Origin of the sequence: Vibrio cyclitrophicus (assembly GCA_023206055.1) — a bacterium.
GTDB lineage: Bacteria > Pseudomonadota > Gammaproteobacteria > Enterobacterales > Vibrionaceae > Vibrio > Vibrio cyclitrophicus_A.
Genome location: CP065367.1, coordinates 980,412 through 1,038,082, shown reverse-complemented (window position 1 = coordinate 1,038,082; position 57,671 = coordinate 980,412). Strand labels below are relative to the sequence as shown.

Annotated in this window: 56 protein-coding genes (2 of these 56 cut by a window edge); 30 read left to right on the top strand and 26 right to left on the bottom strand. The window is 44.2% G+C overall.

Going from position 1 to position 57,671, the window contains the following annotated elements:
- Positions 1-71, top strand: the 3' portion of a protein-coding gene (locus ITG09_20245) for a sulfite exporter TauE/SafE family protein (GenBank protein ID UPR53723.1). 697 nt of this gene lie to the left of the window's left edge; 71 of the gene's 768 nt are visible here — the last part of the coding sequence; its start codon lies beyond the left edge, outside the window; the stop codon is at positions 69-71.
- Positions 72-122: 51 nt separating this feature from the next.
- On the opposite strand, the gene ITG09_20240 is transcribed toward ITG09_20245, so the two are convergent.
- Together ITG09_20240 and ITG09_20235 are read right to left on the bottom strand one after the other, a co-directional pair.
- A complete protein-coding gene (locus tag ITG09_20240) occupies positions 123-1,844 on the bottom strand; it encodes a cobalamin biosynthesis protein CobT (GenBank protein ID UPR53722.1) in 1,722 nt (573 codons plus the stop codon).
- A 3-nt stretch (positions 1,845-1,847) separates the two neighbouring features.
- Positions 1,848-2,831: an AAA family ATPase gene (locus ITG09_20235; GenBank protein UPR53721.1), complete on the bottom strand. Its 984-nt coding sequence runs from the start codon at positions 2,829-2,831 to the stop codon at positions 1,848-1,850.
- A gap of 262 nt (positions 2,832-3,093) precedes the next feature.
- Between ITG09_20235 and xsc the strand changes: the two genes are divergently transcribed.
- The 10 genes from xsc (at position 3,094) to ITG09_20185 (ending at position 15,404) form a co-directional block, all read left to right on the top strand.
- On the top strand, positions 3,094-4,905 hold the full coding sequence (xsc, locus tag ITG09_20230) for a sulfoacetaldehyde acetyltransferase (protein ID UPR53720.1): 1,812 nt from the start codon (positions 3,094-3,096) through the stop codon (positions 4,903-4,905).
- A 427-nt stretch (positions 4,906-5,332) separates the two neighbouring features.
- Positions 5,333-6,148: an FRG domain-containing protein gene (locus ITG09_20225; GenBank protein ID UPR53719.1), complete on the top strand. Its 816-nt coding sequence runs from the start codon at positions 5,333-5,335 to the stop codon at positions 6,146-6,148.
- A 262-nt stretch (positions 6,149-6,410) separates the two neighbouring features.
- Positions 6,411-6,848 carry a nuclear transport factor 2 family protein gene (locus ITG09_20220; protein UPR53718.1) on the top strand — a complete coding sequence of 146 codons (438 nt, stop codon included), beginning with the start codon at positions 6,411-6,413 and terminating at the stop codon, positions 6,846-6,848.
- A gap of 48 nt (positions 6,849-6,896) precedes the next feature.
- Complete coding sequence (locus ITG09_20215) at positions 6,897-8,363, top strand: FAD-binding oxidoreductase (GenBank protein UPR53717.1); 1,467 nt, start codon at positions 6,897-6,899, stop codon at positions 8,361-8,363.
- Between the two features lie 120 nt (positions 8,364-8,483).
- On the top strand, positions 8,484-9,485 hold the full coding sequence (locus ITG09_20210) for a TRAP transporter substrate-binding protein (GenBank protein ID UPR53716.1): 1,002 nt from the start codon (positions 8,484-8,486) through the stop codon (positions 9,483-9,485).
- Positions 9,486-9,649: 164 nt separating this feature from the next.
- On the top strand, positions 9,650-10,192 hold the full coding sequence (locus tag ITG09_20205; protein UPR53715.1) for a TRAP transporter small permease: 543 nt from the start codon (positions 9,650-9,652) through the stop codon (positions 10,190-10,192).
- 37 nt (positions 10,193-10,229) lie between these two features.
- On the top strand, positions 10,230-11,570 hold the full coding sequence (locus tag ITG09_20200; protein ID UPR53714.1) for a TRAP transporter large permease: 1,341 nt from the start codon (positions 10,230-10,232) through the stop codon (positions 11,568-11,570).
- Between the two features lie 11 nt (positions 11,571-11,581).
- Positions 11,582-12,502, top strand: coding sequence for a cache domain-containing protein (locus ITG09_20195; GenBank protein UPR53713.1), 921 nt, complete (start codon positions 11,582-11,584; stop codon positions 12,500-12,502).
- A 235-nt stretch (positions 12,503-12,737) separates the two neighbouring features.
- Positions 12,738-13,310, top strand: coding sequence for a hypothetical protein (locus tag ITG09_20190; GenBank protein UPR53712.1), 573 nt, complete (start codon positions 12,738-12,740; stop codon positions 13,308-13,310).
- Between the two features lie 486 nt (positions 13,311-13,796).
- The gene (locus tag ITG09_20185) at positions 13,797-15,404 is read left to right on the top strand and encodes a BCCT family transporter (GenBank protein ID UPR53711.1); all 1,608 of its coding nucleotides are present in this window, start codon (positions 13,797-13,799) and stop codon (positions 15,402-15,404) included.
- 243 nt (positions 15,405-15,647) lie between these two features.
- On the opposite strand, the gene ITG09_20180 is transcribed toward ITG09_20185, so the two are convergent.
- The gene (locus ITG09_20180) at positions 15,648-16,574 is read right to left on the bottom strand and encodes a M14 family metallocarboxypeptidase (GenBank protein UPR53710.1); all 927 of its coding nucleotides are present in this window, start codon (positions 16,572-16,574) and stop codon (positions 15,648-15,650) included.
- A gap of 175 nt (positions 16,575-16,749) precedes the next feature.
- Between ITG09_20180 and ITG09_20175 the strand changes: the two genes are divergently transcribed.
- Positions 16,750-17,655 carry a DUF808 domain-containing protein gene (locus ITG09_20175; protein UPR53709.1) on the top strand — a complete coding sequence of 302 codons (906 nt, stop codon included), beginning with the start codon at positions 16,750-16,752 and terminating at the stop codon, positions 17,653-17,655.
- A gap of 117 nt (positions 17,656-17,772) precedes the next feature.
- Here the strand turns inward: ITG09_20175 and pyrC are convergent, their stop codons facing one another.
- Both pyrC and ITG09_20165 read right to left on the bottom strand, forming a co-directional pair.
- Positions 17,773-18,801, bottom strand: coding sequence for a dihydroorotase (gene pyrC, locus ITG09_20170; GenBank protein UPR53708.1), 1,029 nt, complete (start codon positions 18,799-18,801; stop codon positions 17,773-17,775).
- A gap of 192 nt (positions 18,802-18,993) precedes the next feature.
- Positions 18,994-19,152 carry a YqaE/Pmp3 family membrane protein gene (locus ITG09_20165; GenBank protein UPR53707.1) on the bottom strand — a complete coding sequence of 53 codons (159 nt, stop codon included), beginning with the start codon at positions 19,150-19,152 and terminating at the stop codon, positions 18,994-18,996.
- A 218-nt stretch (positions 19,153-19,370) separates the two neighbouring features.
- Here ITG09_20165 and ITG09_20160 point away from each other — a divergent pair, with 218 nt between their 5' ends.
- Complete coding sequence (locus ITG09_20160; GenBank protein UPR53706.1) at positions 19,371-21,242, top strand: hybrid-cluster NAD(P)-dependent oxidoreductase; 1,872 nt, start codon at positions 19,371-19,373, stop codon at positions 21,240-21,242.
- Positions 21,243-21,340: 98 nt separating this feature from the next.
- Here ITG09_20160 and nadE read toward each other — a convergent pair whose 3' ends face one another.
- A complete protein-coding gene (gene nadE, locus ITG09_20155) occupies positions 21,341-22,171 on the bottom strand; it encodes an ammonia-dependent NAD(+) synthetase (GenBank protein UPR53705.1) in 831 nt (276 codons plus the stop codon).
- A gap of 109 nt (positions 22,172-22,280) precedes the next feature.
- Here nadE and ITG09_20150 point away from each other — a divergent pair, with 109 nt between their 5' ends.
- Both ITG09_20150 and ITG09_20145 read left to right on the top strand, forming a co-directional pair.
- Complete coding sequence (locus tag ITG09_20150) at positions 22,281-22,802, top strand: nicotinate-nicotinamide nucleotide adenylyltransferase (protein UPR53704.1); 522 nt, start codon at positions 22,281-22,283, stop codon at positions 22,800-22,802.
- 22 nt (positions 22,803-22,824) lie between these two features.
- On the top strand, positions 22,825-23,316 hold the full coding sequence (locus ITG09_20145; GenBank protein ID UPR53703.1) for a hypothetical protein: 492 nt from the start codon (positions 22,825-22,827) through the stop codon (positions 23,314-23,316).
- A 135-nt stretch (positions 23,317-23,451) separates the two neighbouring features.
- Here ITG09_20145 and ITG09_20140 read toward each other — a convergent pair whose 3' ends face one another.
- Entirely contained in the window at positions 23,452-24,078 is a 627-nt protein-coding gene (locus tag ITG09_20140; GenBank protein UPR53702.1) for an AraC family transcriptional regulator, read from the bottom strand.
- A gap of 175 nt (positions 24,079-24,253) precedes the next feature.
- Between ITG09_20140 and ITG09_20135 the strand changes: the two genes are divergently transcribed.
- On the top strand, positions 24,254-25,360 hold the full coding sequence (locus ITG09_20135; GenBank protein ID UPR53701.1) for a 1-acyl-sn-glycerol-3-phosphate acyltransferase: 1,107 nt from the start codon (positions 24,254-24,256) through the stop codon (positions 25,358-25,360).
- Between the two features lie 173 nt (positions 25,361-25,533).
- Here ITG09_20135 and ITG09_20130 read toward each other — a convergent pair whose 3' ends face one another.
- Positions 25,534-26,133 carry a hypothetical protein gene (locus ITG09_20130; GenBank protein ID UPR53700.1) on the bottom strand — a complete coding sequence of 200 codons (600 nt, stop codon included), beginning with the start codon at positions 26,131-26,133 and terminating at the stop codon, positions 25,534-25,536.
- A gap of 103 nt (positions 26,134-26,236) precedes the next feature.
- On the opposite strand from ITG09_20130, the gene ITG09_20125 reads away from it, so the two are divergent.
- Complete coding sequence (locus ITG09_20125) at positions 26,237-26,533, top strand: YnjH family protein (protein UPR53699.1); 297 nt, start codon at positions 26,237-26,239, stop codon at positions 26,531-26,533.
- 37 nt (positions 26,534-26,570) lie between these two features.
- Here ITG09_20125 and ITG09_20120 read toward each other — a convergent pair whose 3' ends face one another.
- The gene (locus ITG09_20120) at positions 26,571-26,870 is read right to left on the bottom strand and encodes a YfcZ/YiiS family protein (GenBank protein UPR53698.1); all 300 of its coding nucleotides are present in this window, start codon (positions 26,868-26,870) and stop codon (positions 26,571-26,573) included.
- 532 nt (positions 26,871-27,402) lie between these two features.
- Here ITG09_20120 and ITG09_20115 point away from each other — a divergent pair.
- Positions 27,403-27,864, top strand: coding sequence for a TetR/AcrR family transcriptional regulator (locus tag ITG09_20115; GenBank protein UPR53697.1), 462 nt, complete (start codon positions 27,403-27,405; stop codon positions 27,862-27,864).
- 396 nt (positions 27,865-28,260) lie between these two features.
- Here ITG09_20115 and ITG09_20110 read toward each other — a convergent pair whose 3' ends face one another.
- The 6 genes from ITG09_20110 to ITG09_20085 all read right to left on the bottom strand — a co-directional run bounded on the left by ITG09_20110 (position 28,261) and on the right by ITG09_20085 (position 33,147).
- A complete protein-coding gene (locus ITG09_20110; protein UPR53696.1) occupies positions 28,261-29,043 on the bottom strand; it encodes a heme ABC transporter ATP-binding protein in 783 nt (260 codons plus the stop codon).
- Positions 29,043-30,080, bottom strand: coding sequence for an iron ABC transporter permease (locus ITG09_20105; protein UPR53695.1), 1,038 nt, complete (start codon positions 30,078-30,080; stop codon positions 29,043-29,045). The genes ITG09_20110 and ITG09_20105 overlap by 1 nt, the downstream gene beginning before the upstream one ends.
- Before the next feature lie 124 nt (positions 30,081-30,204).
- Positions 30,205-31,095, bottom strand: coding sequence for an ABC transporter substrate-binding protein (locus tag ITG09_20100; protein UPR53694.1), 891 nt, complete (start codon positions 31,093-31,095; stop codon positions 30,205-30,207).
- A gap of 149 nt (positions 31,096-31,244) precedes the next feature.
- Positions 31,245-31,658, bottom strand: a complete 414-nt coding sequence (locus ITG09_20095) for a biopolymer transporter ExbD (protein ID UPR53693.1) — start codon at positions 31,656-31,658, stop codon at positions 31,245-31,247.
- Positions 31,655-32,350 (bottom strand): MotA/TolQ/ExbB proton channel family protein, encoded by a 696-nt coding sequence (locus tag ITG09_20090; GenBank protein UPR53692.1) that lies wholly within the window; start codon positions 32,348-32,350, stop codon positions 31,655-31,657. Before ITG09_20090 ends, ITG09_20095 begins: the two co-directional genes overlap by 4 nt.
- Positions 32,351-32,352: 2 nt before the next feature.
- The gene (locus tag ITG09_20085) at positions 32,353-33,147 is read right to left on the bottom strand and encodes an energy transducer TonB (GenBank protein ID UPR53691.1); all 795 of its coding nucleotides are present in this window, start codon (positions 33,145-33,147) and stop codon (positions 32,353-32,355) included.
- Between the two features lie 161 nt (positions 33,148-33,308).
- On the opposite strand from ITG09_20085, the gene ITG09_20080 reads away from it, so the two are divergent.
- From ITG09_20080 to ITG09_20065, 4 genes are all read left to right on the top strand, one after another.
- Entirely contained in the window at positions 33,309-34,718 is a 1,410-nt protein-coding gene (locus tag ITG09_20080; GenBank protein UPR53690.1) for a heme anaerobic degradation radical SAM methyltransferase ChuW/HutW, read from the top strand.
- A gap of 57 nt (positions 34,719-34,775) precedes the next feature.
- The gene (hutX, locus tag ITG09_20075) at positions 34,776-35,297 is read left to right on the top strand and encodes a heme utilization cystosolic carrier protein HutX (protein ID UPR53689.1); all 522 of its coding nucleotides are present in this window, start codon (positions 34,776-34,778) and stop codon (positions 35,295-35,297) included.
- 155 nt (positions 35,298-35,452) lie between these two features.
- Complete coding sequence (gene hutZ / locus ITG09_20070; GenBank protein ID UPR53688.1) at positions 35,453-35,983, top strand: heme utilization protein HutZ; 531 nt, start codon at positions 35,453-35,455, stop codon at positions 35,981-35,983.
- Positions 35,984-36,095: 112 nt separating this feature from the next.
- The gene (locus ITG09_20065) at positions 36,096-36,656 is read left to right on the top strand and encodes an ATP:cob(I)alamin adenosyltransferase (GenBank protein ID UPR53687.1); all 561 of its coding nucleotides are present in this window, start codon (positions 36,096-36,098) and stop codon (positions 36,654-36,656) included.
- 93 nt (positions 36,657-36,749) lie between these two features.
- On the opposite strand, the gene ITG09_20060 is transcribed toward ITG09_20065, so the two are convergent.
- Positions 36,750-37,664 carry a chemotaxis protein CheV gene (locus ITG09_20060; GenBank protein ID UPR53686.1) on the bottom strand — a complete coding sequence of 305 codons (915 nt, stop codon included), beginning with the start codon at positions 37,662-37,664 and terminating at the stop codon, positions 36,750-36,752.
- 170 nt (positions 37,665-37,834) lie between these two features.
- Between ITG09_20060 and ITG09_20055 the strand changes: the two genes are divergently transcribed.
- Positions 37,835-38,155, top strand: a complete 321-nt coding sequence (locus ITG09_20055; protein ID UPR53685.1) for a peptidylprolyl isomerase — start codon at positions 37,835-37,837, stop codon at positions 38,153-38,155.
- Between the two features lie 283 nt (positions 38,156-38,438).
- Positions 38,439-39,827, top strand: a complete 1,389-nt coding sequence (locus ITG09_20050; protein UPR53684.1) for an alpha-amylase — start codon at positions 38,439-38,441, stop codon at positions 39,825-39,827.
- Between the two features lie 126 nt (positions 39,828-39,953).
- Here ITG09_20050 and ITG09_20045 read toward each other — a convergent pair whose 3' ends face one another.
- From ITG09_20045 to ITG09_20030, 4 genes are all read right to left on the bottom strand, one after another.
- Positions 39,954-41,825, bottom strand: a complete 1,872-nt coding sequence (locus ITG09_20045) for a methyl-accepting chemotaxis protein (protein UPR53683.1) — start codon at positions 41,823-41,825, stop codon at positions 39,954-39,956.
- Positions 41,826-42,257: 432 nt separating this feature from the next.
- Positions 42,258-43,628 (bottom strand): YjiH family protein, encoded by a 1,371-nt coding sequence (locus tag ITG09_20040; protein ID UPR53682.1) that lies wholly within the window; start codon positions 43,626-43,628, stop codon positions 42,258-42,260.
- 228 nt (positions 43,629-43,856) lie between these two features.
- Entirely contained in the window at positions 43,857-44,531 is a 675-nt protein-coding gene (locus tag ITG09_20035; protein ID UPR53681.1) for a DUF1275 domain-containing protein, read from the bottom strand.
- Positions 44,532-44,681: 150 nt separating this feature from the next.
- Positions 44,682-45,164, bottom strand: coding sequence for a GFA family protein (locus ITG09_20030; GenBank protein UPR53680.1), 483 nt, complete (start codon positions 45,162-45,164; stop codon positions 44,682-44,684).
- Between the two features lie 32 nt (positions 45,165-45,196).
- Between ITG09_20030 and ITG09_20025 the strand changes: the two genes are divergently transcribed.
- The 3 genes from ITG09_20025 (at position 45,197) to ITG09_20015 (ending at position 47,841) form a co-directional block, all read left to right on the top strand.
- Positions 45,197-45,850, top strand: a complete 654-nt coding sequence (locus ITG09_20025) for a hypothetical protein (protein ID UPR53679.1) — start codon at positions 45,197-45,199, stop codon at positions 45,848-45,850.
- 124 nt (positions 45,851-45,974) lie between these two features.
- Positions 45,975-46,274 (top strand): isoamylase early set domain-containing protein, encoded by a 300-nt coding sequence (locus ITG09_20020; GenBank protein UPR53678.1) that lies wholly within the window; start codon positions 45,975-45,977, stop codon positions 46,272-46,274.
- A 277-nt stretch (positions 46,275-46,551) separates the two neighbouring features.
- Entirely contained in the window at positions 46,552-47,841 is a 1,290-nt protein-coding gene (locus tag ITG09_20015; protein ID UPR53677.1) for a peptidoglycan DD-metalloendopeptidase family protein, read from the top strand.
- A 133-nt stretch (positions 47,842-47,974) separates the two neighbouring features.
- Here the strand turns inward: ITG09_20015 and ITG09_20010 are convergent, their stop codons facing one another.
- Both ITG09_20010 and ITG09_20005 read right to left on the bottom strand, forming a co-directional pair.
- A complete protein-coding gene (locus tag ITG09_20010) occupies positions 47,975-49,819 on the bottom strand; it encodes an EAL domain-containing protein (GenBank protein ID UPR53676.1) in 1,845 nt (614 codons plus the stop codon).
- Between the two features lie 142 nt (positions 49,820-49,961).
- Positions 49,962-50,858, bottom strand: a complete 897-nt coding sequence (locus tag ITG09_20005; protein UPR53675.1) for a LysR family transcriptional regulator — start codon at positions 50,856-50,858, stop codon at positions 49,962-49,964.
- 108 nt (positions 50,859-50,966) lie between these two features.
- On the opposite strand from ITG09_20005, the gene ITG09_20000 reads away from it, so the two are divergent.
- Both ITG09_20000 and ITG09_19995 read left to right on the top strand, forming a co-directional pair.
- Positions 50,967-52,172, top strand: coding sequence for a multidrug effflux MFS transporter (locus tag ITG09_20000; protein UPR53674.1), 1,206 nt, complete (start codon positions 50,967-50,969; stop codon positions 52,170-52,172).
- A gap of 100 nt (positions 52,173-52,272) precedes the next feature.
- Positions 52,273-52,623 carry a hypothetical protein gene (locus tag ITG09_19995; GenBank protein ID UPR53673.1) on the top strand — a complete coding sequence of 117 codons (351 nt, stop codon included), beginning with the start codon at positions 52,273-52,275 and terminating at the stop codon, positions 52,621-52,623.
- A 586-nt stretch (positions 52,624-53,209) separates the two neighbouring features.
- Here ITG09_19995 and ITG09_19990 read toward each other — a convergent pair.
- From ITG09_19990 to ITG09_19980, 3 genes are all read right to left on the bottom strand, one after another.
- Positions 53,210-53,827 carry a glutaredoxin gene (locus ITG09_19990; GenBank protein ID UPR53672.1) on the bottom strand — a complete coding sequence of 206 codons (618 nt, stop codon included), beginning with the start codon at positions 53,825-53,827 and terminating at the stop codon, positions 53,210-53,212.
- A gap of 62 nt (positions 53,828-53,889) precedes the next feature.
- A complete protein-coding gene (locus tag ITG09_19985; protein UPR53671.1) occupies positions 53,890-54,786 on the bottom strand; it encodes a DMT family transporter in 897 nt (298 codons plus the stop codon).
- A 155-nt stretch (positions 54,787-54,941) separates the two neighbouring features.
- Positions 54,942-55,949, bottom strand: coding sequence for a porin (locus ITG09_19980; GenBank protein UPR53670.1), 1,008 nt, complete (start codon positions 55,947-55,949; stop codon positions 54,942-54,944).
- Positions 55,950-56,325: 376 nt separating this feature from the next.
- Here ITG09_19980 and ITG09_19975 point away from each other — a divergent pair, with 376 nt between their 5' ends.
- The gene (locus tag ITG09_19975; GenBank protein UPR53669.1) at positions 56,326-57,342 is read left to right on the top strand and encodes a succinylglutamate desuccinylase/aspartoacylase family protein; all 1,017 of its coding nucleotides are present in this window, start codon (positions 56,326-56,328) and stop codon (positions 57,340-57,342) included.
- Between the two features lie 314 nt (positions 57,343-57,656).
- Here ITG09_19975 and ITG09_19970 read toward each other — a convergent pair whose 3' ends face one another.
- Positions 57,657-57,671, bottom strand: partial view of a DsbA family protein gene (locus tag ITG09_19970; protein ID UPR53668.1) — the 3' portion only. The gene runs 705 nt beyond the window's last position; only the last 15 of its 720 coding nucleotides appear in the window; its start codon lies beyond the right edge, outside the window; it ends in the stop codon at positions 57,657-57,659.

The following is a 57,671-nucleotide window of genomic DNA, read 5'->3' as shown; positions in this document are numbered from 1 at the left end:
TTATTGTGTTGATGTTGATTGGTGGGTACTTGATGGCGGTCTCTGCATGGTCGTTACTTGGCTCTTCCTAAACCATTCTCGACAAAGGAGGCTAGCTATTGGCTAGCCTAAGCCTCCCATGTTTAAGCACGCTTTAGCATCTCAAAGATGCTCCTAGATAACCCAAACAAGCAGCTTTCCTGTACATCTAAGGTGATGTTACTGCGGTAGTACGGGCTTAAATCGACGCCCATTCCCACACCATGAATTTCGATACTGTTCTTGGTTGATTCACGCTCAATGACTTGTTTGAGGTGGTTATCCAAATAGAACTGATCGTTGGCGGTGCTGGTGGCGGTATCCATCGGACAACCGTCTGAGAACACAACCAAAACCTTTCGTTGTGCGGTGTGCTGTTGCAACCGCTGACTAGCGAACTGCACCGCTTCGCCATCAATCCCTTCTTTAAAGATGTCTGCTTTCCGAAGGCTGGCAATGCCAAGGCGAGAGCGTCTCCAATGTGTATCAAAATCTTTAAACACAATATGTCGAACTTCGTTTAAGCGGCCTGGGTGTTTCGGCTGACCTTGCTTAAGCCACTGCCGATAAACCTTGCCACCATTCCAGTTATTGGTGGTGAAGCCAATAATCTCAAAAGGAATGCTGGCCAGCCCAACGGATTTGAGAATTGTATCCATCAGTAGGCTTAGCTTGTGACTGTGCTTTTGCATTGAGCCTGAGCAGTCCATCAAAAACGTGATGGCACATTGATGAGATGCGCCAATGTCTGGTTGATAAAAGACAGTGCGATCTAATGGCGATGTGATGAGCTTGGTGATGGTAGTGGCGTTAACAATGCCTTCTTCTAAATGATCCTGACGTCGGTTCGTTTGAGGAGTGGCAACAAAGCGAGTGAGCATCGCGGCTAAACGGCGAGTGTTGACTTGTCTCGCCATGATGTCATCGGTGAGCTTTTGTCTCAGTTCGAGTAATAGGGCGCGCCTGACGAGTTTGTCTGCCGCGATGACTTGATCCAATTCTGAATTAAAGACCTGATAATTGGCGCCCGACAGCTCGAATACCTTGCTACTGCCTGTGATGTCGGTATCGACGTCTTCATCTTGAATGTCACCATCCACAATTAAGGCAAGTTGTGCAAGGATCTTAATGTCTTCTTCAACTGTTGGCGTGGGCGAGTTATCGCTCTCTTGTTCTTGGGTTATTAGCTCTTGTGCAAGGGCTGCAAGCTCATTGGCGCAGTGAGCAAACTGTTGTTGGTCGGTTCTATGTTGCTTTAAGCGCTTCAGGCTGTGCCCAAAAGTAGGCACGATGCCGGCGCGAGTCGATTCAATGGTTTCAGCAATCGGCTCCGAAACTGGAACACCGGTTAAGCGGGTGTGGATGACTTGCATCAGTGTAAACAGCAACATGCCGATTCGTGATTCGGTGAAGCCATTCTGATGATATTGGTCGCTCCAATACGCAAAATTGAACTGAATACTGGTGGTTACACCTCTTAAATAAGATGGAACTTGCGATTCAATTCGTACTTGTTCGCAGAAATCATATAACAGACGTTCGACTTCGTTTTTCGGTCGTAATGAATAGTGAAGATCAGCATCTGAAAGTAAGAGTCGTAATGCTGATGAATCGATCTTGCCTTGCATCGAAAGTTTGCTGTTTTTCAACTCATGGCGAGACACAAAGGTGAGATCGTTAGTATGTGCAGACTGATAATAACAGGGGCTATTGCCTCTATAGAGACGTTCTCCCCGATAATTCAGACTCAACTCACCGCTGATCGCTCTGGCGACAGATACGCCAAGATCGATGATCTTTTTCTGCTGGGAAGAAACATTGGCCATGGTTTACGACTCCGAGTGGGAATAGTTTTGAGTAGGCGTTTCTAAATCTTCACCAAAGCAACGGAAATAGTATTCGCTAACCAGTTCTTTTTCTTCGTCTTCGCAGCGATTTAAGAATGAAAGCCTAAATGCCGTCGCAACATCGTCGAATATTTGGATATTTTCAGCCCAAGTGAGCACCGTTCGCGGAGACATCACCGTTGAAAGGTCACCAGCCCGAAACCCGTTACGCGTTAATACTGCGGTGGCGATCATTTTCTCAACCAGTTGTCGGCCACTTTCATTATTCAGCTCTGGAAGCTTGGATAACACGATCTTAGTTTCATGCTGTGGATCTAAATAGTTAAGCGTGGCGATGATGTTCCATCTATCTAACTGACTGTGGTTAAGCACTTGAGTGCCCGAATACAAACCGGAGAAGTTACCTAAGCCAAGCGTATTGCAGGTAGCAAACAAGCGAAAAGAAGGGTGAGGCGTGATCACTCGGTTTTGTTCTAAAGAGGTGTATTTCCCGTCTTGCTCTAATAGTTGTTGAATCACAAACATCACGTCAGGGCGACCAGCGTCGTACTCATCTAACACCAGTGCGATGGGTTGTTGAATGCTCTGCGGAAGAATACCTTCTTTAAACTCAGTCACCTGCATTCCGTCTTTAATGACGATGCTGTCTTTACCTATGAAATCCAAGCGACTTAAGTGTCCGTCTAGGTTGATCCTCAAGCATGGCCAGTTCAATCTCGCGGCGATTTGTTCAATGTGAGATGACTTGCCCGTCCCATGTGTGCCTTGAATCAGCGTGCGACGATTGGAGGTGAACCCCGCCAATATAGCCAGCGTCACTTCGGGGTCAAAACAGTAATTAGGGTCGACTTTCGGCACATATTCGCCCGCATGTTCAAATGCCATCACGGTTAGATTGCTGTCGATCCCAAAGCGTTCTCTCACACTTACTGGTTGCGTTGGTATCAATTCCGCCTCTTTCATCATATTTCCCTCTATATAGCCCATCACTTGTCGCTGCTATCGCGATATGTCATCGATTATTAACAGCTCCGCTTAAGTTAATGGCACTTTTTGTACGAAAAACTACCAATAATGTGATCCAGTTTTATTAATTAGAATGAATTGTTCCAATTTAATACAAAAAGTTGACGCGCAAAAATTCTACTACTAAGGTGAAAATGAATTCGAAAAAGAGACAATTCATTCCGAAAAATGAAATTTTGTTTAACTCAAGGAGAATGGAAGAATGAGCGAGCAAGAAAAACGTACGGTTGTTTCCGGCACAGTAACAATGACACCATCAGAAGCGTTCGTTGAAACTATGGTTGCTAATGATGTTACCGACATGTTCGGCATCATGGGGTCAGCATTTATGGACGCAATGGATATCTTTGCTCCTGCTGGCATTCGATTGGTCCCAGTGGTACACGAGCAAGGTGCTGCTCACATGGCAGATGGTTACTCTCGTGTATCGGGTCGCCATGGCGTAGTTATCGGGCAAAATGGCCCGGGTATTAGTAACTGTGTGACTGCGATTGCAGCGGCGTTCTGGGCACATAGCCCGGTCGTCATTGTGACGCCAGAGACAGGCACTAAAACAATGGGCTTAGGTGGTTTCCAAGAGTGTAACCAGCTTCCAATGTTCCAAGAGTTTACTAAGTATCAAGGACACGTAACGCACCCAGACCGTATGGCGGAATACACGGGTCGATGCTTTGACCGCGCAATGAGTGAAATGGGTCCAACTCAACTGAATATTCCACGTGACTACTTCTACGGCGAAACTCAAACCGAGATCCCTAAACCCGCGCGTTTAGACCGTGGTCCAGGTGGCGAGAAGTCTCTGAATGAAGCAGCAGACCTGATTGCTGAAGCGAAATTCCCAGTCATCATTTCTGGTGGCGGTGTGGTAATGGCAGATGCAGTTCAAGAGTGTGCAGCATTAGCAGAAAGACTAGGTGCACCTGTAGTGAACAGCTACCTGCACAATGACTCTTTCCCTGCGAGTCACCCATTATGGTGTGGCCCTCTAGGCTACCAAGGTTCGAAAGCTGCAATGAAACTGATGGCTCAAGCGGATGTAGTTATTGCTTTGGGTACACGTCTTGGTCCATTTGGTACTTTGCCTCAACATGGCATGGACTACTGGCCGAAGAACGCGAAAATCATTCAAATTGACGCAGACAACAAGATGCTTGGCCTAGTTAAGAAGATTTCTGTTGGCATCTGTGGTGATGCGAAAGCAGCTGCAGTTGCTCTATCTGAAAGGTTGGAAGGCCGCGCACTGTTGTGTGATGACAACAAAGGCGCTCGTCAAGATACAGTCGCAACAGAGAAAGCACTTTGGGAAAAAGAGCTTGATGAGTGGACACACGAACGTGACTCTTTCAGCCTCGATATAATTGAAGAAAACTCTCACGAGACTCCGTTCTCTGGTGGCGAATATCTACACCCTCGCCAAGTATTGCGTGAGCTAGAAAAAGCGATGCCTGAAGACGTAATGGTCTCGACAGATATCGGTAACATTAATTCAGTGGCAAACAGCTACTTACGCTTTGAAAAACCACGTAGCTTCTTTGCTGCAATGAGTTTCGGTAACTGTGGTTACGCGTTCCCGACCATCATTGGTGCGAAAGCAGCGGCACCTCATCGCCCAGCTATCTCTTATGCAGGCGACGGTGCGTGGGGCATGAGCCTAATGGAAACCATGACATGTGTTCGCCATAACATTCCAGTGACAGCCGTGGTATTCCACAACCGTCAATGGGGTGCAGAGAAGAAGAACCAAGTCGACTTCTATAACCGACGCTTTGTTGCTGGTGAACTTGAGAACCAAAGCTTTGCAGAGATTGCACGAGCAATGGGTGCTGAAGGTATCACGGTTGATAAGCTAGAAGATGTAGGTCCAACCTTGCAAAAAGCCATCGACATGCAGATGAACGAAGGCAAAACAACCATCATTGAAATCATGTGTACTCAGGAATTGGGCGACCCGTTCCGCCGAGATGCACTATCAACACCGGTTCGTTTCCTAGATAAATACAAAGATTACGTATAAGTCATAGGAAGTTTGTCCGGCCGCAGATATCTCGAGAGTGTTAGAGGAAGTGCTATCGAGAATGTGGTCGGGCAATACCAACGGGTATTGGCAAGTACTTAGGTTAAGAACGTAAACGCTTAGTTCAATAATTTCCAGTTAAACATTAGAACACTAATTAAATATTTATTAGGAACATAAGTGGTTCTAGCTATATAAACTTTGTTACTCGCTATTATTAATCGACCATTAACTCATAGCGCCTTAGTGAATGGTTCTATTACTGATACTTGTTTATGAATATATATACCTATTATTATTTTAGAAAAATACAATAACGACACTCGTTGACTATTGATCAATCGTTATTATTGGTTGGTTTTTATCATCGATTGATAGGGTTGTTGATATTTGGATTTTTCCGGATTTAAATTAAGTGAATCGTAGTATGCATGTTGTGAAAAATAAACATTATATAAGCACGCTCGAAGAACTGTATAAAATAATCGATTCATTAATGACTGAATGCAGTGACCAACGTGGTTTGATGTATAACGTGTGTGATTATGAAAATAATAATCTAATGCCAAGTTTAGGCCGTTCCAATCGTAAGAACATACGCCGTGTCGAACAAGAGTTGCTTTCAACAGTGAGAGTTTACGGTGGTTACTCGCTGAGTTCTAACGACATAAATGACTGGTTATTGATGTGTTTAGCCAAGAAGCAGGGTTTTCCCACCCGTTTACTGGAATGGACCGATAACCTGTTAAATGCGCTTTGGTCGGTGTGTCACAGCCAAAGTAAAGACTGCATAAACATAATTAAAGCTATTGATTATCAGCGAGTTAGTGTTTTTAGCTCGCCGTGTGATCTCAACAAAACTCAGATATTTAATGTGGCGGACTGCGATCAGCAAGAACCACGCAAGGACAAGTGGTATTCCATTCACCCATTTAAGGAAGGTGGCAATGATGCCATTCAGCCTTTGTACGATGAGAAAGAATATTCAAACGGTCTAGTGTCCGTTCATATTCTTCCATCAGTGAAAGTAAACCTGATAAAGGAGTTAATATCCATGAATGTTTTAAATGAACCGACAGAGTATGTCGAAGAGAAACTAACGGATTTAAAAAACGAAGCACATGCAGATAACAACCAAGTCATAAATAAATGTGACGGCAATATCGAATTGCAAGTTAATACTCATGATCGTCAACTTGAACAGTATGGTCGCAAGTATCATCAAGACTTTGATTTCGACTAAAGGCTAACACGTTCTAATTTAATTATACCTCTTATATCGTGAGTGAAAATTTGAGTAAATAAAATTAGAACACTAATTAATTTATAAAAAGATGAAATCTGTGAGCTTAGAGATTGTTTATAACCTAACTCGAAGTTAGAGTGATGAACCTTGTTATCAAGTTGTTAAATCTTCACAGATCTAGTTTAAACACTCTAATAAAAAAGTGGCGCAAAGCTACTGAAATTTAAACCAATAACGAAAACATAAAGGATTCTGGAATATGAATATGCAAACCAATGCAGCGACATTCGTGCTGGAAAACCAAGTCGATACTGCCTTTTTACAGTCTTTTAGTGATGCGTGGAATAACCATGATATTGAAGCGCTGATGTCTTTCATGACAGAAGACTGTGTATTCCACACGGTGGCAGGAGAAGGCTTGCTTGGAAACACTATCGAAGGGTACGAAGCGGTTCGAAATAGCTTTGAATTGGTTTGGCAGAACTTTCCAGATGCGGCTTGGAGCGACCCTGTCCACTTTGTGTGTGGCGACCGCGCAGTGAGTGAATCAACGTTTTCTGCGACGAACCCAGATGGCAGCGTCATTGAAGCTCGCATGGTCGACGTGTTTACTCTGAAAGATGGAAAAATCAGCGTAAAAAATGCCTTCCGTAAAACACGACCTCTTTTGACTCCTAACAACACTCCCAAGAGCTAGACACGAAACCACAACCCGTTCACGTGTTATGACTAGGAGAGTCGAATTATGAGTTTAGTAATGGAACAACCGGCAGCCGATGTGCCGCCAAAGGTGAAAAGCACCCAAGCAAAAGAAAATACCCAAGCAAAAGATAAATACGATCCAAAATACGATCCACTTAAAGACAAGAGCCCAGGTCACGGTAAGGAATACGCTCCGACTTATTGGGTAGATACCGCAGGCGCACCACCTGAAGATGATGGTCCAATTACATCGGATATGGATGTTGATGTGGCGATTATCGGTTCAGGCTACACGGGCCTAAGCACCGCGATACACCTTGCTGAAATGTACGGTATTAAAGCGACAGTGATTGAAGCCAACCGTTTGAGTTGGGGATGCAGCACCCGAAATGGTGGTCAGGCACAGTGTGCTTCAGGGCGTTTGAAGCGTTCTCAGTGGATTGAACGCTGGGGATTAGAAACTGCGCTAAAAATGCACCGCGAATGCGTCGATGGCATGAACACCTTTAAGTCTCTAATCAAAGACATTGATTGTGACCCACAACCGGGCGGCCATTTATATGTCGCTCACCGTCCAAAAGTGATGGCAACACTCGAGAAAGAAGCCAAGTTGCTGCGTGACACGTTCGATTACGATGCGCAGATCTTAGATGCGGAAACCGTAAAGCGCGATTACGTTGGTGACCAAGAAGCGGCAGGCGCAATGCATGAGCCAGAAGGTATTGGTATCCATGCTGGGAAACTGGCGTTTGGTTATCTAAGAAAGGCGAGAGCACTCGGCGTAAAAGTTCACCCAGCAAGCCCTGTGATGGGATGGGAAACACGTAACGGTGTTCATTACCTGAAAACGCCAGGTGGTGTGGTTAAGGCTCGTTCTGTCGGTGTTTGTACCGGTGGATACACTAGCCAAGGTTTGCATTCAGAGCTTAAGAATCGCTTGTTGCCGGTACTTTCTAATTCGATGGTGACACGTCCGCTAACTCAAGACGAAATTGCCGCGTGTAACTTCAAAACCAATCAGGTGATTACAGATACCCGAATCTTGCGTCATTACTACCGTCTGCTGCCCGATAACCGAGTACAGATTGGGACGCGCAGTGCCATCAGTGGCAAGAACGCACCTGAAAAGAAATACGAAGACATGTTGAGAGCGGATTTAACTCGAAAATTCCCGTCTCTCGATCAGGTCAAAATCGACTACTCATGGTGGGGCTGGGTGGATGTTAGCCACGACATGATGCCGAGAATCTATCAGCCGAATCCCAAGCAATCCATCTTCTACGCGCTGGGTTATGGCGGTAATGGCGTGATGTATTCCGCTCAAGCAGGTAAGCGCCTCGCTCAGTGGATCGCAGGTGAAGGCCACAAGTTGGACTTGCCAATATTTGAATCAAAACTTCCGTTCCCCAACGTGAGGGAAGTGGTGGAATCAGAGATGTTTGCACCGTTTCGCAGAATGGGGCAGCGGTTCCTTTATCAGTGGTATTCGTTAAAGGATGAAAAGCTGTAATCGCGACTCGAACATTGTTTCCAAAATAGGGAAATAGAACTACGACCGGGAAAGTTGTACCAGGTCACCTTGTGAGCAAAGTACAGGCAGGAAGTCTGTACGATAGGAAAGGTTAAGACTATGAAATTTATTAAAAATAAAATTATTGCTGGTGTCACCATTGTAGCAACAGCGGTGTTATCTCATACCGCGGCAGCAGCGAATTTTAAAATGGCTATCGGCGATGCTGCTGGTGGTACGCAGTGGGAATTGGCGACATCGTTTTCTGAACTGATGGAGCAAAAAACAGACGGTAAAGTAAAAATCGATCTGTTCCCGAATGGTCAATTAGGCAATGAGCAAGACACCGTGAACGATGCGGCAATCGGCTTACTCGACTTCTCTGTACTGGCGATCAACAACGTAACCCCTTTCTCTCCAACTGTTGGTCTACTGACCATGCCTTACGTGATTCAAAGCGCAGAAGAAGCGGTTCTACTGACTCAAGGCCAAGTCGGCCAAGACCTCGTCGATAACACGATACGTGATGCTGGCGTTCGCATCGTTGGTTGGGCTTATTCAGGCTTTAGGGTTTTGACTAACTCGAAAAAGCCAGTCGCTTCACCAGAAGATCTTAAAGGACTGGTGATTCGTGTTCCTCGTAACGAAATCATGATTGCTTCTTACCAAGCATGGGGTGTAAACCCAACACCAATGGCATGGTCTGAGACCTTTACCGGCCTGCAACAAGGCGTGGTTGATGGTCAAGATAACCCTTACATCACTGTGCATGCGATGAAGTTCAATGAAGTACAAAAGTACGTGACCAACATTCGCTACATCTTCTCGCTTGAGCCGCTAATCGTCAGTGAAACAGTCTTCCAACAACAGACTCCAGAGATGCAAAAGATCATTCTTGAAGCGGGTCAGGAAGCGACAGAGCACAGCTTTGCTTATCTAGAAAATACTGAAAACAAAATCCGTGAAGAACTACAAGCGAAAGGCATGGTATTCACCGACCCAGCAGATAACGAGCAAGAGTGGATCAGCAAGGTGACTAAGTCAGTTTGGCCTAAGTTCTACTCAAGCATTGGGGGCAAAGACAAGCTAGACGACGTTCTTGAGTTACTAGGTAGAAAGTAACGATTAGATTCGCCCTATCTGCTGTTCTCCGCTACCTAATCACCTAGCGATAGAACAGTGAGATAGGGCATTTACATGGCTGTACTCGTTGAGCTGTTCTGTACCTGATCTTTTTAGGACCGTGAGCGACTGGTTGTCATGTGGAAATCAACATTGGAGGTTATATGTCAGTCGCTAAAACAATAAAAAAGCACCTTAACAACATTGAGGAATATACCTGTTGTCTGCTGCTCGCAAGCTTTGTCCTATTGCTATTCACACAAATCATTACTCGTCAGTTCTTTGATTACTCCATACCTTGGGGTGATGAAGTGGCCACTTACATGTTCGTTTGGTTTGCTTACTTGGGAGCGGTTGTAGCGGCCAAAATGTCGGCTCATAACCGAGTGAGCTTTCACTTCAAATTCTTTCCGCCAATCGTACAAACCGTTAGCGAAACCATCGCTGACTTCTTATGGCTCTGCTTCAACGGTTACTTTGTTTACCTCAGTTACGACTTCGTGTTTAACAAAATGAACCTGTTTTGGAAATCTCAAACGACAGGTATCCCGATGAAGTATTTCTACATGATTTTACCTATCGCGTTTTCCCTAATGATGATTCGGATTATCTGGAACAACTACGAGCGTTTATTCAAAGGCGCAACCAACGAAGATCCAGAAGTCAAAGAGCTGCGAAAAATGACGGCACAAAAGTCAGCGCAGTAGTCATCACAGAGAATAGTCGTAATAGAGAGATGTAATAATGGAATCCTATTTAACTCTAATTTTATTTGGTGGCTTCTTAACCCTGTTAATTCTAGGTGCACCAATCACGGTATCACTGGCCGGCGCTTCAATGGCGGCCTATATGTTGCTCGACAAAAATCCCATCGCTTTGGTACAAATTGCGTTTACTTCGGTGGGTAACTTCCCATTAATGGCGCTGCCAGCCTTTGTTCTTGCTGGCGCAATAATGGAGGCGGCGGGGATCTCCAAACGTCTGGTGGATATCGCCGAAAGCTTAGCTGGCCCAGTAACGGGTGGCCTTGGCGCGGCAACGGTAATGGCGTGTCTTTTCTTTGGCGCTATCTCGGGTTCAGGCCCTGCAACAACCGCAGCTGTAGGCATGTTGATGGTGCCCGCGATGGTTAAGCGTGACTACGATAAGAGCTACGCATCGGCAGTAACGGCCGCATCAGGTGGCTTGGGCATCATCATTCCGCCATCCATCCCTTTGGTTATCTTTGGCATTTCTGCGATGGGATTAATGGCACCGCCAGAAGCCATTGCTCAGCATGGGCAGTTTGCTTCTTTGTCTATTCCAAAACTGTTTGTTGCTGGGGTTGTGCCGGGTTTCATTATGGCGTCGACGCTAGTGGTCACTAACTATTTTATTGCTAAGCGTGAAGGCTATAAAGGGCTTACCGAAACATGGTCGTTTGGTGATGTAAGGCATTACTTACGCCGCGGTTTATGGTCAATATTAGCGCCATTCTTGATTCTTGGTGGTATCTACAGCGGTATGTTCACACCAACAGAGTCAGCGGTTGTGGCAATTTTCTATTCGCTGTTTGTGGGTGTGTTTATTCACCGAGAGTTATCGTTCAAAAGCACCATCAAATCATTATCGACAACCACATGGATTACCGGGCGTGTGTTGCTGATTCTATTCGCTGCAACGGTATTTGGTCGCTTGTTAATCGAGCAAAAAATCCCAGTTGTTGTGGCGGAATCATTACTCAGTTTCACCGACAACATGTACATGGTGTGGGCACTAACGATCACCTTGCTGCTGTTCATCGGCATGTTCATGGAAACCTTGGCGGCGATCATGATCATTGTGCCAGTGCTGCTGCCAATCATGTACATGCTGGGCGCCGATCCTACCCACGTTGGTATCGTGGTGGTGTGTACGCTCTCGATAGGTTTTGCTACGCCTCCACTCGGTGAAAATATCTTTGTCGCCTCGGGGATCGGTGGCTCTACGGTCGAGCAGATCACCGCGAAGATCCATCCCTTTGTACTTGCATCTGTCGTGGGCGTTTTCGTTATCGCTTTCTTCCCACAAATCACGCTTTGGCTACCGTCCTTAGTCGGCTATTAGGAGACACAACGATGAATCTATCCAGAATAATCCTTATTGGCTGCGCCTTGTTTGCTGTGGTCAGCGGCATTGGATTGCGTGCTGAGCATTCAGAAGTCGAGAAAGAGATTAAGCCAGTCAATGTGCTCGATATTTCTGAGCCACATGTGGTCAGTGACGCTGAAAGAAGAGCCAAAACCTTGTTGGCGAAAGCGGTGGTACACGTTCAAAAAGAAGGTGACGACAGCGTAAAAGACTTCATGAGTGATGCCGAATATATAGATGGTGAGCTCTATGTGTTTGTTCTTGGTATTGATGGCCAATTCCTTGCCAGTGGCGGATCTTCTATGGTGCTGGTGGGTGACAGTGTGTTGGATACCCAAGACGTTTACGGCAATCCTTTTTTCCGTGAAATGATCACTAAAGCGGTACGCAAGGGTTTTGGTCAGGTGAAGTACCACTGGACGAATCCGACCGATCGCATGGGTGAGCCGAAAACCACTTTCTTCGAGCGTGTCGGCGATGTGATCGTGGCGGTGGGGTATTACCCAGAACGTTCCAGTGCTGCAGAAGCTAAGCGATTATTGGCGAGAGCCATGACCGCAATAGTAGAGTCTGAGCAAGACAGCATTACTGAATTTAATGATACCGAAGGCAGTTTTGTAGAAGGGGACTTGTATGTGTTTGTGATGGATATGAGCTCTGGAAAACTGCTCGCGCATGGCGTGTCTCCTGAGCTTGTTGGGCGTTCACACAAAGAAATTCTAAGTCCTGACGATAAACCGATTCTCACTGAGATGTTAAATCTAGCCAAAAAAAATGGCCGTGGCGTTTACACCTATCGATGGTTAAATCCGTTGTCGAGCAAAGTGGAAACTAAGCACACTTACTATCGAGTTATCGACAATAAGTTGGTTGGGGTGGGTTATTACACAAATTCAAACAACACGTAAACGCGTTTCTACGGACCCCTCAACCCAGTTAAATAAAGGGCTGGGGGCTCGAAATGTCGGTTTGTGTAAAAAAGCAATTTAGTAAAATTCACACTGTGTAATTTTTGTTGTGAAATTGTTTCAAAAATAACAGTAGTATGAAAAACATGGAAACCACACAGTAAAGAACAATTTTGAAAAGGGTCTATTGGGATGTTTGACCTAAATGAAATTAAAGCCGTACGAGGGATAGACTATGAATATGCTGACACTAGACAAAACAGAACTTCACAGAAACCATTCAACATTTATTGCTGAAGCTGTCTTTGCCGTCGAAATGGTGAAAGCAGACAAGCAACTCGAAAAACAAAAAATGGCGAAACAGTTGCTTGATACTCTATTTCCTCTAGAGACGGGTTCACATGAAGACGTAGTGAGCTACGAGATCGATTACCGACACGTTCAGGTTTACTTCAAGAATGGCGAACATACTGGACTGAAACGCGCCAAACACTTTGTGGCTTACACAGGTGATAAATCTAAGCCTTCAGCAATCCTATTCCGTGATGAAAGCGGTACGCACGTTGAAGTGACAATCGGTGCTCGTAAAGGCACTGGCCGCCTGGAGTTGGTTGATATTCAAGATATCCAATTAGAGACGTGCACCACGTTTGGTCAAACTGAGGCGAGCCGTTCTTCTGGCATCCGTCACTGGGTGAGCTTAGTAAAAGGCGATGAAAGTGGCCGCCCGAATGCATCAAGTGAAGACAAAGAGTTCACGGCGAAAAATGGTGAAGACTATAACCTCGGTTTTTGCTTCGCAATCTAGCGTACTGTCTTTGAAATGTGCAGTGCTGATCTGCGAGACGCAGCACTGACATTTGAACACTGATTTCTCTTTTACCTTTGGTAACTTTCCCCGCCCCTATAGCGGGGCTTTTTTATTAGAGCTATAAGTAAATTGGGTGGTTATTAAAATTATCTGTAGAAACTTTGAATGATATTTTACGGTGCGTTATTTTAATTTAATACGCTGTATTTAAAGGTTTTTATTTGTTTATTTTATTCTGCTTTTATTGCCTCAACTATCATGATTGACGGTGGTTTGGGTGACTATTGAGCGAAAACTCAGTCAAAATGCTTCGTGCTGTGCTATTATGCTCGTCCTGGGATTGAGCTAGTAAGTCCATTTATCACCTTGCTCGGTGGTTTTTATCACGTTTTATTTTTGTGAAATGGCGAGCCAATCAAGTAGTAGTTGGATATGGAGAGCGTCCTTATATTCGTTGATTCGGATATGCGAACATCATAATTTATGAGTTTTAAATCAAAAAAATACAGTATCGATTCTACTGATTATCAAGTCGGTCAAGATAACGTCAGTAAATGGGGCATGGATGTCCATAACACCGTCTTCGTAGCCTCAGTAGGCTTATCTCTTCTCTTCATCATCACTCTTCTTGCTCTTCCTCCTGCAGATGCCAAAGCTGCGATTGATTCTATCAAGGGTGCTGTTTTATCAAAGTTTGACTTCCTCTTTATGTGGGGAGCCAACATCATGTTAGTTTTTGCCGTTATTCTTGCATTCTCACCTCTAGGTAAAGTTCGCTTAGGTGGCGAAGACGCGACTGCGGACTATTCCATGTCATCTTGGATTGCGATGTTATTCGCAGCCGGTATGGGTATTGGACTTATTTTCTGGGGTGTTGCAGAGCCAACCGCGTTCTTCTCGAACTGGTTCGGAACGCCGCTCGATGCAGAACCTTTCACTGCAGCTGGTCGTGAACTGGCACTCGGTGCGACCGTATTCCACTGGGGATTCCATGCTTGGGCTATCTATGGCATGACGGCACTTTGTCTTGCGTATTTTGTTTACAACAAAGGCTTACCGCTATCAATGCGTTCTGTGTTCTACCCAATTTTGGGGGAGCGAGTATGGGGCAAAACTGGTGATGTGATCGATGTACTAACGGTACTGGTTACTCTGTTTGGTCTTGCGACCTCACTAGGCTTAGGTGGTACACAGGCAGCAAGTGGTATCAGCCACGTGTTTGGTTTGGATAACAATATCTTCCTCCAGCAATCTATCATTGTTCTGATCATGGGTTTAGCGATCATCTCTGTTCTACGTGGGATGGATGGTGGTGTTAAATTCCTAAGTAACCTGAACATGGTTATTGCGTTTGTATTCCTTGGTCTGATCGCTGTTCTGAACTTCACAACTGTGCTTGATTCTGTCGCTACTGCTGTGACGGGGTATGCGAAAAACATCATTGCATTGAGCCAAAGCTCTGGTCGTGAAGACACAACATGGCTGCATGGCTGGACTGTGTTCTACTGGGCATGGTGGGTTGCGTATGCACCATTTTTCGGTATGTTCGTAGCGCGTATTTCTAAGGGTCGTACGGTTCGTGAATTCCTGCTTTGCGTATTGATTATCCCAACACTGGTAACGTCGGCTTGGATGTCTATCTTTGGTGGGGTGGCTATCGAGCAAGTGATCAATCATGTTGGGCAACTTGGCCTCGACCAAGGCATTACAGACGTATCTCTAAGCTTGTTCTACATGCTAGATGCTTACCCGTTTGGTAGCATCCTGTCTGTTATCGCAGTAGCGCTGATCATCGTGTTCTTCGTTACAACGCTAGATTCTGGTTCTATCGTTATCGATGGCATGACGGCGGGTGGTAAACTTGAAGTACCAGTGAAACAGAAAGTGGTTTGGGCGGTTATCTCGGGTGCTATCGCAATGGTGATGTTGTGGATTGGTGGTACTCAATCAATCCAAGCTCTGCAATCTATTACGATTATTGCAGCACTGCCGTTTACGATCATTCTTCTGATTGGTTGTGTGAGCTTGTTGAAAGGCCTATTGACAGAAGTCGGTAAAGGGCAAGAAACCGTAACTCAAACCACTAAATAAATCGTGAATAAAGTAAGTCGCTAGATAGGGATTTACTTTACTCAGCATGATTCAAAGCTCTCTTGTACTTGGTGCAAGAGAGTTTTTTTATGCCCAAGAAGAAATTAGAGACAAGATAAAAAAGAGCCACAAGTGAATCACTTGTGGCTCTTTTAGTTCTCAGTTCTAGCCACTAGATTTTAAGTATTAGCTACTAGGTTCAAACTACTAACTTCTAGGTACCAGTTATTAGCTGGTATTCGCCTACGCGTTCAGTTCGTGCTGAATAACGTAATCCAAAGCACCGACGACCGCAGCAACTTGAGCATCATTACACTCTTCGTCTGTTACTTTGTCGCTGTCTGGGTAAACCTCTGTGGTTGTACCGTACTTACAGTCAGTCACGCCGCCACATAAGCCAAGCTTCTTCATTGGGTAGTTGATCACGCCGTGTTGAGTGACGTCTGAACCAATGATCTTGCCTTCGTCATCCGCAGGCGCAATGTGCGTTACTTGCTCTACTGACTTAATTACAGCTGCTTGGAATTCAGGTTGTGGGTTTTCAGTATCGCCAACAGTGTAGAAACCGTCAGGGATCATACCTTCGATGTACTCAATACCATCACGGGCTGCGAGTGCTGGTCGGAATTCTGTTTCATCAGAATCCGTCGTTTCGTGTAGGTCAACGTGAACCAACACTTCTGGTAAAGAAGCGACTAATGCACGTAGGTTTGCTGATTCTTCTGCTGGCGTACCGTCGTAGAAAGAGCGGTTTGGATCGACAGCATTTGGGTTCCAACGGTTGATTACTTCGTAGCCCCAAGGGCTCACACAAGGTGCGACAACAATGTTGAAGTGCGCCGTGTATTTTTCTGCTTGAGTCGCAGCGAATTTGATCGCGCCATGCACACCACTGGTTTCGTAACCGTGAACACCACCTGTCACGAGAATCGTTGGCTTTGATGCGTCCCAGTTTTTGCTCTTGATAGCGAATAGTGGGAAGCGAGCTTCGTCGTAGCTCAGTACACCGTATTGCTCGATGTCAAAGCGGTCTGCAAGTGCTTTAATCTTTGGTACAACTTCTTGCTGGTATTCACGCTTAACCGTTCGTTGAGCTAACCATGCTTCACGTTCTGCTTGTTGCCATTTTTGCCCTGGCTTACCAATCGGGTAGGTAGATTCACTTTTCATCTATACTTTTTCTTTTATGTTCGTGAAAGATTAAGACAGATTATTCCTGTCTAACAGAGACAGCAATAGAAAACACAACTTGTGACTTTATTTTTTACAGACTCATAACTTTGATGAGTGAATTGATGGTGTTACATTTTATCGATGGTTCAATTCTTTATAAAGAGACAACAAAATGGCTGGAGCAAGTTTACTAACACTGCTAGATGACATTGCAACCGTGTTGGATGATGTCGCACTGATGTCTAAGGTGGCCGCTAAAAAAACCGCAGGCGTATTGGGTGACGATTTAGCCCTTAACGCCCAGCAGGTATCAGGTGTTTCTGCTGAAAGAGAAATCCCAGTGGTATGGGCGGTCGCAAAAGGCTCATTTAAAAACAAGCTGATTTTGGTTCCGGCAGCACTATTGATCAGTGCATTTATTCCTTGGTTGATCATGCCACTACTGGTGATTGGTGGCCTGTTTCTTTGTTTTGAAGGGGCAGAGAAAATTTTAGAAAAGCTTTTTCCTCACGCTCATCAACACGAAGAGGAAGGTGAGGAAAGCAGCTCGGGCGAATCTGTTGAAGAGTATGAGAAGAGAAAGGTAGCAGGTGCGATTCGGACTGACTTTATCTTATCTGCGGAAATCATTGTAATTGCGCTGGGTACCGTAACGGGTACAAGTATCGTGACTCAGATTCTTGTGGTGAGTTTGATAGCGGTTGTGATGACGATTGGTGTTTATGGCTTAGTGGCAGGGATCGTGAAGCTAGACGATTTAGGTTTCTATCTCCAACGCACATCGAATGGGAGTGCCATTAAGGCCAGGTTGGGTAATGGGCTAGTCGCATTTGCACCTAAGCTAATGAAAATGCTTGCGGTTGTCGGCACGGCTGCGATGTTCTTGGTTGGCGGCGGTATTGTGGTACACAACGTTCCTGCGATTCATCACTTAATTGAGCCGATTATTATGGATTTTCGTGGATATACGATAGCGACAGCGGTTGTTCCAACTCTACTGAATGGTGTTATTGGTGTCTTAGCTGGATTGATCGTCGTCGTGATTTGGACTGCGATTGGAAAAGTTCGTGGTAAGTAATCGTTAAATTACTTCTTTGAATGAGACCGTTTTTGCTCGAAACAAAAAAGGGTCACCATAATTATTATGGCGACCCTCTTCGCTAAATGGAGGGTGTTTATTTAACAGCCCAAGCGCTTATTTTACTGACCAAGCAATCGTCTCGCCGCCACGGATTGGCACAACAATGTCTGAACCGAAAGGCATTGTTTCAGCAACATTCCACTCTTCTTTAACGAGCGTGATTGTGTCCGTGTTGCGTGGCATACCGTAGAAGTCCGGACCATTGTGGCTCGCGAATGCTTCTAGGTTCTCAATCTTGCCTTCTAAATCGAACACTTCAGCGTACAGTTCAACCGCAGCGTGTGCTGTGTAAGAACCTGCACAACCACATGCTGACTCTTTAGCACCTTTAGCGTGTGGCGCAGAGTCTGTGCCCAAGAAGAACTTCTTGCTGCCGCTTGTCGCAGCTTCGATAAGCGCTAATTGGTGAGTGTTGCGCTTCAAGATCGGAAGGCAGTAGAAGTGTGGCTTAATGCCGCCAACCAACATGTGGTTACGGTTGTAAAGTAGGTGGTGCGCGGTGATGGTTGCCGCTACGTTTTCATTCGCGTTCTTAACGAAGTTTGCTGCATCAGCGGTTGTGATGTGCTCAAGAACAATCTTCAGGTTAGGGAAGTCGTTCACAATCGGCGCTAGCACAGTGTCTAAGAACTGCTTCTCACGGTCGAAGATATCAACATCGTGAGTGGTTACTTCACCGTGAACTAATAGCAACATACCCACTTCTTGCATGGCTTCTAATACGTGGTAGATCTTTTGTGCTGACGTTACACCAGAATCTGAGTTTGTGGTCGCGCCTGCTGGGTAAAGCTTTGCTGCCACTACTGCACCAGACTCTTTCGCTTTGCGAATCTCATCAGGTGTTGTGTTATCAGTTAGGTAAAGTGCCATTAGAGGCTGGAATTGTTCGCTTGGTTGCTCTGCCATGATGCGTTCACGGTAAGCAAGGGCCATTTCGGTATCGGTTACCGGTGGGATGGTGTTTGGCATGATTAACGCTCGACCATTGTAGCGGCTGATATCGCGCACTGTATCTTTTAATACGTCGCCATCGCGTAGATGAACGTGCCAGTCGTCAGGACGAGTAATCGTAAGTTGTGTCATTGAAGGCTCCCACCATTTGAAGTGTTTTGTAGTTGGAGCCTAAACTCGGCGAAATCTGTGAAAGCAATCGCTTACGTTTAGGCGACAGGATGATAGTGGAAAAGCACTTTCATTTCATCCTATTTTTAACTCTTCAGGGGTAGGAGCTTGTTTTTCTGCGTATTTTATTCGGTATTTATTTTCGAAGACGGGCTAGCGAGTTGCTACCCAGAGTCCGTGAATCATTCCTGGTACCCAGAAGAAGAAGGTTAGGATGATGTTAATCAGCAAATCTTTACCTGCGCCACGAGCGAAGAACACACCAACAGGCGGAAGCAGTACACATAAAATGATAATGACGAGTTTGTTCATGATAAATCCTTTTTATTCAATGAAGGTTCAATGCGATAACCGTGTTCAAATTATAGAACGTATGAAGAGTGTTAATGCATTGCTGTCTTAATGTATACAAGACAATGATTTAAACATCTCAAGATATTAGCTTAGTATCAAGTGTTTAATGCATGCCAGTTTATCTATTTACAACCATTTGTTAGCATTGGGACAAACAACAAAACATTGGAATCGTTATGTCGCAGCTATCTTCAGGTCAAAGGGCTTTAGCTCAAAAGTCTTCAGGTAAACAGCCTTCCTTATCTCAAATCAATGTGTTTCCGGTAAAATCAGTGGGCGGCATCTCGCTCTCTTCTGCTTGGGTCGAAAAACAAGGCCTTACCTTCGACAGACGTTTTATGTTGGCATTGGCTGACGGTTCAATGGTCACGGCACGTAAGTACCCAAAGATGGTCAAGGTATCTTCAAGCTTGCAACCAGACGGTTTGATTTTCACTTATGAAGGCAAAGAGCCGCTGCGACTAAAATACGCGAACTTCAAGATGCAAGAAGCGCCAGCAACGGTTTGGAAAGACAGCTTCACCGCTTACACCACAAATGATGAAGCCGATGATTGGTTCAGCGATGTGTTGGGAGTTCGTGTGGAATTACTGTTCTCTGGTGAGCAATCAAATCGTGTGCGTGAAAAACTCGGCCAGAATGTAAGCTTTGCTGATGGCTACCCAATGTTAGTGATCAGCCAAGCATCCCTTGATGAGCTGAATCGCCGCAGCCCTGAAGTCCATTCGATGGATCAGTTCCGCACCAACTTTGTTGTCTCTAATACAGAAGCCTTTGCTGAAGATGGTTGGAAGCGTATTCGAATCGGCGAGGTTGAATTCGAAGCAGTCAAACCTTGTGAGCGTTGTATTCTGACGACGGTGGATGTTGAACGTGGAGAATTTAGAGCAACAAAAGAGCCTCTTAATACCTTCTCGACTTTCAGAGCGAATGAGCGTGGTGGCGTATTCTTTGGTCAGAATCTTGTGGCGAAAAATGAAGGCTTAATCAAAGCTGGTGATGTGGTTGAAGTGCTCGAAATCAAAGAGAAAGAGCACTATGAAGACACTTGGATAGAGTCGTTGCACTTAACTTGTGTTGAACGTGAAGAGATCGCTCGCGACTTTACAACGTTCTGGCTAGAGCCAGCAAAAGAGAACCATTCATTACCAAGCTATCAGCCGGGGCAGCATTTACCGATTGAAATGGTGATTAATGGCGAGAAAGTGTCTCGTCGTTACACGTTATCTTCTAGCCCTTCACGAGCGGGTCGTGTGGCGATATCAGTGAAGCGAGTGGACGATGGCCAAATATCTAACTGGCTCAATGATCATTTCCAAGTGGGCGATACGTTAGTTGCTCAAAATCCAGATGGTGCATTCTACTTAGAAGCAAACCCAACTCACCCGTTATTGCTTTTGTCTGCAGGCAGCGGCATTACTCCAATGTTGTCGATGCTTCGTTACTTGGCAGACCATGGTCAAATTGATGATGTGGTTTTCTATCATCAATGCAGCAGCGAAGAAGATATCCCTTATCAAGCTGAGATTGATCAAATTGCCAATGACCATGCAGGATTGCGTGTTATCTATTCGTTAAGCCAGCCAACGAAAGAGTGGGATGGTTTATCAGGACGTTTGAGCGTGTCGCATGTCGCTAAAATGGAAGAACTACACAAACGCCAAGCGTTCGTGTGTGGTCCTGATGGCTTTATGGATAATGCGAAGAAACTACTGATTCAAATGGGGCTTAATCCTCAGCATTATCATCAAGAAGCATTTGGTGTCGCACAATCAACGGAAGAGACGGTGAAGCAGCTACAGCTAAGTGTTAACGGCTACCTATTCGAAGGTAATAACCAGTCTACTTTACTAGAGCAAGCTGAGTCGGCGGGTGTATCCATTGCATCAAGCTGCCGTGCGGGTTTTTGTGGTGCGTGTAAGGTGACCCTTGAGTCAGGGCAAGTTCACCAACCGGATGTTCCAGCGCTACAAGAACACGAGCGTAACATGGGTCAGATACTGGCGTGTTGCAGTGTGCCTCAAACCGATATCGAAGTTGTTGATTAACGACTCGTTGGTCAAAAGGAAAAGTACTAAAAAGAAAAGGCCGGAACTTCGTGAATGAGCTTCCGGCCTTTTGATTCTTAGACTAATTCAAAAACTAATTAATCGTAGATAGTTGGGATTGGTTGACGCTTGTGCTGTGTTGCTTTGTAGATACTCACTAAGCGATCGGATACGTCTTGAGAAACGGCTTTGCCTTCAAGGAAATCATCGATCTGATCGTAAGAAAGGTTCAATGCTGCTTCATCGGCTTTCTGTGGATCAAGCTCTTCTAGATCAGCGGTCGGTACTTTCTTAACTAGTAGCTCTGGAGCACCTAGCGTTGCTGCAAGTTCACGAACTTGACGCTTGTTCAGGCCAAACAAAGGCGCTAAATCACATGCACCGTCACCGTGTTTGGTGTAGAAGCCAGTGATGTTTTCTGCTGAGTGGTCAGTACCAATCACAAGACCGCCAACGTACCCCGCAATTTCGTATTGTGCGATCATGCGAGCGCGAGCTTTCACATTACCTTTCACAAAGTCGATTTTTGCTGAGTCTGTTGGTAGTAAACCTGTACCTTCTAAAGCTACGTGAGAGGCAGCGTGAAGCCCATCAACACCCGCTTTGATGTTTACAGAAACAGATTGAGAAGGCTGAATGAAAGATAGAGCAAGTTGCGCTTCGTCTTCATCTTTTTGTTCACCGTAAGGTAGACGAACCGCGATGAATTGGTAGTCGTTGCTACCAGCGCTTTCATTTAGGCTATCAACGGCCATCTGTGCTAAGCGGCCACAAGTTGTCGAATCCACACCGCCACTGATACCAAGGATCAGAGACTTGCAGCCTGACTGCTGAAGTTTCGTTTTGATAAAGTCCACACGACGAGTCACTTCGAAGTGAGGGTCAATTGAAGGTAGTACGCGCATTTCGTCACGAATTAACTGTTCCATTCGTATTCCTTTCCTGCAAGCAAATTAAAAATCTAGTGTTATCATACCTAAATCATTCGATTTAAAAACCTCTTTGCACAAGCTTAGAAAGAGAAGGCAGTAATTAATAATGGAAAAAATAGCCATTTTCGGTAGTGCGTTTAATCCGCCGAGCTTAGGGCACAAAAGTGTGATTGATTCGTTGGCTCACTTTGACAAAATTCTACTCGTTCCAAGTATTGCCCATGCTTGGGGAAAAGAGATGCTAGATTTTGATACGAGATGTCAGTTAGTTAACGCATTTATCAGTGATCTTTCACTGGATCAAGTTGAGTTATCATTGATTGAAAAGAGCTTGTTTATTCCAGGTGAAAGCGTGACAACTTATGCTGTGCTCAGTGAACTGCAAAAGTTACATCGTGACGCGGAACTCACGTTCGTCATTGGCCCTGACAACTTCTTTAAGTTCTCATCTTTCTATAAATCAGATGAGATTACCGAGCGATGGTCTGTAATGGCGTGCCCTGAAAAAGTCAAAATCCGTAGTACAGACATACGTAATGCACTGATAAGTGGGATCGATGTTGCAAAACTGAGCACTAAGTCAGTTACAAAAATATTGCAAGATAGCAGTCTGTATACGATAATGTAGGTTGACTAATTCAAGGGATTTGATGGCTATGCTAAAGTGCGCGATACCTGCGACGATGATCATGGCAGCATGCAGTATGCCTGCGTATGCTGAATGTGATTTTTTTAGCTTAGATTCGATCATGCTGACTTCTGATGAAGACTTCAGCTGTTTAGATTTATCCTCGAGCATCGAGTCTTTTGGTCAACGCATGATGGAAATCAGTGGATTGACTGAAGAAGAAGCCGAAAATACGCCGGACTATTGGTCTGATTGGGTTCTTCAAACTAAAGACTCACCGTTGCTGACACAGAGCATTGAATCAAACTATATTGGTTTGGGTATGTGGTTTCCAGAAGACCTCGAAGATGAGCAGTACGATATGTCCACAGAAGAATGGTTGATGAATCACGGCCTTCAACTCAGCATCGGTTTTGGCGAGAAGGTTGACGGGCAGCCGCGTATGCGCTTTGATTATCGTTGGCATGACTCAAGAGACGCTGACCTAATGATGCAGGTCGAATTGCCTTTTTAGACGGGCGAATACACAGATAGATTAATATCTACGTCTAAAATACTAAGAATTAAAAAAGCCGCAAAAAACTTATTTTTTGCGGCTTTTTAGTATCTGGTTTGTTGCTTTCAATATTATCTATAACTTATCGTAAAGCTATAAATCTTCACCGAAAACAAGCATGCACAGCTGTTCGAACTCTTCTTCTTTCCCTGAGAACAAATCATCAATCACAAGCGCACGTTTTTGACCTGATTGCATGCGTTTCTTCGCTTCGCGCATGACCATCACCAAGGTGTGTTCTTGTGGAAGGTTAGAATCATCAATGTTCCATTGATTGAATCGCTGAGACAGGGCACTTTCACAAAGCAGTGGCTTAAACGACAACACTTCTTGCTTTAATACCGAAAGCATATCTTTAAACGCTTGTTCTGTGTTATTGGCATTGGAAGTGCGAGCTTTGGTTTGTTCTAGCTTTTCTAGTAGCGCCGAAGAGAGGTTAGTTTGCGTGATATAACCCGCTTGTCTTGGGAATGAATCCGTCAAACGAACAGAAAAGTCGACACGGTTAACCTGAGTGTTTGGAAAGTAGGTCAGTGACGTTAGGCAGTCGTGTGGAATCCAGACGCTTTGCCCTGGTTCAACGGCATACTCTTGTTTGCCCAGCTTAATCAAAACCAAGCCACTTTGAACCGATACAAGGCTATGTTTAAGTACTTTCTTGCGTGGTGTGATCACCAAGTGTGAAAAGTAAGCCGATGTATATTCAATAGCAAAGTTCATAGATAGTACCTTAATTTTGGGGCGTCAAGATTACCGTTAATCTTAAAGAATGCCAACAATAACAGGGGATTTTCAATGTTTCTGGTCTGACCTTGTCAAAAGTATGGGCTCTGTAGCTGCGAGAAGTCAAAACAACGCGTAGAATGAGCCAGCTTTTTATTATATGAATTAAAAAATGACCTCTCCAAGCGATCCATATGTTGATATTCGTCCTTACGGCGATGATGAAATTCCTGCGGCACTAAACCGTCTTATTAACGATGAAGAATTTATCAGTGCGATTCTGCACTACCGTTTTTCAAACCATGCGTCTTGGTTCAAAACGTTAATGAGTCCAATTCTACGCGTTTACTTAAAAATGAAGTGGAGCAAGCTGACTAGCGTTGAATCCATTCAGATTGAAGTGAAAAAATACTTACGCGACACGCTAGCGAAAACCACCAACGGTGTGACGTACACGGGTGTCGAGTCACTGGATGCAAACCAAGCTTATCTGTTTGTATCAAACCATCGTGACATTGCTATGGATCCTGCGTTGGTAAATTACGCTCTGCATCAAAATAATCATCAGACTTGTCGTATTGCTATTGGTGACAACCTATTGAAGAAGCCATGTGCGACTGAATTGATGCGTTTGAACAAGAGCTTCATCGTAAAGCGTTCTTTGAAAGGACCGCGTGAGATGATGAAGGCGCTAGGGCAGTTGTCTTCTTACATTAAGCACTCTCTAGAAACGGGCAACTCAATTTGGATTGCTCAAAAGGAAGGTCGTGCTAAAGATGGTAACGATTTTACTGAGCCAGCAATCTTAAAAATGTTCCACGTTGAAGGACGTAAGCAAAAAATTGTTTTCCCTGAATACGTGAAGTCATTGAAGATTGTTCCTGTGGCAATTTCTTACGAGAACGACCCATGTGACACGGCTAAAGCGATAGAGCTTTTCGAAAAAGACGTAAATGGTAGTTACGAAAAGGGTGAGTTTGAAGATATCGAAAGTATCATTCAAGGCATCATCGGTAATAAAGGACGCGTTCACGTTGGCTTCGGTCAGGTTATCGACCAAGATTTTGATACCCCTGAAGCGCTTGCTGAAGAGATCGATCGTCAGATCCACGATAACTACAAACTGTTCCCAGTAAACTTGCTGGCAGCAGAAAAAGAAGATGAGTCGATTACAACGGCAGTTAAACAAGAGTTTGAAGCTAAACTATCGAGCCTGCCACAAGGCGCGCGTCAGTACTTAATCGATAGCTACGCGAACCCAGTGAAGAACATTGGTTAACGAGTGTTAGTTAGCTTGTTAGTTGATCAGCAACTTGATTGAATTGAAAAAGGAGCCTTAGGCTCCTTTTTTGTTTCTGAATCGCTACTTGCTACTGTGATCTAGCATTAACGTATTAGAGCAATAGAGCAATAGAGCAATAGAGCAATAGAACAATAGAGCTTTAGCCTGAATTATCGAGCGACTGCGCCACCGAGCTCTAGATTGGTCGGCCATGTGGTTACAGTGTTGCCGCCCAGATAGATGTTGCCTTTGACTGTCATAGTCTCGGGGAATGCAGTAATCCCAGAACCGCCTATATATAAGTCACCATCAATCACGATCCCGTTAGGTAGCTCCGTTAAAGGGGTGCGGATCACGCTCAGATCGCCTTTCACCCTAAAGCCATTCGGTAGCCTTTCCAGTGGAGTATCGGTGAGGTTGATAAAACCGCCCACTCTTACACCTCTTGGCCAGCTGGTAATTTGGCTGCCAATCAATTCGGCGTAACCTTTTATCTTAATCCCGCTCGGGACTCGAGCGAGTTGGCTGTTAGAGCCTTTCAGGCTGCCGTTCACTTCTAACCCTTTGGGTAGGCGTGTGATCGCAGTGTTCTCTATATTGAGATTACCATCGACCACCAAGCCAGTTGGAAGTGATGTATAAGGCTTATTTCGTAGATATAAGTTTCCGTAATTATCGAGATGGTTCAATATTTGATAGTGATCGAGTGGTTCAGCACTGACATTTGTTATGGTTAAGGAACCAATAATAAGTGCAATTATTCTGAGCATAACAGGCTTCTTATTACGATAGACGCTAACACTATAATGGAAAAATTAATCTCGCATAGTGTTTTACCCATTTGGCGGTAGATTAACGAGGAATAGAGCAAAGATGATAGGTAAATCAATGATTAGAGTAAATATACGAATTATTAAGGTCTTTTTGATAGCGGCTTCAATGTTTGGCTCAATGTCTGCGAGTGCCAACAAAGTAATTTCAACGCCCGGTAAAGCAGCAGTGGTGGTGACACAAGGGGGTCAACAGCAACGAGTTTGTTATTACGATGACAAGGCTTATAGCATTGGGGCTGTGTTAGAGGTGGGGGGCGTAGTGATTCAGTGCGCTGCAGAAAACGATTTTGAGCAAAATGGTTCACTGGCTTGGGTTCAATTAAAAAAAGACGAGTAACTCAACTCGTCTTTTAATAAGAATATAAATGCTTATATTAACGCGCTAGAGAGCGAGTCTTAAGTTCAAAAATAATCTTCTCAGCGCTAACTTCAAATTTAAAGCGAGCGTGCAACTCTGTGCTTTCTTCCGTCATCTCTGATGCTTCAAATTCAACGTTGCTAGACACTTGTTTAGCAAGTTCAACGTACTTAGCAAACTCAGCTTCAATAAGTGCTTTTGAGTTTCCATAAACCGTTACTTCAGCAACATCGTCGCCTTCTTTGATGATGAACCCGATTTCGCCTGCACAGCCGCAAGCTTCACATACATCGTTGTTACCAATATCTTGGCTCATATAAATAATCCTCTTACAAAGTCTGAGGTTATTCTAACGAGCAATTTGAACTGTATCTACAAAAATTAAAATCTTTGAACTAATTTGTACTGGTATGCTATGTTGTTTGTTGAAGGGGTTAAATGAATGTGTACATTCGCGTCACTAAATATGTATGTGATCTATCTCATGTTTTGTTGATAAGCAGTGTCATTAATTTGTTAGAATATCATTCAGTTAGTTGCGTCGTAACTAATTTTATAAGACTATCTATTGCTTGATAGGTATTTATACAATGAATTTATTGTTGGGTATTTGATATTCTAAGTTGTTATTTTAGATTAACCACTTAGAGAGGTAAGGTGACTTTTGAAGGATAATTAGACAAAGTGCCCAAAGAGGCAGCACTGTAAAATTGTTCGTACAAAGTATTTGTTGGTATTTAATGGAAATACTTGCGAAAAAATACCTTGCTCACATAATGCTGATAACGATTTTCATTCTGACTTCATTTGATTGAGTTAGATGGATTTACAAAGAGAAGAGCCTGAATATGCCAAAGCGTAGTAAAGAAGATACAGAAATCACGATCCAGAAAATCATGGATGCCGTTGTAGACCAGCTGCTAAGATTGGGTTACGACAAGATGTCATACACGACGTTGAGTCAACAAACGGGTGTTTCTCGTACAGGTATAAGTCATCACTTTCCAAAGAAAACGGATTTTACTGCTGCTCTAGACGGTCGTATTTTCAAGATGTTCATGGAACACATTGACTTCGAAAATGGCCTTGACGCATTTTCAGCTAGCTGGGTTGCAGCACTTGAAGACGCAGAGTTCTTAGCAATCTTACGTTTACTTTTCCATCATATCGTTACTGCTGAGAGCGCACATGAGTTCGCTGCAAACGGTATTGATCGTCTATACAAGCTGACTGAAACTCAGTTTGGCGATACTAGCGGTAAAGAACTAGAGTGGTTGATTGGTAAATCATTGATTCGTATGAGCCAATAATCAGCACTCAATAAAAGAAGCTCCTGCGGGGGCTTTTTTTGTGCCTGTAGTTTCACTTCTTGTGCGTTTTTTTCTCAATCCCCCACACCGATGTCGCTGTATTTCTGATGTGTTGAATGAAGTTATTTCTTTTCTTTTTATATGCTTACGTTCAAGCCTTGTTTCCCTCTCCAGTGTTAAAAGTTAAGTAACTCTAAAGGGTAGTGTGCATTTCTAGAGCCTCAAACGCTCAAGGTGAGGCGTTTTGGTGTTTGCTGCTACGGTTGTTAATAAAATTGAATATAAGCCGAGAGAGTAGCGGTGAGCCAATAAGAAAGCCTCGAAAAAATCGAGGCTTAAGATTACGTCATTGTTATTAAGAACGAATACTCAAAATGAGTCGATCCTTAATCGGAATTATTGCGCGGGGTGAACCTGAGGGAAGCTCATGGTTGGGTGTTTTTCTACGATACTTTTGTAACCATACACATCTTCTATCATCGAAGGTTTCAGCGCATCCCAAGGCTTGCCATCACACACTAAATTGCCATCTTTCAACACCACCAATCGATCGGAATACTGCGCGGCTAAGTTGAGATCATGCAAAACCACGATAACCGCGGCATTGTGGTTATCGGCTAATTCTCTCGCAATCTTTAAGGTGTTGTGCTGGTGGGCAAGATCCAGTGCAGACGTTGGTTCATCAAGCATCAAAATACATTGGTCACCAGAGTGGTGAAGCTGAGTTAATACTCGAGCTAAGTGAACACGTTGTTTTTCACCGCCAGATAGCGAAGGGTAGAGCCTTTTACTCAAGTGAGTCACATCAGCAACATCCATTTTTTGGCTAGCAATGCAGGTCAGCTTCTTGTTGGATTCTTGCAGAGGAATCCCACCAAGCTCGACAACTTCATGTGCCAAGAATGGGAAGGTCAAGGTGCTGTGTTGAGGAAGCATAGCAAGGTGCTTAGCTAACTTGTGAGAAGGCCACTTGTCTTTGCTGTGTCCAAAGTATTGAATATCACCGTTGCTTGATATCTCTTGGCACAAAGCTTTAAGCAGCGTGCTTTTACCTGCGCCATTTGGCCCAAGCAGTGTGGTTACCTTTCCCGCTTCAATCTCAATAGAAACGCCATCTAATATCACTTTATTGCCGAACTTCACTTCGATATCGGTCGCTTTTAACGCTGAAGGAAACATTAAAGGATTCTCCCTTTCTGTTGAAATAGTAGATACAAGAAGAATGGAGCGCCGATAATCGCAGTGACAATGCCTACTGGCAGCTCTGCCGGAGCAAGTACCACGCGTGAGAACATGTCTGCGGCGGTTAACAGTAGTGCGCCTAGTACCGCTGATAGTGGCAACAGAACTCGGTGGTCAGGGCCTGCTAACATGCGACCTAAATGCGGGATAACCAATCCAATAAAACCAATCATGCCAGACAGGCTAACCGTGATACCAACGCCCGCAGCCGTCAGTAGAATTAGCTTTCGCTTGAGTTTTTGTACTGGGATACCAAGGTGTTGTGCTTCTGACTCGCCCAGTAATAGAGCATTTAGAGACATTGCTTGGCGGTAGAACACGACAAATAAACTAACGAGTGTAATTGCAGCAAGTAAAATACCCGACCACTTTGCACCTGCTAATGAACCCATCGACCACAATGAAAGATCGCGTAGCATTTGGTCATCAGCAATGAAATTCAAGAAGCCAATACCAGCACCGGATAGCGCACTGATCGCCACACCCGCCAACAACATGATGGTGACAGAGGTGCCGAATTTACCCGTGCCCAGCTTATACACCAGCAGCGTGGTTAAAGCGCCGCCAAGAAAAGCGAACACAGGAACCGCAGCAAAGTTCATGAAAGCAGGGTATCGAAGCGATAGCTCAGAGAAAAGCACGATGGCCAGAGCTGCACCTAGCGCCGCACCAGCAGATACACCGATGATCCCAGGCTCAGCAAGCGGGTTTCGAAATAAGCCCTGCAAAACAGCACCACATAACGCGAGAATCGCACCAATCAACATACACAAGATGGTTCTAGGTAAGCGAATCTCTTGAATGACTAAGTTAATGTGAGGTGCTAAGTCATTGTTTGGTTGAATTAAGCTCGTAGCGCTGTCCGCTAAGCTAATGTTCATTGGCCCAACAGTGATTGAAAACAGTGCGATGAAGATTAGAGCAGCACCTAGGCCTAGCATCGATGTTTTCAGCGGGACGGATCGTAACAACATAAAGGGCCTCAATGTCCGTCACTACTTCAATATCCATCACCAACTTTGCGAAAGGCAAACTGGTGATGGGCACTGGACTAGCAACAGTAAAAATAGGGGAGTCGCGTTATAGCGGGTAGATAAGTTATAGCGGATAGATAAGTGCGTTTAATCGCTTAGCTTCTGAAAGGCTCTCGAGACCAAGCCCGCCAACCAAAGCACTGCCATTTACGGTAATTATTTGCTTGTTCATACCTGCAGGCGTTGCAGCTAACATAGGCAACGATTTAAGGATGGCATCAGCACCGCCCATTTTTTGGTAGCTACGACCACTGACTAAGATGACATCTGGCTGCATTTCTACCAGTGATTCCATCGACAATGGCTTGTAAGACGTTAGGCTTTGAGCTGCAGGGTTGATACCGCCAGCTAACTCAATGATCGCGTTTGGTGAAGTCTCACCACCGGCAACGTTCGCAGGGCGACCTTCATGTAGCAATAGGAAAAGCACCTTCTTTGCTTCGTTGCTTGATACTTGGTTTGCTTTCAGTGCTGCAATTTTCTGATTTACTTCAGCTTTAACTTGCTGTGAGTGTGCTTCAGTATGGGTGATCTTTGCGATTTGGTCGATACGCTTTAATAGCCCTTCAACATTCGCTTCGGTGTTGACGATTTCGACATCGACACCCGCCGATTTCAGTTGAGAAATCGCGTTGTCTGGTCCCATTTCATCAGAGCCAATCAACGTGGTTGGTTCCAGAGCAAGTAAGCCTTCTGCAGACAGGTTTCGGTGATAACCAATCTTTGGCAGGTTTTCTGCTTGAGGAAAGTGGCTGGTTACATCAATCGCGACTAACTGCTCTTCAGCACCCAACGCTAAAACCAATTCAGTAACGGCACTGCCAGCACTGATGATTCGAGGTTGTTCAGCGTCGTTAGCCATTGCAGGTGACGCACTAAGTGCCAGGCTGATTGCTGCCAATGAAAGAAGAGGTGTCTTGGTCTTTAATTTATTGAGCACGTTTAAGTTGTTCATAATAAGTTCTTTCTATTTTCTTTTTGTATCGCGACGATACTCAGTGAGCAGTCCGTTCGCATTGTGAGTTCGAATTGAGAGAGAGGCTTAGTTCTGATTGTTCAGTCTTATCGGTCAGAAGCCAAACCTCGTGAAAATTGAGTGTTGTTCTAGCCATCGTCAGTGAGCAGTTGAGTCGCTGGTATTCCGTTTTCTTGAAGGAATGAAAGCAACTTCACTAGGTTCTCCACGTTGGCCGCTTTATCTGCGCCAATGATGATCGGCTTTTTATCCGTTGAGCCTGTCTCTTCTAAAAGGGCAATCTTGAAGTTTTCCCAGTCGATGTATTCTTGGCCGTTAATCGCCCAGTAGGGTTCGCGGTCTAGGATGTTGACGCTAATCGAGTCTTTGTGGACTTCAGAGACGTTTTTGACATCCGAGCTTGGCAGCTCAACTTCTAGTGACTCCAGCTTTACCGATGCTGTAAGCAATAGAAAAACCATCACGATAAAAATGATGTCGAGCAGCGGTGTTAAGTCCGGCGCTAAGCTTTGTGTGCTTGATGAGTGGGGCGTTTTAATCATGCTTGGCTCACATCACCGATAGTGTTTACTGATGAGCCTTTAGTCTCGTCAGAGTGATTGGTTTGAATCGACATGCCTTCTAGCCACACATTCACATAGTTCAGAGTATGTTCTAACTGAGCCAGTACTCGGTCGGCCCATAGCCCAAGTAGTTGAGCGCCAGAGATCGCAGGAAGCGCAATCATCAAGCCTGCCGCTGTGGTTCTCATTGCTAAGCCAAGGCCGTCAGCTAGATCGTTCGGTGTAATACTTCCTGTCGTAGCTGCTACACCTTTGAACATCTCAATAAGCCCAAGTACCGTACCAAGCAAGCCGATGAGTGGGCTGATCACGCCGATCAAACCAAGCAGCCTCAATCCAGCATGAAGCTGGTGGCGTTTTTCTTGAAGCCAAATCCCAGCAGCATCTTCACGTAGCCCTTTCGAAAAAGAGTGGTGAGCAAGCAACATCGATACGCCCTTGTACAGTAGCGGTCGTTTACCTGAAATCGATTGAGCGAGCGCTTCAATCTCTTTACTGTTGGTTGGTGAGATTTGGTTTAACTCGCGACGAATGGCACGTTTGCCAACGCCAATGCTTAACATAACTTGGAAGACACGTTCTGCGATGATCATTGCTGTTAATGCTGAGCAGATAAGAAGAGGCCAAGTCATTAAGCCCAGTTGATCTTGTAAGTAGCTGATTTGTTGCATGATTAATCCAACCTAAAACGAACAGGTATTTGTACTCGGTGAGCAATCGCTCGACCATTGACAGTGTGAGGTGAGAATTTCCATTGTTTAATGGCGTCTAAAGCGGCGTTGTCGAGCATTAGTGCGCCTGATGAATTTACTAATGCTTGTTTGATTTGTTTACCTTCAGCGTCTAGCCAGATTTCATAAGTCGCGACACCTTCAACGCCACGGCGTCTTGCTTGGCGAGGGTAATTCGGTGGGGTAGGACGCGCAGAGAACGAAGGTTTAGTGACCAAAACTGGCTCTTGGTTTGATACGCCTTGGTTTACTTCCTGAGGCTGGTTGGCAGATTCGTCCATATTCTTATCGACTTTCTTGTTGGCCAACTTTTCTGGTTGAGGCGTTGGTTTGGACTTTGGCTCTGGTTCTGGGCGTTTTTTCTTAACGACCTTTTTCTCTGTTACTGGTTTCTTTTCAACAACCTTTTTCTCTACTTTTTTGGGTTGAGGCTTATTGGTGATCGCTTTTTTCTTCGGTGTCGGTTTGGCTTGCTTTGGTTCGGCTGCCTTCGGTTCGACAGGCTTAGGTTCTGCTTGTGATACGGTTTCTTTGATTGGCTCTGGTTCAACCGGTTCTGTGATGGTTTTTTGTTGAGCTTGAGAAGGCGTGCTCTTAGGCGTGAAGTTGATCGATACCGTGTTCGATTGGCTACCTGCAGGCATCGCGAATACTTTGGATTCTTGAGCTACAAACAATAGCGCTGCATGAATCACTAACGATGCACCGCCTGCAATAACATATCTAGGAACGTTCACTCTCAATCCTTTACCAAATCTAAAATCTATACCGGATTATTGCTCAAAATCTAAATAAGATCAATTATCAATTGCATTATCATTTGCGTCTATTTATGATTCTCTCAGTTTTTAGCGAATAGTCTTCCAGACTTTGCTATGTAAGTGTTTAGAGAGATTATATGAGTCTTGATATTTATAAATTTGACGAATCAATCTTGGGTGTTTCTAGCCCTGATCCGCTTCGTTTTGCGTTTGCGAAAAAGCATTCCGCACATGCCGGAGGAAGTTCAATTCCGGTCGACCCGAGTAAGAAGTTGGAGCTTTTTGATGAACTGATGCTAAGCGAAGGGAAAAAACAGGATAAGCGTTGCTTGTATATCCACATTCCTTTCTGCCGTGTGCGCTGTACGTTCTGTAACTTCTTCCAAAATGCCGCAAGCCGCAAATTAGTGGATGAGTACTTCGATGCTCTGATGGTTGAGTTGAAGCAAAAAGCCAAAACGCCTTGGGCTCAGTCTGGATTATTTCATGCCGTCTACATTGGTGGCGGAACACCTACCGATTTATCGCCTCAACAAGTAGAGCAATTAGGTAAGGCTATTCGCCAATATTTCCCACTAGCAAACGATGTTGAGATGACATTGGAAGGGCGTATCAATCGATTTGGCGACGAGATGTTTGATCGTGCGCTTGAAGGTGGCTTCAATCGTTTCTCATTCGGTATTCAAAGTTTTAATACTCAAGTGCGACGCAGTGCTAAGCGCCTAGATGACCGTGAGGTTGTGCTAGAACGTATCAGTGCTTTGAGTCGTACCGAGCAAGCGCCAATCGTTCTTGATCTGTTATACGGATTGCCATACCAGACAATGGAAGTGTTCCAACAAGATTTAGAAGACTACATGTCTACTGGTGCACACGGTATTGATCTCTACCAACTGATTGTTGGGGGTAATGCTCCTATGCTTAATCTCGTTGAGAAAGGAAAAATTCCACCACCAGCAAATACGCCAGATAAAGCGAGCATGTACTTGGCTGGGGTCGAGTTCATGACAAAAAATAAGGTCAAGCAACTGAGTGTGAATCACTGGACTCGTGATAACCGCGAACGCAGCATTTACAACAGCTTAGCGAAAACCTATGCCGAGGTTCTTCCAATTGGTTGTGGTGCTGGTGGCAACATTGGCGGTCACGGTGTGATGCAACATCGAACTTTAGACAGTTACATGGAGTCTATAAAGCAAGGTCAATTACCTATTGCCATGATGACGAAGCAAAGTTCACTAGAGCCAACCTTCTCTTCATTGAAGGCCGGTTTTGATTCTGGTGTTGTTAGAAGAAGTACGTTACCGACCTTTATGGGACAAGACACGTTCGATTATCTGAAGCCTCTGTTTTTGCATTGGGAAAAGAACGGTCTAGTTGAGCTTTCGGAAGATTATCTGAGCCTGACTATTGCTGGCAGCTTTTGGGCGGTAAGCCTAGCGCAGAGTGTAATTCAAGTGCTTAACGCTGAATACCAAGCAATTCATCCAGCGCCTAAAGCGTCAGGTTCGGGCGTACACCCGCATGCAAGTTTGAAGCACGCTTAATATCGAATTTTTAGTTTATAACTTACGTAAATTACTCGTTTATACGGAACATATTCAATGACAGATACAACATTAGAAATGACAGAAACTCTAGAACAACGCGTAGCTCTAATTTTAGAAGAAGAGCCAAAACTACTGCCGACAGCAATTGCTGAGAAGCTAGGTGTTTCAGAAGTTGAAGTGGTTGCTGCTTTTCCAAACGACATGGCGGTAATGCTAGATGGCAGCCGTGCTCAAGAGATTCTAGAAGGTTTAGTTGGTTGGGGGCCTGTGACCACTATCGTGCATTCATTTGGTTCTATCTTTGAAGTAAAAGCACCATTCCCGAAAGGTAAAGTAGCGCGCGGTTACTACAACCTGATGGGCAAAGAGGGCGAGCTTCATGGTCACCTAAAACTTGATAACGTTAAACATATCGGTTTGGTGAGCAAGGCGTTCATGGGTCGTGAAAGTCATTACTTCGGCTTCTTCAGTGAAACCGGCGAGAACATTTTTAAGATCTACCTAGGCCGCAATGAAAAGCGAGAGCTTATTGCTGATCAAGTAGAGCGCTTCAAAGCGTTAAAAGAACAAGCTTAAGTACAGTCAATAGTAAATAATCAGCAGCAATCTTACATAGGGTTGCCAACTGGCTTACACAAGATATCAATGCTCGAGGATCGTTTAGTTCGCTAATGATCGCTCAACCTCGGGCAAAAATAATAAATCAGAGAAAGTGAATAAAGGAATTACCCATGGAACAGCAAGTAAAACAAGAACGTCTACAAGGTCGCCTAGGTCCAGAAATTAAAGAGTTTCGCCAAGAGCGCCGTACCCTTCAACTTGCAACGGTTGATCAAGAAGGTCGCCCGAACGTAAGTTACGCACCTTTCGTTCAGAACCAAGAAGGTTACTTTGTTCTAATTTCTGATATTGCTCGTCATGCTCGTAACTTGAAAGCAAACCCTCAAGTGTCTTTGATGATGATTGAAGATGAAGAGAGTTCGAAGCAACTTTATGCACGTAAGCGTTTAACGTTTGATGCTCAAGCAAGTGTTGTAGAGCGTGAAACAGAACTTTGGACTCAAGTGATTGGCCAGATGCAAGAGCGTTTTGGCGAAATCATCGATGGTTTGAGCCAGCTTCAAGATTTCTCTCTATTCAACCTTAAAGCAGAGAACGGCCTGTTTGTGAAAGGCTTTGGTCAGGCATACCAAGTGTCTGGCGACGATTTGGTGGATTTCGTTCACCTGCAAGAAGGCCATAAAAAAGTGTCTAATGAATAAGCTCGTTTAACCGATTTCTTTAGGAGCCCTCCAATGTGAGGGCTTTTTTATGTCTAAGTCAAAGAGTTTGGTATATTGGCGTCTGATTATATTTATGTGTAAGGATCGGTACGTGAAACCAGTAAGTCGAGATTGGGACGAGTTCTGCTACCCGTTTATTTATGAAGACAGTCCTATCTGTGATTTTGAGATTCTGTCGGACGAGCTTTGCTGCCGAGTTGGATTGGTTCTTTCATTGGAATTGGAACCACAAGTTCGCGAGATCCTGCAACGCCTGCAGCCGAACATCTATCATTTGAATGGTTCCGTACGTGGGAAGTTAGCGATTACTGAATCCGAACTGATCGAGCTTAAGCAAGATTACCACCGTATCCGTGAGCAGCTAGAAGGTGGCTTCAAAGGTTTTGTATTACCCGGTGGAAATCGAGTATCGAGTGAGCTTCATTTGTGTCGTTGCCAGGCTAAAAAAGTGGTGCGAACTTTGGTGAGCGTTGAGCACCACGAAAGTAAAAAATCACCGGATCCGATTCTTTTTAAATACGCTAACTTAGTTGCGAACACACTGTATGCATTGGCGTCTTTCACTAATCATGTCAATGAGGTAGAGGAAGTGGAATTCGTGAGTAAGAGCTACTCTATGCCGAAAAAGTCTAAGCCAGAAAACAAAGACTAACGGTTAGCTCTATTCTTATTAAGATTTGAAGAAAGAAGAGACTAAGAAGCTAAAACATTAAGCATGATGCTGGTTTAGCTTCGAAAGTAGCGTCTAAGCAGCGGTAGAGGCTTCGTTTAAGACTTTTGCACCGCGTAGCATGGCTTCGATTAACTCACCCGCATTGAACTTCTCAAGCGCTTCATGCGCCCCCACCTGATTGGCACGGTCAACACAGATCTCACTTGATAATGAGGTATGCAAAATACAGTAAGCATGACTCAGTGCGCTGTCATTCTGTACCTCAAAGGCTAGTTCATAACCATCCAGTCCCGGCATCTCAATATCACTCACAAGAAGGTCTATCGCATTGCCTACGCTAGCTTGGCGTCGCATCAGGTCAATTGCATCTAAGCCGTTATTACAAATGCTGTAAGGGATGTTGATGCTGTCTAAGGCATCAGATAGTTGCTTACGCGCAATCAAAGAATCATCAACCAATAAGATGTTCAGCGCTTTGAGGCGTTCCCTTTCTATATCGGTCAGCATTGGAATATGTGCGTTCTCATAAGCAGGGTAGATCTTAGAGAGTAATAACTCTACGTCGAGCATTTGCACGATACGATCTTCAAAACGAGTAATACCAGTCACAAACACGTTGCGGCCTACACTCGCGGGTGGCGATTCAATACTCTTCCAGTCGCATTCAATGATTTTATCGATCGAACGAACCAAGAATGCCACGACCGTTCTTAAACAATCGGTCACAATGAGCACACAATCTTGGTATTCAGCTGGTGTTATCGGGCGGAAGCCAATCGCTGCAGACATATCAATCACTGGAACCGTAAGATCGCGGATGGTGACTGTGCCAATGACGTGGTGATGAGAGTAGGGGATCTGAGTCATCGGCTGAAAAGGGACGATTTCTCTGACCTTAAGCGTGCCAATCGCAAAACTTTGAGTGAGGGATAACTTGAACATCAACATTCCCTGTGACTGACTCGCTTTACTGATCGGTTTGGCCATAAGTGGCTCCTACTTAATACGCGCTTAATTTATAAGGATTAATTTAAAGGGAAATGGAAGCCGCAGCAAGTCACTATGCGGTTTTTAACGCTCTTTAAAGCAGTTGTTTTCGGTTATAGAGTGAAGAATGGTGGTTCTTGGGTTAAAATCACGCTAAATACTCGCTGTCGATGGTAAGTCGACAAGCAGACAGCAACAAACTGAGAATTATCATGGCAAGAACAGCAGCAGCGCTTCATATTTTGGTGAAGCATAAAGAACTAGCAGAAGACATCATGACACAGCTTAAAAAGGGCGCTAAATTTCAAACGCTAGCAAAGAAACATTCAACCTGTCCATCTGGTAAAAAGGGCGGCGACCTAGGTGAGTTCAAGAAAGGCCAAATGGTTCCTCAGTTTGATAAGGTTTGCTTCTCTGGCGAGACGCTTGTACCGCATCTTGTAAAAACAAAATTTGGTTGGCATGTGGTGAAGGTTCTTTACAGAACTTAGTCTCAAATATGTGTTAGATTGAATATAAGGAGCGTATATACGCTCCTTTTTTGTCACTTTTTGGCGCATTTAAAAGCACAATGGCTGAGTGTTCATCCCAAACGTTATGCGATAATTGGGGCTACGCCCTTAGCTATCCGCCGCGACTAATCGGTGGGAGGAGGAGGGGTTTTAATGAGTAACTCATATAATAAATATCATTCTTAAGGAAATTTATGCAGCTTTGCCTTTTAGCCTTTGTATTTATCTAGAAAGCTGTAAACGAGTTTGGTAGGAGAACAACATGGAGAGTTCAGCTATGTTAGGCAATCCGGCGACAGATGTCATATTGCATGCCTTTGACTGGTGCTACGCTGACGTAATGAAGAACGCCCCGCTGATCCAAGAGTTGGGTTATAAATCGGTTTTAGTATCACCGGCAATGAAATCGCTGCGCGGCCCTAAAGGTTGCGACCGAGATTCTGGCACCCAATGGTGGCAACGTTACCAGCCACAAGACTACCGTGTGATTGATAATCAACTTGGTGACACGCAAGACTTCACAGCAATGGTGAACACGTTAAAGCAACATGGGCTTCGTACCTATGTGGATGTGGTGTTCAACCACATGGCCAACGAATCGGGTATCCGCGGTGATTTGACGTATCCCAATCAACAAGACATGGCGTCTTACCAACAAGACTCTGAGTATTACAAATCTATACGCTTATTTGGTGATCTTTCTAAGCCTTTATTTGATGAAAACGACTTTGTAGAAGCGTTTGGTATCAAAAACTGGAAAGACACTTGGGAAGTGCAAAACGGACGTATTACTGGTGGAGCCAGCGACCCTGGCTTGCCAACACTGTTAGACAATGACAATGTGGTTGCGCAGCAGCGAGCGTATCTAAAAGCCTTGAAAGCGATTGGTGTTAAAGGTTTCCGCATTGATGCTGCGAAACACATGACACTGTCACACCTACGCAAGGTGTGGACTGATGATATCTGTGAAGAAATGCACATCTTTGGCGAGATCATTACCGATGGCGGTGCGACGGAAGAAGAGTATGAGCTGTTCCTTGAGCCATACCTGAAACACACGCGCTTAGGTGCGTACGATTTCCCTCTGTTCAATACTATTTTTAAAGCCTTTGAAGAGCAGGGCAGTTTTAAGTCGCTGATTAACCCTTACTGTTTTGGTCAGGCTCTATCGAACATGAGAGCCATCACCTTTGCCGTCACTCATGATATTCCAAATAACGAGGTGTTTTTGGAGCATGTGATGGATGAAGTGGATGAGCGATTGGCACATGCCTTCATTCTGGGTCGAGATGGCGGTGTGCCGCTTGTTTACAGTGAATTAAGCACGAGCGGTATTCTGGATCAGAACGGCCAACCTCGATGGCTTAACGACTGGCAAGCGCCTTACATGAAAAATATGATTCAATTTCATAATCATGTTCATGGCGAAGCAATGCGTGTGGTTGAAGCGAATGATGATTTGTTGGTGTTTGTTCGTGGAGACAAAGGCATTGTGGTGATTAATAAATCTAAGCGATGTAAAACGGCATCACTAACTTGGACGGGTGATGTGACGGATTTATTGTCTGGTAACGTGTTTGAATGTGCAGACAAGGGTTTAACCATTAAGGTTGAACCTAACCAATGTATGATGTTGATTACGAATAGCTGATGGTTGCATTTAGGCTGAAAATAGACAGGAAATCAGAGGTTTGTAATTATTGATTCGTAAAAGAAAAGGCATGCTCAAATAATGATTAAGCATGCCTTTTTTATTGGTTTCATCTTAGATGCAATCTTACACGGTAAACTTATTCAGCAGTTCATCCTGCGCACGAACATTATCAGTTTGCTGCTGCATTGCGGTATTCGCTTCTTGAGCTGCTGTTGATACTTGTGTTGAAAGGTCTTTGATCTTAACTGTGTTGTTGTTGATCTCTTCCGCGACTAAGCTCTGTTCTTCTGCTGCTGAAGCAATCTGAATATTCATATCAGAGATACGCTGAATCGCGTCACGAATGCGGTCAAGTGAAGAGTTAGCTTGCTGAGCACGTTCAACGGCGTCAGTTGCGGTGTCTTTACTTTGGTTCATCGCATTCGATACTGAGCTTGCGCCGGCTTGAAGCTGCTCAATCATGTTACGAATTTCAGTGGTGGATTCTTGAGTACGTTGCGCGAGAGTACGAACTTCATCGGCTACGACTGCAAAACCACGACCCGATTCACCCGCACGCGCCGCTTCAATCGCTGCGTTCAGTGCTAGTAGGTTGGTTTGGTCAGCAATGTCGTTGATTACTTTAAGAATCGTTTCGATGTTTGCGGTTGCTGATTCAAGTACTTGTACTTCTGCAACAGCTTGGTCGATACGCTCAGATAAATTGTCAATCGCTTGAGTGGTTTCACTTACGACAGAGGTTCCGTCTAGCGTTGCTTCGTCTGCTTCACGAGCCGCAGCCGCAGCGCCTTGAGCATTATTTGCTACTTCTGTTGCGGTGACCGCCATCTCGTTCATTGCGGTCGCTAGCTGCTCAAGCTCTTGCAGTTGCGTGTTCATCGCATTTGCAGATTCGCCAGCACCTTTCACTGTGAATTCCGTACCACGCTTAATCTCAACGCCAATCGCTTTCGATTGAATGATTTGATTTTGCAGGTTTTCGGTAAAGGTGTTGAAGCCTTTCGCTAGGTCAGAGAACTCTTGGTCTGTATTGGTATCTAGACGCTTAGTTAAGTCACCTTGTCCGCTCGCTACATCTTGAATCGCTTGGTTAAGTGCATCCAATGGACGCATCAAAACGCGGATCAGAACCGTTAGTGCAATGATACTGAGAATCACCGCAATTAGTGAGTAGATCATTGAGCTGTTTTTCAGGTCTTCGACGGTTTGGAACGCGATCTCTTCGTCTAGGATTGCGCCGATGTACCAATCTTCACTTGGAATGTGCGTGAAGTTAACTAGGAACATTTTTCCGTCGACTTCGATCTCTTGAGATCCTTCACGAATAGTTGCTTGAGGCATGTAGCTTGAAAGCGTTTCACCGTTGTTTTTAGCATTTGGGTGAGCAATCGTTGTGCCGTCGGCTGTCACTAGGAATAGGTAGCCCGCATCGAATAAGTTCACTTGGTTGACCAAGCTTGCAAGGTTGGTCAGTTCTAGGTCGTAGAACATACCTGCAGTAAAGCGGCCGTTGTCTTTAACTGGCGTACCCACTGAGATAATGACCTTCTTACTTGATGCATCCACATAAGGCGCGGTAACAACTAAACTGTTTTTGGATTTAGCATCAATATACCAAGGGCGAATGCGTGGGTCGTAATCTGGACCTGCTTCCCAACCATCATCATTTTCAATGACGAAACCGTTTGCTTCATAGCCAAAACCAACCGCAAGGAAGCTGTTTTTAAGCTTTGGCTTTTCTAAAATTTCTTTTACGTAAGTACGATCTTGAGGATTGATCTCGATGACTTCTGTCGTCGATTGCGCCAAAGCTTTCTTGGCATTCATCTCGGATACGACGGTATTTTTTACGCCCGAGACCATCTCATTAAGACTCGCATTGACGTGATTCTCTACAGCACTTCTAACGGTGTAAAGTTGTTGTATTGAAAGCAATGATACTGTCACTAGCAGCAAGGCTGATGATGCAGCAACCACCTTATGGCTAAATTTCATTGAGTTTTCCCCTTCTCACAGGCTTTGCGAAGACTAAAGTTAATCGTATTTTTCTAATTATATATATCGACGATATTGAAATTTACTTGAATGTAATTTCACAAAATAGACTACAAAAATACAACAACCCAAACAATACAAAATTCACTAAATCACATATTTGTTATTTTTAGTATTTGCTTCAATGAGTTGAAGAATTGATTTATCTGGAGGTGGAAGGATTTAATAATGTATTAATTTTGTGTTTATGTGCGTCGTTCTCGATTTAAAAGAGGTAGGGGTTAAAATTTATATGAAATCAAGTGATATGCTAGCTTTATATATTACTGATTTTTGGAGTTGGTGTGTGAATATATTTCGTACAAAAAAAGCCCCACAAAAGTGAGGCTTATAATTCTATTTGCCTATTTACTTATATAAGTAGCATCTAATTTAGAATATTAGGTGAGCTACACCAGCGATAACTGGAAGCGTAATTAGAGTACGTAGAATAAAGATAATAAACAGCTCTAAGATGTTCACTGGGATCTTACTGCCTAGAAGTAGAGCGCCAACTTCAGACATGTAAATCAACTGAGTTACCGACATTGCTGCAATAACAAAGCGAGTCATTTCGTTGTCGATAGAAGCCGCAAGAATCGCAGGAATGAACATATCCGCAAAACCAACAACGATCGTTTCAGATGCTGCAACGGCTTCAGGTACACCAAGTAGCTCTAGGAATGGGATGAAAGGCTGACCTAGGAATGAGAATACAGAAGTGTATTCCGCAATCACCAACGCCATAGTACCAAGACCCATAACCACAGGCAGTACACCAAATACCATATCAACAGCGTTACGAACGCCTTCGCCAAACACAGACTTAGCCGACTTCACTTGTGACGCTTTGTTTACTGCTAGCTCAAGGCCCCAAGAGAATGTTGAGTGACCTGCAGGAATCGCGTCAGCGTCTTTGTGCGGCTTGCTACCGTCAATGAAGGTGTCTTTCTTCATGCTTAGTGGTGGAAGGCGAGGGATGATTACCGCTGCCACAATACCCGCTAAACATATTGCTGCGTAGAAAGGTAGGAACAAGTGCTCTAACTCTACTTGTGCAATTACCACAAGGCTGAATGTAATCGATACTGCCGAGAAAGTCGTACCAACAACCGCAGCTTCACGCTGAGTGTAGAACTTCTTTTCGTACTGCTTGCTGGTAAGAAGGATACCAACGCTGCCGTCACCTAACCAAGAAGCCATACAGTCGATAGCACTACGACCTGGTAGGTTAAAGATTGGGCGCATGATTTTACTTAATAGGGTGCCAAACAGCTCTAGTAAACCGAAGTTAAGTAGAAGAGGCAGGAGCAAACCCGCAAAGATAAATACTGAGAACAGTGTTGGAAGTAGGCCTTCTAGTACTAAACCACCGGTGTTTTCTTCCCAAATAAACTCTGGACCTACTTGGAAGAACGCCATGAATGCCGCAGCACCACCAATCAAACGAACCAATAACCACAGTGGAGATGGGTTGAAAAGGCCGTTTAAAAATGAATTGGATGTAATGAATGTAGGTTTGAAAATGGTGCTTAAAACGGAAGCTACAGACATGAAAGCGACGATCGCGGTGATGATAGGGATTAGGTATTCACCGAAAACCGCTTGAATTGACTTGGCTAAGATCGCTACAGGGATGGTGAGATCGCCTTGGTAGCTGATTGGTGCCATGAAAAGGAATAAACCAATCAATGATGGGATTAAGAAAACCCAGAAACTGCCTTTAGATTTCTCTGTTTGAGCAGTATTCGTGTTGTTAGACATGTTATTGTTCTCGAATTTCTACACGTAAAAAAGCCACATCCTTGGCATTTTTATTCACTAAACGTCCGTATTTTCTCATTGGGTGCAAGATTACCCAGTATTAATATCGCTTGCAATACTATTCATCAAATATCGCTAAATATTCATGCTGGTTATTCTGCTACGTATTAAGAGTTTAGAATAAAGTGTTGCGGATGTTACGTAGTTTGAGGATGTTTTGCCAGGTATTTATAAATTCACTGGCGTTTCAGTTCGATAGGTCAAGTATAGCCAATAGCTAAACGCAATGATGAAGGCGAAAGAAGCAGGGAACGCCAGAGCTAAAATTTCGAAGCGTTGGAACAAGCAAGCGCCCGTTAGGCCTCCAAATAGAAAACCGACAACGATGAACATCAGCAGTTTGGCTTTACGACGGTCAAAAGGCATCCCCTTCAAGCGAGCACCGATCATGATTCCCAGATCGGTAATGATCCCGCTCATGTGTGTTGTTCGAATGATCGCACCGCTGTAAGTGGTGATCATCGCGTTCTGCAAACCACAAGCGGCTGAAGCGAAATACTGGCCTGAAGTATAGCCTTGCAACAGTGCCCACAGCGCCAAAAACAGTAATCCACCCTCAATACATAGCGCAACACCGTAACGGCGTCCTAACTTCAATGCTTGGTTTTCAATAAAGAACCCGCTGAACGCCGCACCTAACATGAAGCTCATGATTACTAATAGGAGGTGAACAGAAGCCGAAGTCGGTGTAAGCAGGCTACTGCCCAGCAAAGACATGGTGCCGGAAATATGGGAGATAGCTTGATGTTGGAAACCAAGTAACCCAATAGAATTTACGCTGCCAGCAAGGCCCGCTAACAGCAGCGCGCCGTATTCAACCCAGCGAGGTAGTTTAGAAATCATGTGGTTCACCCTGGGTTAGAAAGAGGAGCAGATTATAACGCTAGCGAAAAGATACGCTAGCGTTGCGGGGCTTTCATATTTGATCTTGGGCAACAGTATTGCAGTTTGTATCTTTACAGGTGGTATCGTAATGCTAGAGGGATGTAGCCACTAATTATAGTGGCTCATTTGATGGTCAAATTTGACCCAACCATGTTTGCGCTCTTCATAAACTGAAAAGCTCGGCAGTGGGAAGTCTTGCTCTTTAAATAATCCGAGTGGGACGATATAAAAATCGGCGGCGGCAACCGACTGCAAAAGCATGGTGGTGCCACACTTGGGGCAAAACTGATAGGTGACTTCATTGCCTGTATCGCTGATGCGTGAGAAAGAGGTTACCTCTCCGCTGAGTGTGACTTGTTCAATTGGGAACCGAGCTTGAACACCGAACACGCTTCCTGTGCGTTTTTGACACTCATAGCAATGGCAGACTGAGGTTCGTTGAGGTTCGCCTCGGCATACTAGGTTGACGGCTCCACAGCGGCATTCGCAACTTCTGATATTTCTATCTTTAATATGATTGATATCCATCCATGCTCCACTTCTGGTTAACCCTGTATTGATAATTATACTAAAGCCCTTTATGGTCTGCACAACTGGATGAAAACAAAAGAATACAATTGCCCATGAAAAAGAAAATTTTACCTATTCCTCTGATTCTACTTATTCCAATTGTCATGCTGGTTGTGGTGATAGTAGCGGGTATTTATCGCTTTAGCTTAAGTGATGAAGAGATCTTGGCGAAGTTTCCTTCTGCTCAAGTGAGTTATGACCCAGTCGTAGAAACCGTTTTTGATTTGAAGACGACCAACCCATGGACAATTAAAGTGCCTGAAACCAATGCATTTGCTTTTATTAAAGAATTGGACACAACAAGATCAATTGCTTTTGGTCGTTATGATTCTGGAGCAGAACGTGGCGTGGTGACAGTAGATACTAAAAATCTTTCAGGTGTTACGCTAGGGCAGGCGAACTTCTTTGTTTCTCCTATGTGGGTGTCGAATCAAGGCAGTGGTGTTTTCTATTACCTTGGTCTGTTTAAACACGATCAACAACGAAGCCGTATCGTGTTAGTCGACCAGCTTTTACTGGGTGACCGCATACAAATTCAAACTTTAGATGTCGTTCAACAGCCAGATTCGCAATCACAGAGTAAACTCACTGGGGGAGGTTTTATCGGCTTTACTCAGCATTCTGCGGAACAATCATTTGCAGAACCCCCTTCTGAAAAGGTGTTAATGAGTTTTTCTTTTGATACGCAATCAATTGGTAAGCAATAACATTTTCGTGAATGCAAGGATCTGTTGTTTATGTGAGCCAAATTACATATTATCTTAGTTAGATGAATGAAATTTAGACACACTTAGCTTTGTGTCTGCTTATTTTTACAAATGGAGCTTGCGAATGATTAATAAACGTTTTTTTAAGACGAAAGATGAAGTTGAAGTGACTTTCGAGCTAGAAGCTCAGGAAGCGAACTCTGTATCCATCGTTGCTGACTTTCTTGATTGGAAAGCCACCCCAATGAAAAAACTGGCCAAAGGGAAGGTTTACAAGTTTAAAACTCGTCTGCCGAAAGATGGCGAGTTTCAATTCCGCTACCTAGTTAATGACCAACAATGGGTGAACGATGCGAATGCTGACCGTTACATCCCAAATGAGTTTGGTGAAGACAACTGCTTAGTGTCGACGGTCAACGCATAGTCTTTTTCTTAAAACCAGCGACTAATTCGCTTCGTTTATTAATTATTCGAAACGGAATAACGTCAACCAATAGAAAGCAGAAACTAGCCGTTTCTGCTTTTTTATTTTCAAATTTAGCGGTTAATTTTATTTCTTGTTTAATGGCCCTTCACCTACGACAACTCAATGACTTAGGTTAAGTTGGGCTGATTCACATCATATTATGACAATGCATTGATGATTTATGCGTTTGAAAAGCATATCCTATGCCTTTATATCGTAGAAAGACCTGTTTACCGTGTATTCAAAAATATTTTCCTCTCCGTTTGCCGAGCTTTCACCTGTAAAAAAAGTAGCTATTTTAGGACTGCCACTTATTGCAGCGATTGGAGTTGCTCTGCAATCTTCGCAATCAAATCTGACGAAAACGATCGAGCTTGATCTACCAGACTCAACCGTTATTGAGTCCATTCTGTCACCATCTTCTGTTACCGTTATTGAGCCGCCGACATTTGAGTATCAAATTCAAACGGGCGATAACTTGAGTAGCATCTTCACGCAACTTGGATTTTCTTATAAATCGATGATGAGCGTGATGGAAACCGATTTGAACTTCCTTGCTTTAGATACGCTTCGTCCGGGTAATATATTACGCTTTTGGCGTGATGAAGCGACCGGCGACCTTTCTAAAATGGAACTTCAATTTAGCGTCGCGGACAAAGTGGTTTATCGACTGCTTGATGACGGCAGCTACGAATTCGAAGACATCTCTATTCCTGGTGAATGGAAGCAAAAGCCTCTCGTGGGTGATATTCAAGGCAGTTTCTCGATGTCGGCGAACAAGGTTGGCCTGAGCAGTCTTGAGATTGACCATATTGTGACTCTGCTTAAAGACAAGCTGAACTTTAGCCGAGACCTACGTGCTGGCGATCAGTTTGAAGTACTTCAAAAAGCGCAATATGTTGATGGTGTTGCAACCGGCAAACGTGAAATCGAAGCGATTAAAATCATGAATCGTAATCGTGTTGTGTCAGCGTACTTACACACTGACGGACAATATTACGATGCTAATGGCGACAGCTTACAACGAGCTTTCCAACGCTACCCAGTGAGCAGTAGTTGGCGCCAAAGTTCTCAGTTTAACCCTAAGCGTTTACACCCCGTGACAGGCCGAGTCTCTCCGCATAACGGTACCGACTTCGCGACGCCAATTGGCACGCCGGTTCAAGCAACGGGTGACGGCAAAGTGATTATGACGCGTAAGCACCCATACGCGGGTAACTACGTGGTCATTCAGCACGGCAGCACGTACAAAACACGTTACCTACATTTGAGTAAGATTCTGGTTCGTAAAGGACAAACGGTATCTCGTGGTCAGCGTATTGGTTTGTCAGGTAAAACTGGCCGAGTGACTGGCGCACACTTGCACTACGAACTGATTGAACGTGGTCGTCCTGTCAATGCAATGACAGCAAATATCCCAATGGCAGATTCTGTGCCTAAAAAGGAAAAAGCGACATTTGTAGCAGCAAGAGATGAAGCTGATAAGTTGTTAAAGGTCGCTTTAGCCCAATCTAATAACAGCTAGTTAGATTCTTTGAGAGAACCCTGAATAAGGCTGTTACTCATCAAGTCGCTAATTAAAACCGCGAGAGCATCACTCCGAGTAGAGTCATGTTCTCGCGGTTTTTTTGATCCTAGGTTAAAACAAAGATAGCGGTCTAAGCCAAGGGCTCCGAATGTGTAACATAGCTGACGATAGCCTCAGGTCGCATTGGTGGTGAGTAGAGGTATCCTTGTATCTTGTCACACCCCATTGCGTGCAGCTTTTCTAGCTGTTCACGCTTCTCTACGCCTTCCGCAACCAATGACACATCGAGCCTATGAGCAAGCTGAATAATCAGCCAAACAACGCTTTCTGAGGTTGAATTAGTCAACAAATTGCGGATAAAGGTGGCATCAATTTTAATGCAATCTATGGGATAGCTGTGAATATAGTTCAAACTAGAGTAACCAGTACCGAAATCGTCTAATGCAATAGTGAAGCCTTGCCCTCTCAAAAAGTTTAGTGCCGATTTTGTCTCTTGAGTTGGAGACAACAACACCGTTTCGGTTAACTCAATAACAAACTCATCAGCTTTAAAGTGATGTTCTTCAATGGTTCTAGTGAGATAAGATATATAGCGTTTAGAATCGGTAAGCTCATGCGCGGAGCAGTTTATCCCAAGCTTAACCTTGTAACCTAAACCTTGTTCTAAGATGGTTTTAGCGCGGCATACTAACTCAATAATACGCTCACCTAGCTCGACAATCAGCCCGGACTCTTCAGCCACTTGAATGAACTCCACTGGCGATATGTCACCGTGTCTGGCAGTCTTCCAGCGAGTTAGTACCTCGAAGTATTCCCACTGTGTGTCGCCTTGACTGACAATGGGTTGTACAACTACGTACATTCCATTGCTGTCGGGGGTATAGCTTTGTGAAATCGGGTTTTCGAGTTCATCTCGCAGTGCGGCAATTAGCTCGGTTTTTCTTTGGTAGCGAGACCTCAAGTGGGTGTCATAACATTGAATATGGGTCTCTTGGCTGTGTTTACACTCTTTAAGTGCCAAGCTACTGTTGAATATAATCTGTTCTACGTCTTTGTTGTCTCCATCCGAACTGGCAATTCCAATACTGAGGTCTAAATCTATCTTAATATCAACGCTGCTATAACCCTGTCTAATTTTTGCCAGTATCTGCTCGCACACTGCTATTGGATCTGAGTGGTAAGTAATGAAGGCGAATTCATTGCCAGCTGTACGAAAAGTCAGGTTGCTCTCGGGGAAGGTTCTCCGCAACGTTTCAGCGACAAATTGAAGAACTTTATCGCCAGTATAATTGCCATACATATCATTAATGGCTTTGAAGCTATTGATATCAAGCAAGGCTAATGTAAACGGAGTGACACTTTGTTGAGTGATAGACTCCAAGGTATCTGATAAACAGCTTCGGTTTAGCAGTCCAGTCAAACTGTCGTGTGATACCTCATAACTTAGTTGATTTACCAGTTGTTCAGAACGATCGTTGAACCACATCTCTCTCAACGTATGGATGATGATGTCGGAAAACAATTGGTGGTGCTTTATCACGTCTTGTTGCTGATCTGGACTAAGAGGCGAGGTAAACGTTGAAAACAGCACGCCCATCACTTCACCACTTTGAGTTCGAGTCGGGATCGCGATGGAATTTTGTGAGGTGATTTCCTGCCTAAATGCCGATGTCGGTAATGACTGGACGACGTATTGAGCGAAAGAGCAATCTGGGTGTCTTTGATTGACCGCTTGTTGGTAGATTTGACCATGACGTGCATTGATTTTGTCATGCAAGACATGGCCAGAATGGGCGATCACCAAAGGAACGATTTGGTCAGGGAAGTGCTTCTTCTCAATGATGCTAGTGTATTGAGTATCAAAGGTCTGATGTAAAGTAAGCACGGCTGACTCTAAAAGGTCGATACCTTCCAACTTAAGTAAACGACCAATGCGCTCTGTGTCGATCATGCTGTTGTGCGTATGTTGAGTCATAGTCACCATCCCTAGTTAACCAGATTCACTGTGTAAGCTGTATACGTATTATCTTGTATATGTGCGAACTCGTATAATCTATATGCGTCAAGTTTATTATTGGCCGTGTTGTATAACTTTTCAAATTAAAATGTGACTTATTTCACAGAGCTTGCGTGCCACGCTCTTTGTTTAGTCTATCTTTCAGATGGTCCAAAAAAAGCTTGGTTCGCGTATGCGAGTAATCAAGCTTAGGGTAGTACGCGTAAACCATCACTTCATCGGCAGTAATATTTGGCAATACTGGAACTAAGGTCCCTTGTTTTAGATCCTCTTTGATCATCGCTTTGATGGTTAACAGTATGCCCATTCCTCTCTTTGCTGCATGAAACAAGGCCTCTGGGTTAGTGGTGGCAAAGTTACCATTGAGAGTGATGCGTTGCCCTTTGGTGAGTGTAACTTCACGGATAGGGCGTTCCCCCCAAATCAAAGAATTGTGTTGTTCTAAGTCTTGCTCGTTGGTGGGGTAACCATGTTTAGCCAAATAGCTTGGCGCCGCATAGAAGCTGGCTTTGTGTTCAAATAGTGGTGTTTTCTTGAAGCTTAAAGAGTTGAGTTGCTCCAGTTCACGGCTGATCACCAGATCTAAGCTAAGTTCAGGCAATTGTCCTGACGTGGTCGTGATTAGCTGCACCTTGATGTCCGGATACTTTTCTAAGAAGTCGTCCATGTATTGCACGAGAAACTTAGAGCCAACCGCAATCGTTGCGCCTATTTTTAATAGGCCTGCTGGGGTTTGGTTTACCGAGCGAGTCTCATCAATAATGGACTGCCAATTATCAAGCTGATCTTTGGCTCGCAGGTAAAAGAGCGCGCCGGCTTCTGTTTGGCTAATTGAGCGCGTGGTGCGCTTTAATAGTTGAGTGCCGATGCGCTCTTCTAACCAGTTTACTCTTTTACTGATCGCTGAGCTGGTGGTGTTAAGTTTTCGAGCAGCACCATTGAAGCTACCTTCTTCGACTACTCTGACGTAGCTTTTTACGTTAAGAATCCAATCCATATTATTTCCCGTTAGGACTTAATAAAATTCCAATTTAGCTAATTATCAATTATTGGTTTTGAATGTAAACTCATCTAATGAGCAAATATCAAACGAATAGGGAATTTTTTGAGCCAATCGACCTTTAAAAAAACGCCGTTACTCTTAGCTATGATGATTATTGCTACGGGACAAGTAGGTGTGAGCATCTATTTGCCAGCATTGCCGTTAATTGCTTCTGACTTAAGTGCGACTCAAGTAGATGTACAGCTGCTCGTCACGCTGTTTCTGGTGGGTTTTGGCTTGTCTCAGCTATTTTACGGACCGATGTCCGATGCGGTGGGAAGAAGACCTATTTTCTTGTTAGGTCAGGGTGTTTATTTGATTGGTACAGTCGTTTGTGTTGTGTTTTCTGACAATATGACAGCGCTAGAAGTGGGTCGCTTGCTGCAAGGTTTAGGAGCGGGTAGTGCCTCGGTTCTTGGGCGAAGTGTGCTTCGTGACAGCTATGATGGTTCGCAGCTTACTAAAGCGTTGTCCTATATCTCGATCACCGCTTCGATTATGCCGATCATTGCGCCAGTATTCGGTGGTTGGATTTCATTTCACCTCGGTTGGCAAGCGGTGTTCCTGTTCGTTTTATTGTACTTATTAGCGATATTTACGCTGGGTTACTTTGTTCTTCATGAAACTTTGCCATACGGAAAGAGCCGCTTTAATGCTTGCCAGGTGGTGAAGAACTACGGGCGCTTGTTGACCAATCGCCAAGTGTTGACCAGTGCCAGTTATAACTGGATGAGCTATATGGCGAGTTTGGTTTCGTTGTCGTTGTTTCCATTCTTAATGCAAGAGCAATTGGGGTTGACCGCCGCTGAATATGGCTCATTGATGATTGTTCCTTCGGCAGGCTTACTGATAGGTAGCGTCGCTTTAAACTTGCTCAATCGTCGGTTTAGTACGCCTCAACTGATGAGCCTAGCTATCTTAATTATTTTGGCATCGGGAACTTGGCTTCTTACTCATGAGTTATCCATCTTTAACTTAGTTTTGGCATTTACTTGGTTGGCGATAGCACAAGGCATCTCGTTCCCACTATCAATCAGCATGCTATTAGAACCTCATAAGAAACAAGCGGGTGCAGTATCTGCGTTGTCGGGTTCAATTCAGATGTGTTTAGCGGGTCTATTGGGTGGGTATCTAGTAGAGAGTTGGGTCACGACTCATCTACAATTAGGCGTGTTCTATCTCATTATTGGCGCAACTATGGGGGGAGTGCTTTGGTTTTCAATCAAAATGAACAAGAAAGGCGATGCTGTTGAAGTGGAATATAGCTAAATGCTAAATGCACTATCGTCTAATGCACTATCGTTAATACGTTGTATTTGTGCTGATGGTTTTCTACAATGCTTCGGTCCATTGAATAGGTAAAAACAAAATGCAGCAAAATGAATTTGAAGTACTGGTAAAAGCTATCTGCGCACTAGATGGCTTACCTCAAGCGCTTGAGCTATTGAAATCCAATGAGGATACAGAAGTCGCTGAGGCTGCTGCATCACTGACTGGTCAATTCGCACTAGCTGAAGTGGAAGGCGAAAAGCGTATTTACCATGTGACGCTTCAAGAAAATGAACAAGGCGAAGAGCAAGAGTACATCGAGCATGTCATGAATGAAGGCGATGACTTAATCAAATTTGCAGCTTGGTTCTTTGAAACGATGTTTGAATTAAAGCAAAAAGACACATACCAAATTGCCGGTAAAACTTACAGACAGCCAAAGCGCGGCTAGGTTTCTCAATAAAGTATTTTAGAAAGCAGCTCTCTTGAGCTGCTTTTTTTATAAGTGTCTAAACCAATGTCAATGTCAATGTCTTGGATTGTTATTAGGAATGAAGTATGAAGGTTAAATCAAACTTGAGGTTAACTTATTGATATACATATATCATTCTGATTTTCGCAGAGCCAGAAGTAGGTTAATTACAATTAAATCATTAGAATTACACTAAAGTGTGACATATGTCTTGTTTTTGAGGGTTTTACGTGTAGAATCCGCACACAAGAAAAGTAGATGATGTGCGGAGATAAGCATGAATTACGAACTAGGCCACGCATACCTTGGCCAAATGGCAGCAAAAAACATGATGCACGAAGCATTGTACGGCACTTCAAAGCCAAAAAAAGTTTCATTCTTCAAGCGAATGATGAAGAAAATGGCTAAGTAAGCATTTTCCAAAACGGATTTTTAAAAGGCCTTAAACTTATTGAAGTTTAAGGCCTTTTTCGTTTTAGCGATTGATGACTTATATCGCTCTGTTTTGTTGTGGATGGACACAAAAAACACTAATTAAACTTCTGACTAATGGCTCTTAATGAATTCAGCCAGCAGATTGATTGGATAAGTCGACCACATTATTAGGGATGCTATCTAAGCCATTCTCTTTCATCCACGCTTCTAAGTTGTCGGCGCCACCGATGTACTTACCATCAAGCCAGATCTGAGGAACAGTCACGGGTGTTTTTTCACCAATGTGCGCTTTTACCTCTGGTATCATGCGATACAAAGCGGCGCTGTCTTTTACGACATCGTGATAGGTATATTCGACCCCCGCTTCATCAAGCATCTTTTTAGCTTTAACACAGAATGGGCAGGTCGCCTTACCATAAACGATGTTGCCTTTTAGGCTGTCTCTTTTGGTCCACTCTTTAATCACCGATTGAACCAACACTCCGCGATTGAGTGCTTCGCCTTGGCTTACTACTTTGCCTTCAACAACAAGGATCGGGGCATGCCAAGAGCCTAGTTTTAGCGGCTCCCACCAGTGAGACAACCAATCTTTCACCTCTAGTTCGACATCGACATCGGCTAGTTCATTCTCAAAAGTATCCTTCAGAATGTCTTTGGTAAGGGTACATTCCCCACATGGGATGTTGACTTTAAATGGACCCCAGCTGCCTGCCCAACGGTATAGTGTAATCTTGACTGGTTTCTTCATGGTTACGGCCTCGTTTGAATTCTCTTATCCATATAGAACGGACAGTCGAACTATTTATTTCATCAACCTGAAACTTTCTTCACTTTCGAAGGTTTTTTGGTTTCCCAGTGCGTTATAAATGCAACTGACGCAATAATAATAGCAGCACCTAGCCATAAACGACCCGGTGGAACCCAACTAAATACAATCCAACCTGCTAAAACATTTAGCGGTAATTTCGCGTGGTCAAACGGTTGAACAAACGAAGCATCAGCGACCGAGTAGGCTTTTACAATCGCCCATTGAGCGAGTGCCGTCATAACACCGATAACAATCAAGATAGCCCAAATTGTACCGCCGCTTGGCGTCTGCCAATCTGGCGCGGCAAGCAGGATGTTAAATGGCGTGATTAATAGCAGAAGATAAACCACCATGGTTGAAGGACTGTCTTGCGAAGAGAGTTTTTTCACCATGAGTGAGTAGCATGCCCAGAAGAACGCCGCACCAACGGGTAACAGTGTTGCCCAGTTAAAGTCTTCAGCCCATGGTTCCAAAATAACCATCGCACCCACGAAGCCTGCTAAAGTCGCGCCCCAGCGAGCTGCCCCAACTTTCTCTTTGAGAAATAACCCTGAACCTATGGTTGCAAACAATGGCGACGTCATGAGAAGGGCAATGCCTTGCCAAATAGGAACAGGGTAAGCCAGCGCCCATATCCAAAGTTGAATACCAATAACCGATAAGAAGACGCGGAATACGTGCAACTTTAAGTTGTCGGTTTTTAGCGCACGGCGAATGCCCAGCGTTTTTAGGTAAGGAAGAATAGCGAACAACGCGACGGCGTATTGAATGACGGCAACGGTGGTAGAAGTAAGTCCGAAATGAATGCTAGCAATTTGAGTTAGGCTGTTAATAACGGCAAAGGCTAGGCCTGCGGTTAGCATCCAGCTAGCGCCTTGGATCGGATGGTGTTGTGACATGATGCTTCTAATTATTTGATGTGGTTCACCTATGATACGGATTTAGCACCACTTAACCAGAAAAAGCATTGATGAAGTTAATCAGAATATTTGAATATGAAAAAAGGTTGAGCTATTGCTCAACCTTTTTAGTCTGTATCTAAAGTCGATTTAGATTAGAAGTCGTAGCGTACACCCAGGCGAAGAATATCTTCTTGCTCGACAGTTACTACGTTAGCCACTTTCGTTTCGTCTAGGCCATTTAGGTAGTACGAAAGGTAAGTGCGGAAGTTGCCATTGAATTTGTAGTAACCCGCAATTTCAACGCCGTCCAGAGCATCAGATTTAGAACCGTTCGCGGCCTCGTCTTCTTGGTACGTGTACACTACAGCAGCAGAAAGCTGTTTTGTGAATTTGTACTGTGCAGCAAGCTCCATTGCAGTGAATGACTCAGTATCAGCACCAACCGCTTTATCGTCGAGGTCACCCGTTGAGTATGTTGCAGCAAGGTATAGGTTATCTAAAGAGTACGCTAGACCCGCTAGGATTTGGTTTGCACTACCTGCACCAGCACCTAGGTCTTCACCAGAGTATGCAAGACCAAGGTCTAGACCGAATGGTAGTGAGTAAACACCAGCAATGCCGTAGCCATCTGTGTCTTTTGCACTATTTGCTTGGTAAGTTGCTTCTAATTGAAGTGCATCAAAGCCACCGCGGTATGCAAATACGCTATCTTCTTTGTCAGAAGCAGCATCGATTACTTGCTGAACACCAGAGAACTCAGTGATATCCGTAAAGTCAGATACGATGACTGAAGCCATGTCTTGGCGACCGACAGAAACGGCTTGGCCATCGAAATCAACACCAGCGTACATGTAACGATTGCCGAACTTACTATCACCAGAGCCTTGTTCAGCTTCGTAGAAACCAAATGCAGACATAGTGTCTGTAAGTTGTGTCTCACCACCCAGGTTTAGACGAAAGCGAGTTTTATCTTTCATTGAACCTTCAACTTCGCTAACGCCACCCGTATTACTGTCACCAGAGCCAATGAAGTCACCACGGAATTCCGCACGACCACCAATCTTAAGTTCTGTACCATCAGAGCTGTAAACTGTTGCTGCTAGAGATGAACCTGAAACTAGTGCTGCTACTACTGCAGAAGCTAGAACTGCCTTTTTCATAATCACTTACCTTGTATTTTAAAATCCGTGAGCAATGTGCTCTCCGTTTCGATATGAAGCTAATTTAGAGAAGATAAATTAAGCTTTCATTTCCATAAAATTACATTTTCGTGAATAGGGAACTTTTTACGTGTTGATTTTATTGCATTTTTATTTAATGCGACTGAGTGTTCTGTGAATAGATATACAAATTGTGTGTATTTCAAAGGTCACATTCACAAGTTTTATCTCGGAACCACTGATGTCGGTGCTGGTGAATTTTGGGAGCGCTTGAGGGCTTGTTAATCTGATTAACTGCTTGTACTGGTTAAGATATCCTCTATGATGCAAAAACTTACAAGAGAATAGATTTTGCTCAACAAGATGGAGTAGTTGGATGAAAACAGAGTACTTAGGCGATGTTTTACAAGGCAGGCAGGTTATTGGCTCCTTGAATGTTGAAGACCTACCCGTTGGAGAGCACCAGTTTTGGTTTCAAGTCACCAGTGATGGGCTAGGGCAACCTAAGAATATGCCGGTTTCTGTTTTCAAAGGCAGTCAAGAAGGTCCTAAGTTGATGATCACCGCCGGTATTCACGGTGATGAGCTAAACGGAGTGTTGGCTGCGCAGCAAATTATCCGAGACTTAGTCGGTAAAACTCTCAAAGGCACGGTAACGATCGTGCCTACTGTCAATTTGTCTGGTTTGCTGAACCATAGCCGTGATTTCATCTCTTCGGATCCGGGCTCTTGTCCTGCCAATCTTAATCGACTCTTTCCAGGTGATGCACACGGCTTAGCCGCGGAGCGATTCGTCGCATCTCTGTGGGATCGCTTACTCAAACACAACGCGACATTTGCTGTTGATCTGCATACCCAAACTCGTGGCGCGGTATACCCACTTTATGTATTTGCTGACTACCGAATTGAACAATGTTTGGAGATGGCGAGGTTGATGCAGCCCGATTGTGTTCTGAATGACCCTGGCGATCCAGGTATCTTAGAAACGGTTTGGAATCGAAGTGGAATTCCGAGCATCACGGTGGAAGTTGGGATGGGGAAATTTACTCAGCCAGACATGATTCAACGAGCGGTAGACGGTGTTTTTAACATGCTGTCTTATTATGAAATGTTCGAGATTGACATAAATAACCCAGAGAAAGTCCAATTGCCGAGTATCGATTGGATTGAAGGCAACAACGTGGCGTCTATTCGTGCCGACATTGGTGGTTTTGTTCTGCCTCAGGTCGAACTCCTGCAAAGTGTGGAACAAGATGATTTGCTAGCCATCCAATATGATGCGTTCGGCAATGAATGTCGCCGTTATCATGCACCGTCTGCTGGGCGAGTACTCAGTTATAACGTGGATGCGTTAAGGGAGCCGGGTGCACTTGTTTGTCGCTTGTTAAGTTAGGCTCAGTCGGTTGGACGTTTCCGTGTTAATACACTGTGCCGCTATCTAAAACACGTAAAAAAAGACCGAGCGAGGCTCGGTCAAAGGACAGTTGTCTAGAGTAAGCACGTCTTGGACTCATCGAGATAACTCCTTTTAGAGTAGCGAGGTTAGATTAAGAATCCATTGCAAGATAGTGACACTTCGACTACTTTTCTGTTTCCAACATAATACTGAAAACATTATCTTAAGCTCATCAAAAAGCCGACTGCGAGTTACGTTCGTCGGCTTTTTATTCATTTCTCTTTTTAGCCTTTGTCTCTATTTAGACTTGATTAAAAAGTGTCGTC

Bases quoted from the DNA above. Each gene is read 5' to 3' on its own strand.
- ITG09_20175 (UPR53709.1), top strand. From the start codon at position 16,750: ATGGCTGGAGCAAGTTTACTAACACTGCTAGATGACATTGCAACCGTG.
- ITG09_20025 (UPR53679.1), top strand. From the start codon at position 45,197: ATGAAAAAGAAAATTTTACCTATTCCTCTGATTCTACTTATTCCAATT.
- ITG09_20040 (UPR53682.1), bottom strand. From the start codon at position 43,628: ATGTCTAACAACACGAATACTGCTCAAACAGAGAAATCTAAAGGCAGT.
- ITG09_20105 (UPR53695.1), bottom strand. From the start codon at position 30,080: ATGTTGTTACGATCCGTCCCGCTGAAAACATCGATGCTAGGCCTAGGT.
- ITG09_20150 (UPR53704.1), top strand. From the start codon at position 22,281: ATGGAAAAAATAGCCATTTTCGGTAGTGCGTTTAATCCGCCGAGCTTA.
- ITG09_20050 (UPR53684.1), top strand. From the start codon at position 38,439: ATGGAGAGTTCAGCTATGTTAGGCAATCCGGCGACAGATGTCATATTG.
- ITG09_20235 (UPR53721.1), bottom strand. From the start codon at position 2,831: ATGATGAAAGAGGCGGAATTGATACCAACGCAACCAGTAAGTGTGAGA.
- ITG09_20115 (UPR53697.1), top strand. From the start codon at position 27,403: ATGCCAAAGCGTAGTAAAGAAGATACAGAAATCACGATCCAGAAAATC.
- ITG09_20165 (UPR53707.1), bottom strand. From the start codon at position 19,152: ATGAACAAACTCGTCATTATCATTTTATGTGTACTGCTTCCGCCTGTT.
- ITG09_20090 (UPR53692.1), bottom strand. From the start codon at position 32,350: ATGCAACAAATCAGCTACTTACAAGATCAACTGGGCTTAATGACTTGG.
- ITG09_20140 (UPR53702.1), bottom strand. From the start codon at position 24,078: ATGAACTTTGCTATTGAATATACATCGGCTTACTTTTCACACTTGGTG.
- ITG09_19985 (UPR53671.1), bottom strand. From the start codon at position 54,786: ATGTCACAACACCATCCGATCCAAGGCGCTAGCTGGATGCTAACCGCA.
- ITG09_20100 (UPR53694.1), bottom strand. From the start codon at position 31,095: ATGAACAACTTAAACGTGCTCAATAAATTAAAGACCAAGACACCTCTT.
- ITG09_20185 (UPR53711.1), top strand. From the start codon at position 13,797: ATGAGTTTTAAATCAAAAAAATACAGTATCGATTCTACTGATTATCAA.
- ITG09_20210 (UPR53716.1), top strand. From the start codon at position 8,484: ATGAAATTTATTAAAAATAAAATTATTGCTGGTGTCACCATTGTAGCA.
- xsc (UPR53720.1), top strand. From the start codon at position 3,094: ATGAGCGAGCAAGAAAAACGTACGGTTGTTTCCGGCACAGTAACAATG.
- ITG09_20225 (UPR53719.1), top strand. From the start codon at position 5,333: ATGCATGTTGTGAAAAATAAACATTATATAAGCACGCTCGAAGAACTG.
- ITG09_20035 (UPR53681.1), bottom strand. From the start codon at position 44,531: ATGATTTCTAAACTACCTCGCTGGGTTGAATACGGCGCGCTGCTGTTA.
- ITG09_20205 (UPR53715.1), top strand. From the start codon at position 9,650: ATGTCAGTCGCTAAAACAATAAAAAAGCACCTTAACAACATTGAGGAA.
- ITG09_20200 (UPR53714.1), top strand. From the start codon at position 10,230: ATGGAATCCTATTTAACTCTAATTTTATTTGGTGGCTTCTTAACCCTG.
- ITG09_19975 (UPR53669.1), top strand. From the start codon at position 56,326: ATGAAAACAGAGTACTTAGGCGATGTTTTACAAGGCAGGCAGGTTATT.
- ITG09_20240 (UPR53722.1), bottom strand. From the start codon at position 1,844: ATGGCCAATGTTTCTTCCCAGCAGAAAAAGATCATCGATCTTGGCGTA.
- pyrC (UPR53708.1), bottom strand. From the start codon at position 18,801: ATGACACAACTTACGATTACTCGTCCTGACGACTGGCACGTTCATCTA.
- ITG09_20010 (UPR53676.1), bottom strand. From the start codon at position 49,819: ATGACTCAACATACGCACAACAGCATGATCGACACAGAGCGCATTGGT.
- ITG09_19995 (UPR53673.1), top strand. From the start codon at position 52,273: ATGCAGCAAAATGAATTTGAAGTACTGGTAAAAGCTATCTGCGCACTA.
- ITG09_20125 (UPR53699.1), top strand. From the start codon at position 26,237: ATGATAGGTAAATCAATGATTAGAGTAAATATACGAATTATTAAGGTC.
- ITG09_19990 (UPR53672.1), bottom strand. From the start codon at position 53,827: ATGAAGAAACCAGTCAAGATTACACTATACCGTTGGGCAGGCAGCTGG.
- ITG09_20145 (UPR53703.1), top strand. From the start codon at position 22,825: ATGGCTATGCTAAAGTGCGCGATACCTGCGACGATGATCATGGCAGCA.
- ITG09_20110 (UPR53696.1), bottom strand. From the start codon at position 29,043: ATGTTTCCTTCAGCGTTAAAAGCGACCGATATCGAAGTGAAGTTCGGC.
- nadE (UPR53705.1), bottom strand. From the start codon at position 22,171: ATGGAACAGTTAATTCGTGACGAAATGCGCGTACTACCTTCAATTGAC.
- ITG09_19980 (UPR53670.1), bottom strand. From the start codon at position 55,949: ATGAAAAAGGCAGTTCTAGCTTCTGCAGTAGTAGCAGCACTAGTTTCA.
- ITG09_20120 (UPR53698.1), bottom strand. From the start codon at position 26,870: ATGAGCCAAGATATTGGTAACAACGATGTATGTGAAGCTTGCGGCTGT.
- ITG09_20045 (UPR53683.1), bottom strand. From the start codon at position 41,825: ATGAAATTTAGCCATAAGGTGGTTGCTGCATCATCAGCCTTGCTGCTA.
- hutX (UPR53689.1), top strand. From the start codon at position 34,776: ATGACAGATACAACATTAGAAATGACAGAAACTCTAGAACAACGCGTA.
- ITG09_20220 (UPR53718.1), top strand. From the start codon at position 6,411: ATGAATATGCAAACCAATGCAGCGACATTCGTGCTGGAAAACCAAGTC.
- ITG09_20215 (UPR53717.1), top strand. From the start codon at position 6,897: ATGAGTTTAGTAATGGAACAACCGGCAGCCGATGTGCCGCCAAAGGTG.
- ITG09_20095 (UPR53693.1), bottom strand. From the start codon at position 31,658: ATGATTAAAACGCCCCACTCATCAAGCACACAAAGCTTAGCGCCGGAC.
- ITG09_20020 (UPR53678.1), top strand. From the start codon at position 45,975: ATGATTAATAAACGTTTTTTTAAGACGAAAGATGAAGTTGAAGTGACT.
- ITG09_20180 (UPR53710.1), bottom strand. From the start codon at position 16,574: ATGAAAAGTGAATCTACCTACCCGATTGGTAAGCCAGGGCAAAAATGG.
- ITG09_20080 (UPR53690.1), top strand. From the start codon at position 33,309: ATGAGTCTTGATATTTATAAATTTGACGAATCAATCTTGGGTGTTTCT.
- ITG09_20160 (UPR53706.1), top strand. From the start codon at position 19,371: ATGTCGCAGCTATCTTCAGGTCAAAGGGCTTTAGCTCAAAAGTCTTCA.
- ITG09_20005 (UPR53675.1), bottom strand. From the start codon at position 50,858: ATGGATTGGATTCTTAACGTAAAAAGCTACGTCAGAGTAGTCGAAGAA.
- ITG09_20060 (UPR53686.1), bottom strand. From the start codon at position 37,664: ATGGCCAAACCGATCAGTAAAGCGAGTCAGTCACAGGGAATGTTGATG.
- hutZ (UPR53688.1), top strand. From the start codon at position 35,453: ATGGAACAGCAAGTAAAACAAGAACGTCTACAAGGTCGCCTAGGTCCA.
- ITG09_20055 (UPR53685.1), top strand. From the start codon at position 37,835: ATGGTAAGTCGACAAGCAGACAGCAACAAACTGAGAATTATCATGGCA.
- ITG09_20190 (UPR53712.1), top strand. From the start codon at position 12,738: ATGAATATGCTGACACTAGACAAAACAGAACTTCACAGAAACCATTCA.
- ITG09_20195 (UPR53713.1), top strand. From the start codon at position 11,582: ATGAATCTATCCAGAATAATCCTTATTGGCTGCGCCTTGTTTGCTGTG.
- ITG09_20130 (UPR53700.1), bottom strand. From the start codon at position 26,133: ATGCTCAGAATAATTGCACTTATTATTGGTTCCTTAACCATAACAAAT.
- ITG09_20135 (UPR53701.1), top strand. From the start codon at position 24,254: ATGACCTCTCCAAGCGATCCATATGTTGATATTCGTCCTTACGGCGAT.